General features: G+C 65.7%; 32 protein-coding genes. 19 read left to right on the top strand and 13 right to left on the bottom strand.

Annotated features, from left to right (window positions below):
* A partial coding sequence (locus VGQ44_20135) for a metallophosphoesterase (GenBank protein HEV8449148.1) occupies positions 1-956 on the top strand: 956 nt, incomplete at its 5' end.
* 33 nt (positions 957-989) lie between these two features.
* On the opposite strand, the gene VGQ44_20140 is transcribed toward VGQ44_20135, so the two are convergent.
* Both VGQ44_20140 and VGQ44_20145 read right to left on the bottom strand, forming a co-directional pair.
* On the bottom strand, positions 990-1,205 hold the full coding sequence (locus VGQ44_20140) for a type II toxin-antitoxin system HicB family antitoxin (protein HEV8449149.1): 216 nt from the start codon (positions 1,203-1,205) through the stop codon (positions 990-992).
* Positions 1,202-1,417 (bottom strand): type II toxin-antitoxin system HicA family toxin, encoded by a 216-nt coding sequence (locus VGQ44_20145; protein HEV8449150.1) that lies wholly within the window; start codon positions 1,415-1,417, stop codon positions 1,202-1,204. Before VGQ44_20145 ends, VGQ44_20140 begins: the two co-directional genes overlap by 4 nt.
* A 132-nt stretch (positions 1,418-1,549) precedes the next feature.
* Here VGQ44_20145 and VGQ44_20150 point away from each other — a divergent pair, with 132 nt between their 5' ends.
* Complete coding sequence (locus tag VGQ44_20150) at positions 1,550-3,211, top strand: serine hydrolase (protein HEV8449151.1); 1,662 nt, start codon at positions 1,550-1,552, stop codon at positions 3,209-3,211.
* A gap of 98 nt (positions 3,212-3,309) precedes the next feature.
* On the opposite strand, the gene VGQ44_20155 is transcribed toward VGQ44_20150, so the two are convergent.
* Positions 3,310-3,972: a hypothetical protein gene (locus VGQ44_20155; protein ID HEV8449152.1), complete on the bottom strand. Its 663-nt coding sequence runs from the start codon at positions 3,970-3,972 to the stop codon at positions 3,310-3,312.
* A gap of 238 nt (positions 3,973-4,210) precedes the next feature.
* On the opposite strand from VGQ44_20155, the gene VGQ44_20160 reads away from it, so the two are divergent.
* Positions 4,211-7,084 (top strand): tetratricopeptide repeat protein, encoded by a 2,874-nt coding sequence (locus VGQ44_20160; protein HEV8449153.1) that lies wholly within the window; start codon positions 4,211-4,213, stop codon positions 7,082-7,084.
* Between the two features lie 63 nt (positions 7,085-7,147).
* Here the strand turns inward: VGQ44_20160 and VGQ44_20165 are convergent, their stop codons facing one another.
* Positions 7,148-7,504, bottom strand: coding sequence for a cupin domain-containing protein (locus VGQ44_20165; GenBank protein HEV8449154.1), 357 nt, complete (start codon positions 7,502-7,504; stop codon positions 7,148-7,150).
* Between the two features lie 181 nt (positions 7,505-7,685).
* On the opposite strand from VGQ44_20165, the gene VGQ44_20170 reads away from it, so the two are divergent.
* Entirely contained in the window at positions 7,686-8,525 is an 840-nt protein-coding gene (locus VGQ44_20170) for a trypsin-like serine protease (GenBank protein HEV8449155.1), read from the top strand.
* Between the two features lie 139 nt (positions 8,526-8,664).
* On the opposite strand, the gene VGQ44_20175 is transcribed toward VGQ44_20170, so the two are convergent.
* Positions 8,665-11,328, bottom strand: a complete 2,664-nt coding sequence (locus VGQ44_20175) for a protein kinase (GenBank protein ID HEV8449156.1) — start codon at positions 11,326-11,328, stop codon at positions 8,665-8,667.
* Between the two features lie 226 nt (positions 11,329-11,554).
* Complete coding sequence (locus VGQ44_20180) at positions 11,555-11,824, bottom strand: XRE family transcriptional regulator (protein HEV8449157.1); 270 nt, start codon at positions 11,822-11,824, stop codon at positions 11,555-11,557.
* A 298-nt stretch (positions 11,825-12,122) separates the two neighbouring features.
* Between VGQ44_20180 and VGQ44_20185 the strand changes: the two genes are divergently transcribed.
* From VGQ44_20185 to VGQ44_20195, 3 genes are all read left to right on the top strand, one after another.
* Positions 12,123-14,792 (top strand): protein kinase, encoded by a 2,670-nt coding sequence (locus tag VGQ44_20185; protein ID HEV8449158.1) that lies wholly within the window; start codon positions 12,123-12,125, stop codon positions 14,790-14,792.
* 49 nt (positions 14,793-14,841) lie between these two features.
* A complete protein-coding gene (locus VGQ44_20190) occupies positions 14,842-17,529 on the top strand; it encodes a protein kinase (protein HEV8449159.1) in 2,688 nt (895 codons plus the stop codon).
* A gap of 394 nt (positions 17,530-17,923) precedes the next feature.
* Positions 17,924-20,482 carry a protein kinase gene (locus tag VGQ44_20195; GenBank protein HEV8449160.1) on the top strand — a complete coding sequence of 853 codons (2,559 nt, stop codon included), beginning with the start codon at positions 17,924-17,926 and terminating at the stop codon, positions 20,480-20,482.
* A 10-nt stretch (positions 20,483-20,492) separates the two neighbouring features.
* Here VGQ44_20195 and VGQ44_20200 read toward each other — a convergent pair whose 3' ends face one another.
* Together VGQ44_20200 and VGQ44_20205 are read right to left on the bottom strand one after the other, a co-directional pair.
* The gene (locus VGQ44_20200; protein HEV8449161.1) at positions 20,493-20,897 is read right to left on the bottom strand and encodes a hypothetical protein; all 405 of its coding nucleotides are present in this window, start codon (positions 20,895-20,897) and stop codon (positions 20,493-20,495) included.
* Positions 20,898-21,567: 670 nt separating this feature from the next.
* Entirely contained in the window at positions 21,568-21,936 is a 369-nt protein-coding gene (locus tag VGQ44_20205; GenBank protein ID HEV8449162.1) for a hypothetical protein, read from the bottom strand.
* A 216-nt stretch (positions 21,937-22,152) separates the two neighbouring features.
* On the opposite strand from VGQ44_20205, the gene VGQ44_20210 reads away from it, so the two are divergent.
* The 9 genes from VGQ44_20210 to VGQ44_20250 all read left to right on the top strand — a co-directional run bounded on the left by VGQ44_20210 (position 22,153) and on the right by VGQ44_20250 (position 43,592).
* On the top strand, positions 22,153-23,220 hold the full coding sequence (locus VGQ44_20210; GenBank protein ID HEV8449163.1) for an Ig-like domain-containing protein: 1,068 nt from the start codon (positions 22,153-22,155) through the stop codon (positions 23,218-23,220).
* Positions 23,221-24,177: 957 nt separating this feature from the next.
* On the top strand, positions 24,178-26,619 hold the full coding sequence (locus tag VGQ44_20215; GenBank protein HEV8449164.1) for a hypothetical protein: 2,442 nt from the start codon (positions 24,178-24,180) through the stop codon (positions 26,617-26,619).
* 198 nt (positions 26,620-26,817) lie between these two features.
* Positions 26,818-29,262, top strand: a complete 2,445-nt coding sequence (locus tag VGQ44_20220) for a hypothetical protein (GenBank protein ID HEV8449165.1) — start codon at positions 26,818-26,820, stop codon at positions 29,260-29,262.
* Positions 29,259-32,696: a DUF6603 domain-containing protein gene (locus VGQ44_20225; GenBank protein ID HEV8449166.1), complete on the top strand. Its 3,438-nt coding sequence runs from the start codon at positions 29,259-29,261 to the stop codon at positions 32,694-32,696. The genes VGQ44_20220 and VGQ44_20225 overlap by 4 nt, the downstream gene beginning before the upstream one ends.
* A gap of 3 nt (positions 32,697-32,699) precedes the next feature.
* A complete protein-coding gene (locus VGQ44_20230; GenBank protein HEV8449167.1) occupies positions 32,700-35,813 on the top strand; it encodes a hypothetical protein in 3,114 nt (1,037 codons plus the stop codon).
* Positions 35,814-35,822: 9 nt separating this feature from the next.
* Positions 35,823-40,607, top strand: a complete 4,785-nt coding sequence (locus tag VGQ44_20235; protein ID HEV8449168.1) for a hypothetical protein — start codon at positions 35,823-35,825, stop codon at positions 40,605-40,607.
* 4 nt (positions 40,608-40,611) lie between these two features.
* The gene (locus VGQ44_20240) at positions 40,612-42,306 is read left to right on the top strand and encodes a hypothetical protein (GenBank protein ID HEV8449169.1); all 1,695 of its coding nucleotides are present in this window, start codon (positions 40,612-40,614) and stop codon (positions 42,304-42,306) included.
* 211 nt (positions 42,307-42,517) lie between these two features.
* Entirely contained in the window at positions 42,518-42,751 is a 234-nt protein-coding gene (locus VGQ44_20245; protein HEV8449170.1) for a transposase, read from the top strand.
* A gap of 403 nt (positions 42,752-43,154) precedes the next feature.
* Entirely contained in the window at positions 43,155-43,592 is a 438-nt protein-coding gene (locus VGQ44_20250; protein HEV8449171.1) for a VOC family protein, read from the top strand.
* 59 nt (positions 43,593-43,651) lie between these two features.
* On the opposite strand, the gene VGQ44_20255 is transcribed toward VGQ44_20250, so the two are convergent.
* Positions 43,652-44,191: a hypothetical protein gene (locus tag VGQ44_20255; GenBank protein ID HEV8449172.1), complete on the bottom strand. Its 540-nt coding sequence runs from the start codon at positions 44,189-44,191 to the stop codon at positions 43,652-43,654.
* A gap of 878 nt (positions 44,192-45,069) precedes the next feature.
* Between VGQ44_20255 and VGQ44_20260 the strand changes: the two genes are divergently transcribed.
* Positions 45,070-45,228, top strand: coding sequence for a hypothetical protein (locus VGQ44_20260; protein HEV8449173.1), 159 nt, complete (start codon positions 45,070-45,072; stop codon positions 45,226-45,228).
* Between the two features lie 39 nt (positions 45,229-45,267).
* On the opposite strand, the gene VGQ44_20265 is transcribed toward VGQ44_20260, so the two are convergent.
* Positions 45,268-45,630, bottom strand: coding sequence for a helix-turn-helix transcriptional regulator (locus VGQ44_20265; GenBank protein HEV8449174.1), 363 nt, complete (start codon positions 45,628-45,630; stop codon positions 45,268-45,270).
* 14 nt (positions 45,631-45,644) lie between these two features.
* The gene (locus tag VGQ44_20270; protein HEV8449175.1) at positions 45,645-45,986 is read right to left on the bottom strand and encodes a type II toxin-antitoxin system RelE/ParE family toxin; all 342 of its coding nucleotides are present in this window, start codon (positions 45,984-45,986) and stop codon (positions 45,645-45,647) included.
* 462 nt (positions 45,987-46,448) lie between these two features.
* On the opposite strand from VGQ44_20270, the gene VGQ44_20275 reads away from it, so the two are divergent.
* Positions 46,449-47,372, top strand: coding sequence for a hypothetical protein (locus tag VGQ44_20275; GenBank protein HEV8449176.1), 924 nt, complete (start codon positions 46,449-46,451; stop codon positions 47,370-47,372).
* A 2-nt stretch (positions 47,373-47,374) separates the two neighbouring features.
* Positions 47,375-47,908: a hypothetical protein gene (locus VGQ44_20280; protein ID HEV8449177.1), complete on the top strand. Its 534-nt coding sequence runs from the start codon at positions 47,375-47,377 to the stop codon at positions 47,906-47,908.
* A 385-nt stretch (positions 47,909-48,293) separates the two neighbouring features.
* Here the strand turns inward: VGQ44_20280 and VGQ44_20285 are convergent, their stop codons facing one another.
* A complete protein-coding gene (locus VGQ44_20285) occupies positions 48,294-49,862 on the bottom strand; it encodes a hypothetical protein (GenBank protein ID HEV8449178.1) in 1,569 nt (522 codons plus the stop codon).
* Positions 49,859-50,140 (bottom strand): hypothetical protein (locus VGQ44_20290; GenBank protein ID HEV8449179.1); only part of this gene is annotated, 282 nt, incomplete at its 5' end. The genes VGQ44_20290 and VGQ44_20285, both read right to left, overlap by 4 nt.

The raw sequence follows: 50,140 nt of genomic DNA on the forward strand, positions 1-50,140 counted from the left end.
GGCCGGCGTTGAACGGAGAGGTCGATCTCGTCGTCCATGCCGGCGACGTGTTCGATCGGTCGTCGGTCCCAAAGACGTTGGCGTACCAGGCGTACGAGCCGCTCAAGCGTGTCGCGGATGGCGGTGTGCCGGTGTTCATCGTCCCCGGCAATCACGAACGTTCGCGCTTGCCGCACGCCCGCTTTGCGTCGCACGCCGGCATTCATGTGTTCGATCGTCCGCGCACATTCGTCGCTCGGGTTCGCGGCCGAGCCGTGGCGTTGTCCGGTTTTCCGTACGAGCGGGAGAACGTGCGCGCGTGTTTCAGTGCGTTGCTCGAGCAGACGGAGTGGCGTCGAGAGCGAGACGCATTGCGCGTATTGTGCATGCATCATTGCGTCGAGGGCGCGACTGTCGGTCCCGGCGACTTCACGTTCACGACCTCGTCGGACGTGATTCGGGCGCGAGAGATTCCGGGTGATTTCCGCGTTGCGCTGTCAGGGCACATCCATCGGCATCAGGTGCTGACGACGGATCTCAAGCGTCGTGAGCTCGGCGTGCCGGTGCTCTATCCGGGTTCCATCGAGCGAACGTCGTTCGCCGAAGCGGATGAGGCGAAAGGGTTCATGGTGGTACACGTCGGCGAGGGCGCGCGCGATGTGCGTTGGGAGTTTCGGCGTCTGCCGGCGAGGCCGATGGTGCAGCACGAGCTCGATGCGAATGCGATCGACGCTCAGGCGATGGAGGCGTCGATTCGCGCGGTGATCGCGGAGTCTCCCGCGGACGCGGTTCTGTCGGTACGCGTCTCGGGATCACTCACCGACTCACACTGGTGTGCGCTGTCGTCGGCGCGTCTTCGTGCCATCGTGCCGAGATCAATGAACCTTGCCATTAGGCCGGTCGAAGGGTTCGATCGCCGCGTGCGTTCTGCGCCGAGATCGTCGGGCAGTGGAATCCAACCGGGGCTATTCGACTGAACCCGGCCGGGGACGGTCGCGATCCGCTCGGCGTTAAGCGGCGACCTCGACGTAGCCCGCGGAGGTCGTTGGCTTTGGGATCGGCAATCCGGCGGCGCGCATCTCTTTCAGGTGACCCTCGACGGCGTCGCGCATGTTCGATTCGACCTCGTCGGTCGTACGCCCAGTGGAAACGCAACCCGGAAGGTCGGGAGAGTACGCCGAGAATCCCGTTTCGGTCGGCTCGATCAGAATGACGTAACGGCTCACGTTGGACCCCGCTTCGATCGGCCAGGCGGTTCGAGTCCGGTCTGTTTGTAGATGCTGCGAACCGTGCCAGGGGAAAGATCGTCGTTGCCGGTTCCGGGCACGGTGACAACGCCAGTTTTCGTTGGATGTTTGTAATGATGATGGCTGCCCCGAGTCCGTACAAGGCGCCAGCCGTCACGCAACAGCATCGCAACCACGTCTCGGCCTTTCACCCCGCCACGATGCGGGTGAACGCTGAAGCGAGCCGCACCGTTTCATCGCCACTCTACCCCTTTGGGTTGCCGCCCGGGGGCAGCGGCACATATTGCGCGAGTCCTTCCCCTGTAACTGCAGAGGATGTCCCTATGAGTCCGGCGTTCGCTTCTCGCCACGTCGCGTGCATCGCGACGCTGGTCATCGCTCCCAACCTCGCTGCGCAGCAGACGGCGCCCAGCGACCTCACGGCAAAGATCGATCGCGTCTTCGATCGCTTCACGCGAACGACCCCCGGCTGCGGCGTCGGACTGGCGAAGGATGGACGGCCGCTCTACGTACACGCGTACGGCTCGTCGAATCTCGAGTACGACGTGCCGAACACCGAGAACACGGTGTTCGAGAGCGGCTCGGTCGCGAAGCAGTTCACGGCGAGCGCGATGCTCATGTTGGTCGCCGACGGCAAGGTCTCACTCGACGACGACATTCGAAAGTATCTGCCGGAGGTGCCGTCGTTCGGCGGACAGACGATCAGGATCCGCAACCTGCTGACGCACACGAGCGGTCTGCGCGACCAGTGGGGCCTGCTCGGGATCGAGGGGCGCGGGCCGGGGACGCAGGTGCACTCCCTCGCCACCACGCTCGACCTCGTCGCGCATCAGAAGATGCTCAACTTTCCACCGGAGACCGATTACCTCTACAGCAACACCGGCTACGCGCTGGCCGCACTGATCATCGAGCGCGTGAGCGGCAAGTCGCTCCAGGATTTCACGCAGGAGCGTCTCTTCAAGCCGCTCGGCATGACGCATACCCAGTGGCGCGACGATTTCACGCGCGTGGTCCCGAATCGGGCGACGGCATACAACGGATCCGAAGCCACCGGATTTCATCAGGACATGCCGTTCACCGACATGATCGGCAACGGCGGTGTGCTCAGCACGATGGGCGATCTATTGAAGTGGAACGAGAATTTGGATCATCCGGTGGTCGGCGGCCCCCGGTACGTCGACGCGATGCAGACCCAGATGCGGCTCACGAACGGACGCGTGCTCTCGTACGCGTTGGGTCTCGAGGTCGTGGACTATCAAGGTGTGCGCGAAGTCGGTCACGGCGGATCGACGGCGGGCTATCGAACGTTCCTCGCGCGCTACCCCGAGCAGCACGTATCGGCCGCCGTGTGGTGCAACGCGGCGTACGCGAATCCAACCGTGCTGCTTCATCAGGTCGTGGATCTCGTACTGGTCAAATCGGCGTCCGCCGCGCAGCAGGCTGTCGCGCAGAAGGTCGAATCGTCGTCGCCGGAGCTACTGACGAGGTGGGCCGGCATGTACCGAGATCCGCACACCGACCAAACGGTCACCGTATCCGTCGCCAACGGGACGCTAGCCACGGGCGGACGAGGCGGCGGGCCATGGATGTCGCTCGGCTCAGATCACTTTCGCGCGTCGATGGGTGACGTCACGATGAGCGGCGCGGCCGGCAAACGCTCGTTGCGTCTCATTCGCGCGGACAACGACACGAATCGTTACGAGGAGGTTCGTCCAGCGACTTCGCCGCGTCTCGAGGACTACGTCGGCACGTACACGAGCGACGAGCTCGATATTGTGCTCACGGTTGCCGTGAAGGACGGGAAGCTCGTGCTGCGGCGGCGGCCGGCGGACGAGTTCGAGTTGCGGCCCGTCTACACGGATGATTTTCAGGCCGGCGGTGGACTCGGGACGATTCGCTTCTCGCGCGGAGCAGACGGAAAAGTCAGCAGACTGGCGTTTTTCGCGGGAAGGGTGCTCGACGTGCGGTTCAAGCGAATCAAGTAGAAGGCGAGCGTTTCAAGAGTGCTGACTTCCTTGGAGCGGTGACTTCCCAAAGGCGCTAGAGATGTCGGCGCCGTTGGGAAGTCGTCGCAGTAACAAACTCAGGTAATCGGCCCAACCACCACATCACACAAGCCGCTCTGCCGAATCGGATTTCCCGGAATGACTGGGTTCCCCGGGATTACCGGATTTCCCGGAATGCCGCGTGGACCCCAAGCGGAGCCGTCGAGGAACCCGCCGATGAGCGTCGGCGAGTTGTCGGGGGCGGCGCCCTGGAACAACACCTGGAAGGACGTCGGCGACCCGACGATCTGCGACGCGAGATCGTTGGTCATGCGCACCGTGCCCGTGATGTCGAACTCCGGGCAGATCGATGGCGGCGTCGCCGTTTGAGGATTGAACGACGCTACGAGAAACGGCGGAATGTCGATCGCGAAGGGAACGCTGTAGATCCCGCCATCACCGTATGTCGCTCCGCCGGCGTTCTTGATCGTGCCGCACAGCGCGACGTCCGTGTATCCGTCCGGGGCAGACGCTGGTGAAGCGGCACAGGGATCGCCCGGGGTGAAGTTCACCTTCAGCTGAACTGAACCCCACTGGAGGGCCGGGTAGTTCGGCGCGGTTCGGAGCTGCGAGGTCAACACGGTCTGGCCGCTGATCGACCTTGCCGCGACGCCTGGCGAGCGCAGAGCGGTCGAAGCCGTCGGCTCGGCGCAGGCGGAAAGCGAAATCGCGGCGAGGGCAAGGACTCTACGGGTGGACAAGTGGAGAGGTGAACGGGTTGACGGTCTGACCGACGCACTTCGGGTGGATCGAGCGAACATCGGGAATCTCCGATTGGTGAGGAACGGGTAGTCTGATTCCCCTGCGTCAACGCGGCGGCAGGTAGCGTCAATTCGTTGCAGCGCCGCCACCTAGGCATCCCGATCTAGTGGGAGTACGCCAGGTGCCGTACTCTATGGAAGAGATGGCCGTCCACCGGTCCACCTGTTCGTCCGCACGATGACGCTCACAGTCGACAATTCACCACCTGCGGCGCCGGAGTGGGCGGACAGGGGACGCTTCCGACTCGTCACGCTCGGGCAACTCGCGCTCGTCCGACCCGACGGCTCGCTCGAGACGTCGCTCGGCGCCGGCGGACGAAAGCTCGCCTTCCTCGCGTACGTCGCGCTCGCCGATCGGCCGCTGACGCGCGACCACTTAGTCGAAGTCTTCTGGGGCGACCGCGACGACGACCGTGCGCGCCACTCGCTGCGCGAAGCGACGTCGCACGTGCGGCGCGTACTCGGGGCGCAATCGATCCCGCGCGGCCTAGCGACGATCACTCTCTGCGACGACGCTCCGCTCGACGTCGATCTGAACCATCTACTCGCGGTCGCGAAGGCGGGCGATCATGGCGCCGTGCTCGCGGCCGCGAACGGTCCGTTTCTCGACGGCGTGCATCTCAACGATTCCCGGCGCTTCGACGAGTGGTTGGCGCGCGAACGGGCGCGCGCTGACCGACTGGTTGTCGACGCGTGCCGCGCCGAATCCGAACGGCTGGAGCGTGAAGGTGACATCGTCCGATGGGCCGAGGTCGCGGCGCGTTGGCTGGCGACTTCGCCACTCCAGCGGGACGCGGCGCTCTCGCTGCTCCGTGCGCGCTCCGCTTCGGGCACGCGCGACGCAATTGCCCGAGCGCTCGACGATTACCGCCGTTTTGTCGAAGGACTCGCGCGCGACTACGACGCGACGCCCGACGCCGAGGTCGCGCGCTTCGCATCTTCGCTCGGTGAACGACTCTCGGCGACTACCGCGACGGTCGGTAGAGTAGAATCTCGCGACGAGCAATCGACTGCGCCGGCGCCAGAACAACCTCGCCGCCGATGGCACGCGCGCACATCGTCACTCATCGCGGCCTCGACCTTCGTGCTCGCGGCGGGCCTCGTCGGGTGGAAAGTGGCCGGAACGCGCACCGATCCGTCGGCGCGCGCGCTCGTCGCGGTGACGTCGATCAAGAGCCTCAACGCGGACACGGCGGACGCGTGGCTCGAGTCCGGCGTCTCGCAGATGCTCTCGATGGCACTCGCGCGCGCGGGGACGGACGTCGTGTCGCCGGAGCGCGTGCGCGCCGCAGGCCAGAGCGACGGGGCGGCGGCGCGCCTCGGAGCATCGCTGCAGGTGAGCGGTGGTATCACGCACGGGGCCGGCCAATACGTGCTCGATCTCACGCTTCGAGGCACGGGAACCGCCGAACGCTCACCGCGCGCGCAGTTCACCGTTTCGGCGCCGGACTTGGTTTCCGTTGTGGACCAGGCGACGGCGCGCGTCGCCGCCGCATTGGATGCGCCGGCCGCCGGGCCAAAGCTGGAAGACGTCGAGACGCGCAGCGTCGTCGCGTACCGATCGTTCGTCGAAGGACTGCAGCGACGCGCGGAAGGCAGAGACAAGGACGCGATCGCGGCCTTCGACGCGGCGATCGCGGCGGATTCGGAGTTCGTGAGCGCGGTGCTCGAGCGGCTGCTCACGTCGAACGAGAACACCGAGGCGAACGGCCGGTTGCGCGTGCTCGCGCGACGCCTCGAGTCGCGCGCGCCGGAGTTCGACCGCATGGCGTTGGAGTCGCTCGACGCGTTCTACGCCGGCGACGCCGCGCGATCGGAATCCGTGGCTCGGCAACTCGTCGCCCGGTATCCGCGCGATCCTCGCGGCTACGATCGCCTGATCACAATTCTCTCGTTGCACGGGCGGCTCGCCGAAACGGAGGAGGTCGTGCGCGGACGCCTGGCGCTCGACTCGCTGGCGGCGCGGGCGCGTGGCGGTGCGTGCGGACTCTGCGCCGGGTACGCCGGGCTGGCGTTGCTGCGGCTCATGGACGGCGCCGTGCCCGATGCGGTCGCCGCCGCGCGACGCGCAGTAACGTTGCAGCCGCAGCATCCCGAAGCGTGGACCGTACTTGCCGTGGCACTCTCGGCCGCCGGCAGATTCGACGAAGCGATCCGGGCGCAGTCGCGGGCCGCGGAGTTGGCGCCGACGGATATCAGCTACGCAGCGGCGCTCGTCCGTCGCCAAATCGAAGCTCGACACTATGACGCCGCCGACAGCGCGATCCGCGCATGGCGCAAGAGTGCGGTGCCGGATCGAGTGCGCGCGTCCACGGATCTGCAGGCGACCCTATTGCGCGAGCGCGGCCGCTATCGCGAGGCGGCGACCGTGCTGGAAGAACTGATGCGCACCGACTCTGACAACGGCGCGATGACACTCGTCCTCGGTAACACGTACGGGGTGCTGGGGTTGGCGCGCGATGCCGAACGGACCTTTGAAACGAGCGGCACACATTCGCCGATCGTGTCCGAACCGGAAGGTGGATTCTCCACGTTCACCGGCGAAGCGGCACGCGCGTTCGCCTGGCCGCACGCCTTGCTCGCCGACGCCCTCTACCTCGCGGGCTCGTCGGACACACTGCGTCTCGCAGCGCTCGCCGACTCGGTGCGAGTCGTCGGATCGCGCAGCTACTACGCGCGCGATTGGCGTTTGTACCACCACGTCCGCGGGCTCATCGCCATGAAAGGCACGCGCTGGGCCGAAGCCGAGCGCGAGTTCGCCGACGCGGAGTTCACGGGTTCGGGTTGGACGAGAACGAACGTGGAGCTGGCGCGCGCGCAACTGGCGCAGCACCGACCGACGGACGCGATCGCGACACTCCGACTCGCGTATCAGGCGTCGCTGGACGGGATGGGTCGGTATGCGCCGAGGAGCGAAATGGATCTTCTCATGGCGCAGGCTTTTGCCGCGGCCGGACACCGAGACAGCGCGTCGGCCTATGCGGCGTTCGTGCACCGCGCGTGGACCGACGCGGATCCGGCAGTGCAGAGCAGAATGAAACAGCTGCCGTAACACGGCACGTACTAAACACCGAGCGTACGGGGCGAAGCGGCTTAAAGGGGATCGCCGCGCCGTTCAGGACGACGCCACGTACGCCACCGTGAGCAGAAACGCCGCGCCGCCCGTAGACCGCGCCGAGTGCTCCACACCGGCAGCGAAGATCAGCACGTCGCCGGCTGTCAGCGTGTACTCCTGATCGAGCGCGACGAAGGTCACGTCGCCCTGCACGACCTGAATCGACACCGGATGCTCGGTACGGTGGGCGGGCAAGATTCCGCCGGCCGCGAGGCCCATGATGGTGAGTCGGAGCGGTCCATCCTTCACGAGCGTCCGCGCGCTCCGGCCGTGGGCCATCAGGAGCGTTTGGTCGATCGACATGACGTCTGAGCGGAGGTGCTGAACGAGCACGTCGCCGGTGATGGTGCGGTGCATCGATGACATGGTGTGGTGAGCCCTGGTGTTCCTGTACGGTCGTCCTGTATTGTCGTTCTGTATCAGAATATTGCTATCGACGCTAAGAAAACAGGCAACCGACCTCGAGCGGTTCGGTTCGGCTTGACGTGCCGCGGTTCGACGCCGCAACGTCAAGCCAACCTGTTCCGGTGGGCTACATATGAAGGTCCCCTCCCGAGCGCTTGCGACGATCGCGATCCTGTCGAGCGCCATCCTGACCGCCTGCGACTCGTCCACTCCGACGACCCCGCGCGCGGCACCGGCCGATCAGCCCTCGCGCATCATCTTTGGGACCGTCGACGGCAACGCGCATCCGGCCGTCGGACTGCTCGTCATGGATGTGGCCGGACAGCCGGCCTTTCGCTGCTCGGGGACATTCCTCTCGCCGACCGTCTTCTTGACCGCCGGGCACTGCGTCGGCGAACCCGGAGAGTTCAGCGGGATGCGTGTCTTCACCGAGTCCGACGTGGAGCACGGCAACAACAACTATCCGTTCGCGGGACCGAACACGATCGAAGCGTCGTCGTGGCACGCGCATCCGCTCTTCACCGAAGCGACCTTCATCCTGCACGACGTCGGCGTCGTCATTCTTTCGGCGCCATTCAATCTGCCGGCGAACAAGTACGGCGTGTTGCCGGCGGTCAATCAGCTCGACGCCCTGCACAATGGCGCGAACACGACCTTCACCACGGTCGGGTACGGCGTGCAGAAATTCAATCCGGCGCAAGTCGTTGAGCTCAAGATCCGCGAGAGTGCTCAAGTGCACCTCACCGCGATCAATACGCCGGTGGTCGGGCACATTCTGCTGATCCTGTCGAACAACGCCGACGGCGGCGGTTCGTGCTTTGGCGATTCGGGCGGACCGAACTACCTCGGCACCAGCAACGTCATCGCGGCAACCACATCGTCCGGCAGAAGCCCCAACTGCGGCGGCGACGGTGTCGTGTTTCGACTGGATCAGCAGGACGTGATCAACTTCGTAAGCGGATTTCTGAAGTAATCACGCGCCGCGCCGGCATTCGCTAGTCACGCGCCGAGCCGAGAGACGCGGCGGGCCGGCATTCGTTCGTCACGCGCCGAGGCGACCGAGGTCGTCCGCGGAGGACGGCCCCACCCCGAGCCGCGCCCGCGGGAGTCGGTCACCGCGGCGGCTTCGCAGGGATCGACTCGAGCAGGCGCTTGAAGTGCCGCTGCGCCACGTACGGCGCGTACGGTGGGTACCGCGTGAGCATGGCCGGGAAGTACCCGAGCGACGTTCCTCCCGCCGAACCCGACGGCCCGGCGATGCAACGGTCGAGCTGCGGGTACATGGCGGTCGTGTCGCGCAGCAGCGCGAAGGCCTCGGCCAAGGTGCACGACTGAAGCGTGGCGCCGGCGCTGATCGCGGGCAGGTTGTCAAACGCGTGAACAGACGCGTTGGCAGCGGTTACCGCAGAGCGGTTTCCGATCGCGGCGGACGTGATGATGCGGCCCATCAAGACGTACCAGTCGCCGAGCGGGTGTCCGGGGAGAGGAGCGGCCTCGCTGATGCGATTGGCGCGCTGAAACAGTTCACGCGCGCGGGCCGAGTCAGATCGCTCGAGGAACGCCAACCCCTGTGCATATAGAATGGTCACGGAATCGATGCGCGGTTGCGCGAGCGCGATGCGCGCGAGATCGATATGTACGAGGCTGTCGCGAGCGGCGCGTGGGCCGAAGAGCAGCGCCGGGATGAGCCACGCGGACGGCCGACCGTTGACGGCGAGCGAGGCGTTGTAGTGCCGAAGCACCGCGTCGCTGTCGCCGGTGGCCGCGGCGATGAATTCGTTCAGATACACGAACCCTATGTTGTCGCGGTCGATGGCGATCGCGCGCGCCGTGACGCTCCGGGCATCATCGACACGCCGCATCATCACCGCGCTCTGAGCGGCGTTCTGGAGAATCTCGAGATTCCGAGGGGCGACTCGAATGGCTCGCTCGAACAGCGGCCACGACTCGAAAGACTTCGCGTCGAACCATAGTTGCTGAATGCCGTTCCCGACCAAAACGAACGGATTGTTCGGAGCCACCTCCAACGCGCGCTTGAGGGTCCGCGTGGCGGTGGAGTCGCTCTCGCCTCTGAGTTGGCCCATGAGGGCCTCGGCGAGGAGTGTGTTGGCGTCGTTCGGCGCTCGCCGTTTCATATAATCGACGACGCGCTGTATCGAGTCGACCGGCGGAGCGTCGCCGCTCGCAACGGCGAGGGTGAACGAGTAGTCGAGCCAACGCGCTCGCGCCAAGAGAAATCCGGGATCCAGCTTGGCCGCCTCCGCCATGTACTCGGCCGCGCGCACCGTGCCCGCCGAGCTGACGGTGTGTTCGTACGCCGAGATGCCGCGAAGGTAGGCGTCGAACGCTGCGGCATTCTCAGTGGGACGCTCGGCGAGTGTCGCGCGGTCTTGCGGCGTGAGCGCGACGTCGAGTGCTTCGGCGACGCTCGTCGCGACCTGGCGCTGCACGTCGAATGGATTGGAGGCCGGCGTGAACGGAATGGGATCGCTGTGCCAACGCGACGTGCCATCGGACACGTTCACGAGATTGACCGTGAGCTCGGCGCGCTTCTCGGCGGCGGAAAGATCCCAGCGCACCGCGCCGCGCAACACAAACTCGGCGCCGAGCGCGGCGCCCATTTCTTTTGCGGTCGTCGCCTTTTTGGCGACCGACGCCGCGCTCTGGTGATCGATCACGCGCAGCGTCGGAACGCTGGCGAGTCGATCGCTGATCGCGGCGGCGAGACCGTCGACGAAGTAGCGCGTCGAATCCGGGCCCTCGTTGTCGAGCGGGAGTACGGCGAGCACTGGAGTGCGCACTGTCGCCAACCCACCTCGGCGCGCCGCATAAGCCCCCGCGAGCAGCAACGCGAGTCCGGCGATTGCACCGATCACGACTCTCCGCTGACCAGGCGCGGGACTGACAGTGGCGGCGGATCCAGTGGTGATTGGAATCGAATCCAACTCTCGAGCGATCGACTCGGCGTCAGCTGGCCTCTCGGCCGGGTCCTTCTCCAGACAGCGCATCACGAGCCGAGCGAGCTCGGGTGGAACGTCCGGACGAACCGTATCTATGGAAGTAGGCTGTTGGTGGACGTGCGCGGCGACCAATAGGGCCGAGGTCATGCCCTTGAAAGGCGTGGCGCCGGCGAGGAGCTCGTAGGCAACACAGCCGAACGCGTAGATGTCGGCGCGCGCGTCAATCGCGGCGTCGCCGACGGCTTGCTCCGGGGACATGTACGCCGGAGTGCCGAGTGCGAGGCCAGTCTCGGTGAGGTTTTGCGAACGATCGGCCGCGGCCGCGGTGGCGAGTGCTTTGGCGACGCCGAAGTCGGTGATGGACGCGGCGTCGCCGGTGAGCAACACGTTCTCGGGCTTGATGTCGCGGTGGACGATCCCGTTGGCGTGAGCTGCTCCCAAGGCCGAGACGATCTGGCGGAGCACTCTCACCGTTTCCGCAATCGAGAGCGGCGCGCGGGTCATGCGCGCGCGGAGAGTCTCGCCGTCCACGAACGGCATGACGTAATACGGCCGCCCGCCCGCGTCGCCGGCGCTCAAAAGCGGGACGATGTGCGGATGGGCGAGCTTTGCGGCGAGCGCGATCTCGCGCTGGAATCGCTCGACGCTTACCGAATGGGCGATCTCGTCGGGGAGGACTTTGATGACCACGCGTCGGCCGAGCGCGAGCTCTTCGGCGACGAACACGCGCGACATGCCACCCCCGCCGAGCTCGCGCTCGATGCGAAAGCGGCCGGCTAGTGCTGACTCGAGGTCCTGGTCCACGCGGCTGAACATGCGCGCGCAACATCCCCGCGCGCAACGCGACACGCGTCCAGCCGGCATTCGCTCGTCACGCGCCGCGCCGCCACGCGCGGAGCCGGCATTCGTTCGTCACGCGACGAGCCGCCCGAGGTCTTCCGGGCGACCAGCGCAATATTGCCGACACTGCCCGGCAATATATTGCCTCGGCTCGCCCTCCACACCTCGGGCCGTCTCGTCGCTGCCTCCGGGTGCGGGCGACTCAGCGCGTCGGCTGATCGTGGGGCGCGCGCCGCGGTCGTGGTGCGCGCTCGACGCGGAGCTCCACGCGCATGCCCGCGCGCGCCAGAAATCGGATCAGCATCTCGAGCGAGAAGCGCGCTAGGCGCCCGCGGCGCAGATCGGCGATGCGGAAGCGATCGGTGCCGAGTAGTGAGCCGAGGTCGTCGCCGTTGCCGTAGCGGAGGCAGTCGGCGAGGTGTGCGCGCGCCTGCTCTTTGAGCGCCGAGATCGGGTCATCGTAGGGCGACATTCCGCACGATACGCGTGCCAACCGGCGCGCGCGCAACCACCCGCACGCACCGGCGCGCACGCTGTCGCAGTTCTCGGCCAGAGAGTGGCGAGGGGTGGGGCTGTCCGGAGCGGAGCCGAGGAAATATTGCCGGGCAGTGTCGGCAATACTTCACTGGTCCGCGGAGGACAGCCCCACCCCGAGTCTCGCACCGAACGGTCCGCGGAGGACAGTCCCGCACCGAGTATCGCACACGGGAGCTAGCCGGTCTCGCAGCGCGGCTCGTACATTAGCGCCTCCCTACGCGACGCCGGAAATCGTGTCGAACGACGACGTTCTCACGCGACTGACAACTGCGCTCGCCGACCGCTATCGCATCGATCGCGAGCTCGGCGCGGGCGGCATGGCGACTGTCTTCCGTGCCCATGACCTCCGGCACGACCGCGATGTCGCCATCAAGGTTCTGCACCCGGACCTCGGCGCCGCGCTCGGCGGCGAGCGGTTTCTGACCGAGATCCGCACCACCGCCCGGCTGCAGCATCCGCACATCCTGCCACTGCTCGACTCCGGAAGCGCCGACGGTCTGCTGTACTACGTGATGCCGCTCGTCACGGGCGAGACCCTGCGCGCCCGCCTCGGGCGCGAGAAGCAGCTGCCGGCGGATGACGCGGTTCGGATCGCGAGCGAGGTCGCCGACGCGCTCGGGTACGCGCACGAGCTGGGCGTGATTCACCGGGACATCAAGCCCGAGAACATTCTGCTCCAGGGCGGCCACGCCACCGTCGCCGACTTCGGGATCGCGCTCGCCGTGCAGCAGGCGGGCGGTCAGCGCATGACGCAAACGGGCTTGAGCCTCGGCACACCGCAGTACATGAGTCCCGAGCAGGCGACGGGCGAGCGGACGATCGACGCGCGGAGCGATCTCTATGCGCTCGCCGCGGTCACGTACGAGATGCTCGTCGGCGAGCCGCCGTTCACGGGACCGACGGTGCAGGCAATTCTGTCGCGCGTCATGACCGAAGAGCCGCGCCCGATCGTCTCGCAGCGCAAGTCGATCCCCGATCACATCGAATACGCCGTCATGCGCGGACTCGAGAAGCTTCCCGCCGACCGGTGGGGCTCGGCGCGCGAGTTCGTCGCGGCGTTGAGCGCGACCGGGGGAGCGCCGCAGGCAAGCATGAGCGCGGCGCGCGCTCGAGGAACGACGCCGGTCACGATTTCTTGGCGCGCACGGATGCGAGATCCGCTCGTGCTCACGCTCGCCGCGCTCACCTTCGTCAGCGTCGGTTTCGCCGGCTGGTCGCGCCGCAACACGCGGCCGAGCGACGCCGGGGAGGTCGTGCGATTCACCATCCCCGCGCTTCAGAGCCAGCAGGCGAACTCGCTCGGTCTGACCACGCTCGCGATATCGCCCAACGGTCGCACGCTCGTGTACATGGCCCTCGGCGACGACCACAAACAGTGGTTGATGGTTCGCAACCTCGACGACATCACGCCGCACGCGCTTCCGGATACATACGACGCTGTCAATCCGGCCTTCTCACCGGACGGCAAATGGGTGGCGTTCGTACGGGCCAATCAAATCTTCAAGGTTGCGCTCGACGGCAGCCGTCCACAGCTCCTCGGCGCGGCGCCAGCCACGTTCACGGGAATGAGCTGGTCGTCTGCCGGCGAGATCGTCGTCTCCGGCAACGTGGCGGTGTTCACGATCCCGGAGACGGGAGGCGACGCGCGCGAGCTGATGAAGCCGGACCACGCGTTGGGCGAATCCTATCAGGATGTACCGGTGGTGGTGGACGACGCGAACGCCGTCCTCTATTCGAGCTGGGCGCGCGGATCAATCGCCAGCGCGAAGATCGCGATGGCCTCTCTGAAAACCGGCGAGCGCGTGGTGTTCGACCTTCCCGGCGTCCACCCGCTTGGCATCGTCGACGGCGTTCTCACGTACGTGACGGTGGGCGGCGTCATCATGGGCGTGCCGATCGACGTGCACCGAAAAAAGATCACGGGCACGCCCGTGCAACTCGTGAGCGACGTCGCGATCGACAACACCACCGGCATCGCACGCGCGGCGATCGCCCGCAATGGCACGCTCTTCTATCAGAGCGGCACGCAGTCGTCGCAGGTGGTGACGGTCGGCGCCGACGGCACAGCGCACACCTTGCTCCCCGACGCGCGCCCATACGCGTTCCCCAGACTCTCGCCCGACGGAAAACGACTGGCGATCGGCATCGGCGACGCCGGCCGCCGAGACGTGTGGCTTCTCGAGGTGAGCTCACAGACGATGACTCGGCTCACGACTGAAGGCGCGTCGAACGACCGCCCCGAGTGGACTCCGGACGGCAAGAGCGTTCTCTATCGCTCCGACCGCGGCGCGCGCTCGGCGATCTGGTCGCGCTCAGTCGATCTCAGCTCTGACGCAATCCCATTGGTCGCGGGCTCCAAAATCGACGTGTACGAGGGCGTGATGACGCCCGATATGCACAACGTGATCTACCAGCTCGACACGACCGGCGCCGATATCTTCTATAGAACACTCCCCGACACGACGCCGCACCTCGTCTCGGCCAGCGCCAAGGCCATCGAGACCATGCCGCGCATCTCACCCGACGGCCGCTGGGTCGCGTTCACGACGGACGAATCGGGGCGCGTCGAAGTCGTTGTGCAGCCGTTCCCCGGACCGGGCGGCCGAGTGCAGGTGTCGGCGAACGGCGGCACCGAGCCCGTGTGGTCGCGCGACGGTCACAAGTTGTTCTATCGCGGTGATGGTCACCTCATGGCCGCGCGCATCGCGCCAGGGAGCGGGTTCGTCGTGGCGGGACGGGATACGTTGTTCGCCGACACCTACCAGTTCGCGGCGAACCCGCACGCGAACTACGACGTCATGGCCGACGGGCGTTTCGTGTTTCTCAAGTCCGCGAGCGAGGGCAGCATGATCGTCGTGTCCAACTGGAGCTCCGTCGTCCGCGCACGCATGGCCACGCGATAGAGGTACCTTTCGTCTCCGCCCATTCCCCCGTCCCTCCGGACCGCCGCCGATGGCGACCCTCGACGAACTAAACGCAGGTCTGGCCGGCCATTACGTGGTCGAGCGCGAGATAGGCGCGGGCGGGATGGCGACGGTGTACCTCGCGCGCGACGTGCGGCACGAGCGGCAGGTGGCCATCAAGGTCCTTCGCGAGGACCTCTCCGCCTCCCTGGGCAAGGAACGGTTCCTCCGCGAAATCAAAGTGGCGGCCGCGCTGCAACATCCGCACGTGCTGCCCCTCTTCGATTCCGGCGACGCGAACGGGCTGCTTTTCTACGTCATGCCGTTCGTCGACGGGATGTCGCTGCGAGACCGGCTCGTCAAAGAGGGAGAGCTGCCGGTGACCGACGCGGCGCGGATTCTCCGCGACGTCGCCGACGCGCTCTCCGAAGCGCACAAGCACGGCGTCGTCCATCGCGACCTCAAGCCGGAGAACGTGATGCTGCGCGGGCGTCACGCGCTCGTCACTGACTTCGGCGTGGCCAAGGCGTTGAGCGAGGCGACGGGACGCAATTCGCTCACGTCGGTCGGCATCGCGCTCGGAACGCCGACCTACATGGCGCCGGAGCAGGCGGTGGCCGACCCACACGTCGATCAGCGTGCCGACATCTACGCGTTCGGCGTGATGGCGTACGAGCTGCTCACCGGGCGCCCGCCGTTCACGGGCATGACGCCGCAGCAAGTTCTCGCAGCGCATGTGACGAGCGTCGTCGAGCCGGTGACCGCGCGCCGTCCGTCGATCCCGCCGGTTCTCGCGACACTCATAATGAAGTGCCTCGAGAAGAAGCCGGCCGACCGGTGGCAGAGCGCCGACGAGCTCGTGCCGATGCTCGAATCGGTGCTCACGCCGAGTGGCGGACTGACGCCCACGGAGACGCGGCCGTTGAACGCCACGGCAGTCCCAACGCCGGAGGTTCCGCCCCCCGCCGCGCGCACCAAGAATCGCGTCCCGACAATTGCGGCCGCCGTGGTCATCCTTTTGCTCGCGGCGAGCGCTTATCTATGGAAGTCGCGCGCGCCGGGCGCCGCGGCGAACGACACGTCGATCGCGATCCTCCCGTTCGAGGACATCTCGGGCGACACGGCCAATCGCGCATTCATCCTCGGCATGCACGGCGAGATCGTCACGCAGATGACGAAGCTCCCCGGCGTGCAAGTCGCGTCGCGCCAATCGTCGAGCGGATACCTCGGCAGCCGGAAAACATCTCAGACGATCGCGAAAGAGCTTGGCGTTTCTCGCATCCTCACCGGCACGCTGCAGCGCGCGGGCGGGCAGGTCCACGTCCAGGCTGCGTTGGAGGATGCGTCGAACGGACACGAGCTGTGGGCCGACTCGTACAATCAGGAGCTGACGACGGCGAACCTGTTCGCCATCGAAGCGGAGGTGGCGCGCCGAGTGGCGGCCGCGTTGAGCGTTACGCTCTCGGATGCCGCGGTAGCGGAAATCTCCAAGCCGCCGACGCGGAGTCTCGAAGCGCTCGACCTGTATCATCGCGGCGAGCTCGCCTGGATCGACCGCGGCACGGCGAAGCGGGACTCACTGTCGGTGCGGCTTCTTTCCCGGGCCGTGTCTCTCGACTCGGACTTCGCGCAAGCGTGGGCCTCGTTGTCTCGGGCGCACAGCTGGTTACTGCGGGAAGGTTTGTCGTTCGACTCCCTGCCTGCGCGACGCGCGCTCGATCGTGCGATTGCGCTGGCGCCACAGTCGATCGACACGCGAATCGCATCCGCCTACTACGCATACTACGCCTCGGGCGACTACGCCGGCGCGCTTGCCGAGTTCCGGGAGGCCGAGCGCTCTTCGCCAAAATCGGCTGAACTGGGCAACGCATCCGGTCTGCTCCTCAGGCGACTCGGCCGCTTCGACGAGGCGCTCGCCGCGGTGCTCCACGCGCGCGAGGTGGATCCGCGCGACGTATCGGCGAGGCAGAACCTCGCGGACATGTACTTCGTGCTCGGGCGGTTCGACGAGGCGGGGCAGGCGGCGGACGACGTACTTCGCATCAACTCGACATCGATCTCTGGCATGACGTACCAGTTCGCTGCGCGTTTGGCGAAGGGGGACACGTCCGGCGCCGTGGCCTCCGTCGCACAACTGCGGGGTTCGCTGGATGCCAGGGACCTGGCGTGGTTCGACGCCGAGCTCGCGCTTTGGCGTCACGACCTCGCTGGCGCGATGGCGGGATTTCGCGCGTCTGACTTCGGGTTCGCCAACGCGGACGGCAACATCACCGGCGACCCCACGCAAAGCAAATTCGCCGCGTACGCCGTGATCGCGCGACTTTCCGGCGATCGATCGGCGGCTCGACTTTTTGCCGACTCCGCCGTCACGGTTGGCGCGATGGTCCGCCAGAGCGCGGAGCGCCGGCCTCGCGATGCGTTCGGCATTGGCGCGACCGCCGACATGTCTTCGGCGCTCGCACTGGCGGCGGCCGGCGAATCGGCGAGAGCCGTGGCTCTCGGTGAGTCGGCGCTGGCGCGCTACAACACGAAGAACGACGCGATGGAAGGATCGTCGATGAACCGAACGATGGCGATCGTCTATGAGTTGGCCGGCCGGCCGCACGACGCAGTCGCGCAACTCAAGATCGCGCTCGGCGTGCCGATCACGGTCACGATCGCGGAGCTGCGATCGTCGGCGGTGTGGGATCCTCTGAGGAACGACGCGGAGTTCAAGGCACTCCTGGCGAGTCGGTAGATCCCGTTGGGGATATAGTGATCACGCGACGATAGAGTCTTCGGCGCCGAGCGTGCAAGCAAGCATGGCAGGTAGCCCGCGCGCCGGCGGCGATGAATCATCCGCTGGCGAGGGTTGACTGCCTTGTTCGCGGCGACCAATGGACTGCGCTGGCGCTCGACACGCGTCGCGTCGGAGCTAGCCGGTATTGCCTCGCGACTGATACATTCGCAGCCTCCCCGCCGGCCCCGGAAACCGTGTCGAACGACGACGTTCTCACGCGACTGACAACTGCGCTCGCCGACCGCTATCGCATCGATCGCGAGCTCGGCGCGGGCGGCATGGCGATCGTCTTCCGTGCCCGTCCATCGTTCGCGCGCGTATGCTCAACCGCTAGACCGCCGTCCCGGCGACCATGAGTCATCCCTCCAACCCCGAGTTGGCACTCCTCGACGGCCGCTTTGAGCTCGGCGGCCTCCTGGGGCGAGGGGGAATGGCCGAGGTCTATCGCGCGACCGACCTGCACCACCATCGGCAGGTGGCGGTCAAGATCCTCCGGCGCGACGTGATCGATTCGATCGGGGTGGAGCGCTTTCGCCGTGAAATCGCGGTCACGGCGGCCTTCACACACCCGCACATTCTCGGACTCCTCGAATCCGGCGAAGCAACCACGACCGACGGTGCGCGCCTCCTGTTCTATGTAATGCCGTTGATTGAAGGCGAGACGCTGCGCGACCGCCTTGCTCGGGAAGGTCACCTGCCGTTGCGCGATGCGGTTCGGATCGCGCGAGAGATTCTCGAAGCCCTTCAATACGCGCACGAGCACGGGGTCATTCACCGCGACATCAAGCCGGGCAACATCCTGCTATCCGGTGGCCACGCGGTCGTCGCCGATTTTGGGATCGCGAGACCCGTCGTGCGAAGCATCGCGGACGCCGACGACGAGCCTACGCTTACAGTTTCCGGCGTCGCCGTGGGAACGCCGGCCTACATGAGCCCCGAGCAGGCGCTCGCCGGCGCGACGGTCGACACGCGGTGTGATTTGTATTCCGCCGGATGCGTGCTGTACGAGATGCTTACGGGGCGTGCACCGTTCGACGCGAGTACGGGTCAAGCCGTGATCGCGCGGAAAATGACTGGCGTGTTCGTGCCGCCGAGCATCATGCGACCGGGACTTCCGGCGGTGTTCGACGAGATAGTGGCGCGAGCGCTTCACCCCGATCCCGCCGATCGTTTTGCGTCGGCCGGAGTGTTTCTCGGCGCCATGGATGGGTTGGGGGATACGGCCTCGATACGGACGACGACCGGATCGGCGAGCGCTGTGCCCTCGCGGACGAGTTGGTTACGGGCTGCAGTGCTCGTCGCCGCGGGAGTGATCCTCGTGGCAGGCGGTTCGTGGGCGTGGAGGTTTGCGCAATCGCGATCATCGGCTCGTCTGGCCGACGACGCACCCGATCCGTCGCGCGTCGCCGTGCTGCCGTTCGAGAATCTCTCGCCCGATACGTCACTGGCGTATGTCGCGAACGGAATCACGACGGACCTCATCGACGAGCTTGCCCAGGTTCACGCGCTCACGGTCGTGAGCAAGAACGGAGTGGCGCCGTTGCTCGCGAAGTCCGTCGGCGTGGATAGTTTGGCGCGGGTTCTTCGCGTCGGAAGCGTCATCACGGGCGACGTCCGACCCATCGCGTCCGGCGTGAGTGTCACCGTCCGGCTCGTGGACGGGCGAACCGGCCAACAGCTCGCGAGCCAGGACGCGTCGGGGACCTTGCCGGATCTCTTAGTGGTACGGTCGGCTGTGGTCGACAACGCGGCACGCTTTCTCCGATCCCGGCTCGGCGAGCAAGTGCGGATATCGACCACGCAAAGGGGGGCGAGCAATCCCAAGGCATGGGAGCTCGTCGAACGGGTTCGCGCGCTGCGGTTGGGCGACCTGAGCAAAGCGTGGCAACTTCCCGCGCAAGAACGCGCACGCCGATTCCTGCATGCCGATTCGCTCGTGATCGAGGCTGCTCGCCTGGACACACGTTGGCCCGAACCATTCGTCGAGCGAGCGCTATTGAGCATGCTGCAGGCGAGGACGGAGGAAGCGGCTGCTGCCACCGGCTCCGCGGGAGCTGCCGCCGGCCGCGACTCCGCCCGCGCGAGGTACCGAGACGCGATTCACTGGGCGGATCAAGCGCTGATCCGCGACGCGAATGACGCAGACGCTTTGCGGTTTCGGGGCGGCGCGCGCATGGAGCTTTGGCGATCCGCACCCGACGCGACGAGCGACTCGCTCCGCGCGTTGGCGGAATCGGACCTCCGCGCGGCGCTCGACCGTCGTCCGAATCTCGCGGCGGCTTGGAACGACCTCAGCGCGCTGCTCAGTCTTTCCGGAGATTTCTCGGAAGCCGAAGACGCGGCAGGGCAGGCGCTTCGGACGGACGAATACCTGTCGAGCGCGCCCGACGTTTTGGCGCGTCTGCAATTCTCCGCGCTCGGCGCCGAGCACAACGAGGCCGCGGCGAAATGGTGCGCCGAGGGACAGAGGCGCTACCCGAATGACCCGCGGTTTTTTGCCTGTGAGCTCACGACACTCGGCTGGACGGGCGACAAGCCGTCAGACGTAGCTCGGGCCTGGCGCGTACTCGACGACGCCGAGAAGCGCTATACGGCCGACGTGCTCAAGTCGGGGTTGGCGACAAGAAGGTTGTTTGTCGCGGCCGTCGCCGCGCACGCGGGTTTGCGAGACAGCGCCAACGCCATCGTCGCCCGCACGCGCGCGGCGCTGCCCAACGACGTTCCTTCCCCGAGCGCCGACTTCGGCGAGGCACACGTCAGGGCGCTGCTCGGGCAGAACGAAGACGCGCTTCGCTTGCTCGAGCGTTACTTGAGCTCGTTCCCCATTCAGCGTCGGCAGGTGGCCCGCATGCCCTGGTTCAAGTCGCTGCGGGCCGACCCGCGGTTCGTGTCCATGACGGCAGTTCGCTGACCAGACTCGCTCAACAGCCAGGCTTCAAGTTGCCCTTGCTCCAGTCGTCAAGGGCGTCTCTCGCCGCGTCGAAGTTGTTTTGTTGAATGAACCAGGTCGCCATGATGTTACCAGGCAGCTGGATGTATCTATAGAGAAGCATGACGGGCGACGGCTTTTGGACGAGGACGTGAACGCTCTCCTCGATGTCGCTGTTCCGAATCGTGAAGCAGCTGTCGTCGATCGGAGCTTGCAGCACTTCTTCGATCAACTGCATGATGAGGTCGAGCCTGGGATCAGAGACGGGACCAAGCGCGTTCTTGATCGCTGCACGCGCGCCGGTGTATCTCGGCGTGGCCAAAATGGTCGGGTCGCACTTCAACTCTCCCTGCTCGTTGACGACACAAACGTCTGTGTGCTCCGCCAGCCGTCCCATGAGGTCTCCCGCATCGAAGTTCACGAATGAGCTGCCTGCCGGACGCTACAATACCGCTAGCCCGGGTTGACGGCAAATCGATCGGATCGCGGGCCGCCAAGCCGGTGCCTCGCTCGGGATGGTTCGCTCTGCGGTGCGACCGGTGACGTGTCGCGTGTGTCCGGGTCGGCTCGTCGAGCTGAAGGTCGCCTGACCGGTCTGTAAAGTGCGCCGCGCGGTGCACCCGGATGTCGGGTGCGTCGCGCAGAGTTCGATGTTGGGCGCAACTGATTCCGAGGCCGGTCAATCAAACAGCGAGATTCGCGCGGAAAATGAGCGGCCGAGGGCGTCGCCGGAGGATGTCGGAAGCAGGCCTCTCTACTTGGGTATTATCGCCGACTGCTCGAATGGCCCGGCCTGCAATTGTAACAGTTTTCTCAACCGCGAATTCGAGGCGTTGACGATCTTGCGAGCGTCTCAACTGACGCACTCCTGACGCTTTCGGGTGTTTTCCGAAAGGTCGAGATGGGCCATTTGGGGGGTGATGATAAGACCCAAGGTGTAACAATTTTCTAAACCGCGAATCCACGGCGTTGGTGATTGCGAGAGTTTCCGACTGACGCGATCCTGACGTTTTCGAGTGTTTCCGAAGGGTGGCGGTGACGCCTTTTTGAGGGCTCGCGAGAGGAGCCTAATAGAGGCGAATGACTACCTCGTGCAGCACGACGTCCGGAACGCCCACGAAAACGAGACGCTCGGGCCCCGGGCGGACGACGACGCGATGAATGGGGCCGGTGCGATACCGGTAGTAGACGATGCGCGAGTCGTGATCGGGGGTCATGCGCACGACCGTGTATCCGTGGCGGTTGAAAACGTCTCGGAGCACGACGATGCCGTCGTCCGGGCGATAGATCTTCTTGGCCTGGCCAGGCGGCAGGCCGTCCTTCTTGGCGAGCCCCGGCGGAACGTGATCCGACTTTCTTCCCTGCGCGTGTGCCGCTCGGACGGGAGCCGCGACGCAGAGCGCGAGTCCTAGCGTGACGAGGGTGAGCGAACGCATGATTTCCATCTCCTGGTGGGTCCTTCTCTATAGTTTCGGACTCTGGAAGCCTGCGCTTGCCCCGGGCGTGCGCTCCGTGACAACGATCACCCCTGGCAGCGATCAATATGAACCTGCCGCTCGGTGGTGCCGGGATTGTCAGTCCTTTTCCGTGATTGAGTGCAAGCGCTTCACGCGATCGAAAACGCCCGTCCCCCGTCAAGGCACGGATATATGATGAAAGCGACTCTTGGCTTGGCGGCCTTGATAGCCATGATTGCCGCCGCCGCGTGCGGCGGCGCGGATGGGGGAACCACGGTGACGAGTGCACCGCCGCCTCCGCAGGGTCCGTCCATCGGCAGCGTCACGATCGACCAGCAGCCGGGACTTGGGAAGTTCAAGCTCGACGTCGGCGAGCAAACGGGGCTGACGGCGACGGTCAAGGACGCGTCGGGTGCCGTGCTCACGGGGCAAACGGTGACGTGGACCAGCAGCGCGCCGAGTGTTGCCACGGTGTCGAGCACCGGCACGATCACAGGGGTCGCGTCCGGCGACGCGACGATCTCGGCCACCGTCAACGGGAAGTCGGATACGCGGGCCGTCCAAGTGCTCGCGCTCAACCTGACCGCCTTTCAGCTGACGGTTCTCGTCACGGACGACTCGGGGAGCGCCATGACCGGCGTCTCCGTGGAAGAGGTTTACTACGGCGCTCGGCCGTCCGACTGCCCGTCGTGCAACATCCCGTATGGCAATGTTGTCGAGGGGACGACCGGCAACACGGGGTCGTACGTCGGCCACTTCGTGGCGGACCCGGACGGGTTAGACGGCTTCGCGGACATGAATCACGTGTTCGCGTACGTCGTGACGAGACAAGCGAACTACGAAACGAATCGCCGATGGGTCGTGGGGACGTCCGCGTCGTTCACGCAGCCGATGCAGCTTCACCGGATCAAACAGCTGACCGCCGGCGACTCGCTGGCGTTTGCGATCGCGGACACAGACCCCGTCTATCAGGAGCTGGACACGAGCCCCGCCGAGTTCGGGAACATCTGGTGCCGGTCGTTCTTGGTGAACGCCACGGCCGATGGCACGCTGTCGCTCAACGTCGTACCCACCATTCCCGGCGACGGACCATGGGTGGAGCTCGATCGTGCGGACGAATCGGACCTCATCACGTTCGGGAGGACGGGCACGGTGTCGATGCCCGTGCACGCGGGGGACGTGGTCGAGGTGCGCATCGCGGCGACGATCAAGCCAGGGGGTCCGCCGCAGTCCTTCGTGCTGCACACGGCCGTGGCGCGATGACCGTTCCGGCCCATCGCCGCACGTTCTGGATCGCCGCAAGCCTGGTGCTGGCGGCGTGCTGGAACGGGACGGACGTCCCTTCGAAGCCCGTCGAGTCGGCGCCGGTGGATACGGTCTACAAGATCGTCATCACCGCTGTCGGGCATCTGCTGGTCGGCGACACCTACGCTCTGCGTGCGCCCGGGCTGATGTCGAGGTCTCAACCGATCGCCTTGAGCGTCAACTGGTCCAGCAGCGCGCAGCAGCGCGCTCGTTCCGGGCGCGGACGCGCAACTCTCTGTCGTCGCGTTCGACGCGCAGTCGGGCGCGTCGGGTTCTGTCGCGGCGACGTGGTCGAGCGCCGATCCGAGTGTTGCACAGGTGGATGCGCTCGTTCCTTTTCGAATGCGGACAGGATCTGTGCACCGAGAATCCGAGCCACGTGTTGGCACGCAACGCGTCGCGCGTCGCGATCTTGCTCGACCAGACGTCTGTCGCGCGCCTCGCCTACGACACTCCCGCGGGGGTCTGCAATGCTCCCGTCGCCGGCGGCGCCTGCAAAATCATTCTGGCGCATGACGCGAGCGTGCACGCGGAAGCGGCGTGGAGCCGGACGGTGCCCATCTCGCGATCGCCATGTCAGGCCAGCTGTGGCTCGTCGACGCCGACGGGTCGAACCTCGTGCGTCTTCCGTTGGCAACGGCCAGTCGCGCCTCGGCGTCGAGCCCGACGTGGGGCCGAACACCGTGACGGCGTAAGTAGGGGACTCGGGGTGTTTAGAAAGTGGGAAATATTTTCGAAGTAGCCAAAGTGGGCTCGGCGACAGCCTATAAGTAGAGGGGCCCGCGTGATCCGACTGGAGCGCTCATTTTTGCGCTTTCAGGCAGCCAACGATATTCTGTGGCCGTTCCGATGCCGGAACCGCATCGAAACAGGGTCGCGAAGACCCCCCTGCGAATATCCGGGCGGAAGACCGCGATGGCGGTGAACTTCATCCTCTGGAATGACGAGAGCGGCTACGACGTTCACGTGGTCGCGGGATCGACGTCGCCAGCACTAGACGCGGATCTGAGAATCAACCACGGTACTCCGCCCGTGGAGATCAGCGCGACCGATCCGCTTCCGACGGGGGTGTCGATCACGTTTCGCGCGGCGTTCAACGGGGCTGATTCCGGCGTGAACTTTTCCGGATTCGGTGTGACCGTGAACCAGAACACGGGTGCCGTCACCGCGGCGAACCCGCTTCCCGGGGCGCCCTTCCTTCACAACTTCCTGATTCACGCGACGGTGACCGACGCGTCGGTCGCGCCGCCCAAGACGTTCGTGGTGAAGGTGCGCGTCCACATTCACAACGCCGTCGTTGCGGCCTGGCTCACTCCGAACCCGTTGTCGATCCACCGTGGGGCCGATGGCCAGCGCTTCACGGTGCTCGCCCAATTCGACGACCAGACCGTTGGCGACATCACTCGTGTGCCCGGGCTCGCGTGGACGAGTGGAGGGGCGGAGGTCGACGCCAACCCGGCGACCGGCGCGCTCAAGGCGACGCAAGACATCACGGCGACCGTGAACATCACCGTCACGCTGCCGGCCGCGTGGGGAGGCACGAGCGCGACGGCGGCGTGCAACACGCTGGCGGCATGGTCGCCGCCCGACCGCAACGCGAAGCTCATCGCGGGGAGCGCGGGCCCCGCTCGCATGGCCGACGTGCTCAACTTCATCTTCGTCGCCGAGGGATTTCAACTCGGCGAAGACGGGCTGTTCGAGCAGCGTGCTCAGGCATTCGCGACCTTCCTGCGGACGTCGCCGGCCGTCCAGCCATACGGGATGTGCTCAGGAGAGATCAATTATTGGATGCTCTCGCTCGAGTCGCGCACACGCGGTACGAGTCCGCTCTACGAGGTGGTGCCGCTCGCCCGCGGCGCAAAGACGGTTGGCCAGAAAGTCCCGCAGCCCGAGGACCCGCAGGGCGCGGCGGGCATATGGACGACCGCGCAGGCGATTCACGAGATCGGACTGCCTGTTCGCGCGCACCTGGGAGTCGCGCTGGCCGCCCAGCAAGCTGAGTGGGCGACGCTTTTCGGACCGGGAATCGCGGCCCACATCGATGCACAGGCGCAGGCGGATTGGCTCGACTATGCCGACCGGACACTCGTCAACGAAACGGACACCGCGCTCGGTCTCGCGCTTGGCGAACGCCCGCGCGTCGAGCAGAGCTCACCGCCGCGCGTCGTCTCGTGGCATCCATTGCGGACCACCCGCGCGCAATTCGAACCGATGTTGGTCAACGTAAAAGACGCGGCCAATGTCGGCGGGGGCGCGATCGGCGCGGTGTGGGGACCGGGCGGCAAAGACCGGAGATTCGTCATCGCAATCTGCGCCGGAACGCGGGACGGCGGGGGGCAATCCGACCCGCCGGATGAGCTCATCGCCTCCAGTCTCAACGGAGACGAGGAAGTGGAGTTGGCCGCAATCGTTGGCAGTCGTGGATTCAACCTGGTGCCCTACGCCCTGCCGCCGGACGCGCCGCTCAACAGTCAGTGCACGGTGGCGCACGAGAGTGCGCACGCCCTTGGCCTCGGCGACGAATACGGGGAGGCCGGATCGCTGCCGGCTTCGGAGGTCGCCGACGTGGTTCAATTCCAGAATCTGAGTGTTGTAACGGACGTCGCGGTGCCGGGCCCGAAGATCGACCCGACACGGCTCAAGTGGATTTGGCCTCGCATCACGAAGGCGGGGGTACTGACGGGCGCTCTCATTCCACAGGGCGCAGAGTTCCGAGTCCCGCTTCGCCCGGGGCACGAGCGACCGTTCGTCGTGGGCGAAAAGGTCAAACTCCGTCAACGGCCCCTCGTCGCGGGGATCATCGCGAGCGTCGAGCTCGAGGTGACCTCGGTGGACCAAATCACGCATCAGGTGCAAGTGAAGGCCGCGATCCCAATCGCGCCGATTACTTGGCAGGCGGGAAGCATCCTGTTCGCCGAGAAGCATGCAGCAGCCGGCGGCGCGGTGCTCGGTCTCATCTCGCCCACCGTTCTCGCGCACATCACGACGACCGGACTTCCGCTCAACGTGGCGGCCGGCGGGCCGGCTCCCCACGTGTGCACGCCCGACGGCAACGCGGTGCAGCCGGCGCTGAACCGTCCGGCGACGTTGCCGGCCGGGAAGCCCAAGTGGAGTGCGTGGATCGTGGGTGCGTTCGAGGGCGGCAAGACGTATGGTTGCGGCGTGCTTCACCCGACGGGCGCCTGCATGATGCGGTACCTCGTCCTGGACGAAATCACGGCGCAGGCCACGTTCAAGGTGAAGGACGTCGCATACCGTTTTTGCCCGGTGTGCCGGTACATCCTGGTCGACCGCCTCGACCCGACGCAGCACGGCAAGAACGACGCGTGGTACGACTCGCGATACGCCGAGCCCTGAGCGACAACAACCAGGGCAGCGCCCTGAGAATCGCTGCCCGTCGGGCGCCAAGCCGATGAGAATGGGGCGAGATTAGAGCGCTTTAATTTTTGCGCTTTCAACCGGTCGGCGGTATTGTGTGGCCGGTTCCGATGCCGGAACGCGCGTCGAAACTGAACGGCAAACAGCCCCCGTGAAGATCCGGGGCGGAAGACCGCGATGGCGGTGAACTTCACCTACTGGCTGGGCGAGAACGGCTACGACATTCACGTCGTCGCCGGAACAACCTCGCCCTCGCTACTCCCTGCTCTCGCAATCAATCACGGCACGCCGGCGGTGAACGTCGCGGCGACCGGCCCGTTACCGGCCGGCGTGACGGTGGCGTTTCAGGCGGCGTTCAACGGGGCCTTGGTCGGTGGTGGGCCGAACTTCGCAGGGTTCGGCGTGACGGTCGACCAGAACACGGGAGCAGTGACAGTCGCCAATCCGATCCCCGGCCCCCCCTTCCTCCGCAATTTTCTGATTCGCGCCGTGGTGACTGACCCCGCGATCGCGCCGCCGTTCGTCAAGAAGGTCCGGGTGCACATACACAATGCCGTCACGCGGATTTGGCTCACTCCGAACCCATTGTCGATCCGCCGCGGCGCCGACGGACAGCGCTTTTCCGTGCTGGCCGAGTTCGACGACCAGACCGTCGGCGACGTCAGCCGGCTGCCCGCGTTGGTGTGGTCGAGCGGAGGGGCGGAGGTCAGCGTCGACGCGGCCACAGGTGGGCTCACGGCGACGCAAGATATCACGGCGTTCGTGCCGATTACGGTCACATTGCCCGCCGCCTGGGGAGGCGCGAGCGCAACGGCGACGTGCAACACGTTACCCGCATGGTCGCCACCGGACAGGAACGTGAAGCTGATCGCGGGGAGCGCGGGCGCCGCTCGCATGGCCGATGTGGTGAACTTCGTTTTCGTCGGCGAGGGGTTTCAGGTCGGTGAGGAGCCGATGTTCGAGCAACGCGCGCAGGCGTTCGCGACGTTCCTGCGGACGTCGTCGGCTGCTCAGCCGTATGGCATATGCTCAGGAGAGATCAATTACTGGATGCTCTCGCTCGAGTCCCCGGATCGTGGGAGCAGTCCACTATATGAAATCGCACCCGTCACCCGCGGCGCGAAGACATTCGGACGGGAGGTGCCGCAGCCCGTGGATCCGCAAGCCGCGGCGGCAATATGGACGACCGCGCAGGCGATTCACGAAATCGGATTGCCTGTGCACGCGCATGTCGGAGTCGCGTTCAACGTGCAGCAGGCCGAGTGGACCGCGCTGTTCGGGGCAGGGGTCGCTGCACACGTCAATGCGGCGCTCCACACGGAGTGGCTCACTTATGCAGAGCGTCGACTCGTCAACGAAACGGACACCGCGCTTGGCCTCCGTTGTGGTGAACGCCCTCGGGTGGAGCAAAGCTCGCCCCCTCGGGCGGGTGGATGGCATCCCTTCAGGACGACGCGTGCGCAGTTCGAGCAGATGCTCGTCAACCTGCGCGATGCGGCGGCGCCGGGTGGACCGGCGATCGGTGCCGTGTGGGGGCCGGGCGGAAAGGACAGAATTCTCGTCGCGGCGCTATGTGCCGGTGCCCGTAATGCCGGAGGCCGCACCCTGCCGCCGAACGATCTCATCGCCACGACCTTCGTCGTCAACAGCGAAGTCGAGCTGGCTCCCGTCGCGGGCACGCGCGGTTTCACGCTGGTCCCGTACGCCGTACCGGTAGACGCACCGCTCGACAGTCAGTGCACCGTCGCCCATGAGAGCGCACACGCTTTGGGTCTAGGCGACGAATACGGATCCGCGGGATCGCTGCCGGCTTCCCGTGTCGCCGACGTAGCCGCGCGCTTGAACCTCCAGGACGTTGCGAGTGTCGCGGTACCGCCGCCTGCTCTCGATCCGACACGCCTCAAATGGACGTGGCCGCGCATTACGAAGGCCGGGGTGCTTACTGGTCCTCTGACTCTACAAGGCGCCGAATTCCGCATCCCGCTGCGTCCCGGTCACGAGCGGCCTTTCGCAGTCGGCGACAAGGTCAAGCTTCGTGAGCGGCCGCTTACTGCCGCCGTCATTCCGAGCATCGAGCTCGAGGTAACGGTTGTCGACGCAGCGACTCATCAAATTCAGGTGAAGGCCGGAGGCGTCTTCGTACCGGTTACGTGGGGGGCAGGCAGCATCGTCTTCGCTGAAAAACACGCACCGGGAGCCGGCGGCGCCGTGCTCGGTCTCATTTCGCCGACCGTTCTCGCGCACATCACGGCAAACGGGATTCCGCTCAACGTCGCACCCGTCGCGCCCGCGGCCCACGTCTGTGCGGCCGACGGCCGGACGGTGCAGCCGGCCCTAAGTCGCCCGGCGGCGTTGCCCGCCGGCAAGCCAAAATGGAGCGCGTGGATTGTCGGCGCGTTCGAAGGTGGGCTAACGTATGGCTGCGGCATCCTGCATCCCACCGGCGCGTGCATGATGCGACAACTTCTGCTGCCAGAAGGCGCGGCGCAGGCCGAATTCAAGGTAAAAGAAGTCGCATACCGATTTTGTCCCGTCTGCCGCTACGCGCTCGTGGATCGCATCGATCCGACGCAGCACGGTAGAAACGACGCGTGGTACGACTCGAGATACGCTGAGCCGTGAGCGACGACGACGCCGGGACCATCGAGCTCATCGTCGAGCAGCTGGCGATCGCCGCCCAGCCGCTCAAAGACGCCGTCGCCACGCCCGACACGTTCCGCGCGTTCATTCTGCGGCTCGGGTGGGACGCGCAATCGCTGCCGCCGGCGTGGGCCGCGCTCGCGGCGAAAGTCGACGACGTCGTCACGGCGCTCGAGGCGTTGCAGTCGGCGGCCGGCATCGACGCGGCGCTCCGCGCGCTGGACAAAGTCGCGGCGCTGTACAATGCCATCAAAGCGATCAGCGCCGCTCCACCAGGCGTCGATCCGGTCGCGTTTCTCGAAGAGATCGGCGATCGCCTGTTCGAGCTGCTCCTCGTCGACTACCTGACGGTCGCGCAGCCGCTGGCGGCGTCGCTCTTCAGAGCCTGCGGCGTCATAACGGAGACGATGCACGAGGAGGCGAACGGGCGGCCGGCGCACGTCGAGACGCGTTTTCGGTTCGACGAGCTGGGGAACATCATCAGCGACCCCGGCTCGATTCCCAAACGTTTGTACGGCTGGGGCACCGACGAGATCAACTTCGCTCTCCTGGGGCGACAGCTGCACGATCTCGCGACGGCGTTCGATCTCCTGACGCGATTCGGACCGGCCGACCCGGTGCTCGCGGCGGGGCTTCAGGGGCCGCCGGCTCAAACGACGCGCGCCATCTCGTCGCAGCTCTCGATTCCGCTGGCTGAATTCGACATCGCGGGAACACCGGTCGAAGTGGGGTTGGCGCTGCTCGAGCTGCCGGCGGAAGGTTCGCATCCGGCAGGCCTCATCATCCAGCCGCTGATGCCGTCGCAGATCGGGGCGCAGGTGCCCATCACCCCCGAGTGGACTGTCTACGTTCGCGCGGGCAGCGACATCGCTCGCACGTTCGGACTGCTCATTCGCCCCGACGGCGTGGACGTGCGCTATCCGTTCCAACCCGGGACGGCGCCGCCGAGTGAAGGCTTCAGCGCCGGCATCGAATACGCACCGGCGTCGCCGGTCGCGCTGATCGGAAAGCAAGACGAGTCGCGGCTGCAAATCGCGAAAGTCCGCACGGACCTCGGCCTCGATCTGCACGGAACCGACGTCGAGCTCTGGCTCCAGGCGCAGACCACCGGTCTCGCGATCGTCATCGCCCTCTCGGAGCAGGACGGCTTTCTCGGCAAGCTGTTCGGCGGCCAGGATCTCACGATCAACTTTCCGCTGAGCGCGCGCTGGTCGAGCAAACAAGGATTCACGTTCGTCGGCGGCGCTGGGCTCGAGGTCACGGTTTCACCGCACCTCGATCTGGGTCCGATCTCCATCGACCAAGTTCATTTCGGTCTGTTGGCCGCGATCGGAAGCGGGCAGCCCGGATCGGTCTCGGTCATCGTGGATGTTTCGATCAGCGGCGCACTCGGACCGTTCGCGTTCGCGGTCGAGGGGATCGGCGTCGGCCTCGACGTGAAATTCGTCGCGGGCAACGCGGGGCCGTTCGACATCTCGCTCGGTCTGCGCGGACCGACCGGGCTCGGCGCCTCGATCGACGCGGGGCCGGTCACGGGCGGCGGATTCCTCTCGTTCGATCGCGACGCCGGACGCTACGCGGGCATCCTTCAGCTCAAGATCTTCTCGATCGGCATCACGGCGATCGGGCTGCTCGACACGAAGCTGCCCGGTGGCCAGTCCGGCTTCTCGCTGCTGGTCATCATCACGGTCGAGTTTCCGCCGATTCAACTTGGCTACGGATTCACGCTCAACGGGGCGGGCGGTCTCGCGGGCGTCAATCGCACGATGGTGGTTGACGCGATCCAAGCGGGGGTACGGAACCACTCCGTCGACCACATTCTCTTCCCGCAGGACCCGATCAGGAACGCTCCGCAGATCATCAGCGATCTGCGCACGATCTTCCCCCCCGCCGAAGGCCGGTACGTGTTCGGGCCGATGGCGATCATCGGATGGGGAACGCCGACGCTGATCAAGATCGAGTTGGGGATCATGATCGAGGTTCCCGCTCCGATTCGTTTGGTGCTGCTCGGGCAGGTGAGCGTCGCGATTCCGACCGAAGACGAAGCGGTCGTGGCTCTCCACATCGACATCGTCGGCGTTCTGGACTTCGAGGGGAAGCAGATCTCGGTCGACGCGTCGATTCACGATTCACAGATCGCCACCTTCCCGATCTTCGGCGACATGGCGTTTCGGCTCTCGTGGGGCGAGTCGCCGTCGTTCGCGCTGGCGGTGGGCGGGCTCAATCCGCGCTTCCAGCCGCCTCCGGGATTTCCGACGCTCCGGCGTCTCACGATCTCGATTGGGTTCGAGGACAATCCGCGAATCTCGATTCAGGGCTATTTCGCGGTCACGTCGAACTCGCTGCAGTTCGGCGCCCTCGCCGAGGTCTACGCCGAAGCCGGAGGCTTCAACATTTATGGATGGCTCGGCTTCGACGCCCTACTGATATTCGTTCCACTCTCGTTCACCGTGGACATCAGCGCCGGCGTGGCGCTGCGCCGCGGGACGAGCACGATCGCCGGCATCAAGCTGCACGGCACGCTGAGCGGTCCGCGCCCGTGGCACATCGAAGGAGAAGCGTGCCTCTCGGTGTTGTTCTTCGACGTCTGCGTTCCGGTCAACAAATCGTTCGGCGAGGACCAGCACGTCTCGATCCCGCCGGTGGACCCGTGGCCGGATCTGCGCGACGCCCTGCAGAACAGCCAGAATTGGAACGCCGTTCTTCCGTCGGGAGTCGCGCGAGCCGTATCGCTCGTCGCGGCGAGCGATTCGACGCTCGTGCTGCTCGACCCGGTAGGGGGCGCCGAAGTCCGCGAGAAAGTTCTGCCGCTCAACCGGCCGATCACCAAGGTCGGAGAAGCGACGCCGCTGGGTCCGAACGAATACGACGTAACCGGCGTTCAGGTCGGCGCCCACGCCGCGGCGACGTGGGGAACGACGACCGATTTCTTCGCGCGCGCCAACTTCGAGGATCTCACCGACGCCGAGAAGCTGTCGATCCCGTCGTTCGAGCGGATGGACGCGGGAGTGGGGATCGCCAGCAGCGCGGTGAACGTCGGATCCGGCATCAACATGAACGTGACGTATGAAACCCTGATCATCGATCTCGACTCGCCATGGGCAACGCGGCCGTCGCCGCGCTTTCCGCTGCGACAGTCGGCGTTGCTGGCGATGGTTCGCGGCGGCGCGGCGGCGCGCTCGTCCTTCCGCAACACCGGCGACGCCAAGTTCGCCGGCGCGACGCCGCAGTCGGCGATCCTCGGCGACGAGGGATTCGTGATCGCCTCGACAGCCGATCTGACGGTGAGCGGTGCGTTCGGCGGCGGGCAGCCGATGACCAAGGGCGACGCGAATCTCGCGCTCAAGCTGCACCTCGCCGATCACCCGGAAGACCGGGCCTTGTTGCAAGTGATAGCGCTTCATGAGGCGGCATAGGCGATGAGCGACCCACTCGGTTCATACGCGTTCATGCCGTGGCTGCAGCGCGGTCTCGCGACCGAAATCACGCGCGTGGACGGTACGGCGTCGGCCGACACCAATGTGCCGCTGCCGGTCGCCATCACGCTGAATCAAACGCTCACGGCGACGGCGCCTCTGGCGCTGTTCGGGCCGGGAGAGATCGGCGGGCTCGATCCGAGCGCCGTGATTCGCGTGTCGCCGACTCGCGAAGCGTACGACGCGGAGCCGAACTACTTCGCGCTCGTCGAGTTCGACCAGGCCGATCTTCCATGGAGATACACGCCGGCGCGGGCGACGACGGCCGACCGGCTGCGGCCGTGGCTCTGCCTCGTGACACTGCGTGAGGACGAGCTCGTGTCGTTCGACGAATCGAGCTCCGACGGAAAACTCGCTGTCGCCACGGTGAAAGATGCCGCGGCGCTGCCGCTGCTCGACCAGAGTTGGGCATGGGCTCACGTGCAGGTAGCGGGGGCGGGTTCGACGCCGCCGGATGCGGCGGCGTTGCAGTCGCTACTGGCGACGGGTTCGGAAACGGTCATCTCGCGGCTCCTCTCGCCGCGCCGCCTCGACCCGAACGCTCGATACGTCGCGTGCATCGTCCCGACATTCGAGCGCGGCCGCCTCGCTGGATTGCGCGAGCCGGTCGTGGGCGACGCGATGGCGCCGGCATGGACAGCCGGACAGTCGAACGTGCGGTTGCCTGTCTACTATAGATGGCGCTTCGGTACGGGGGCTGGGGTCGATTTCGAGTTCCTGGCTCGCCAGCTCAAGGGTCGTCCGATTCCGCAGGGCGTCGGAACGCGGCCGATGGACGTGAGCGATCCCGGCTTGGGGCTGCCGAAAGCCGCGGACGGTCCGCTCTCACTCGAAGGCGCACTCTTGCCGCCGGGATTTGCGCGTCAGAGCGTTGCCGATCCAACGGCGTCGAACTTCGAAACGAAGCTTGCCGAACTGCTGAATAGGCCGGCGGACCTGTTGACCGCCACTGGCGGCACGCGCGTCGTCGCGCCGCCGCTCTACGGCCGTTGGTACGCGAAATCCGAACGGCTCTCGACCGCGGCAGGCGCAAAGCCGCCATGGTTCAACGAATTGAATGCCGAAACGCGCTTTCGCGTTCCATCGGGCCTCGGCACGCAGGTTGTTCAAGCCGAGCAACGGCAGCTCATGGCGAGCGCGTGGGACCAGGTGAAGGGAATTCGCGAAGCCAACGAGCGGTTGCGCCAAACGCAGCTCGCGCGAGAGGCCGCTCTGCAGGTGTTCGCGCGGCATTTGCGCGGCGATGGAACCGACAGCCTTCACATTTTCAACGTCACGGCGGCACTGCACGCGAAGGTGAAGGGCAGCCCGACGACGATCGCGGCGCTGACAGCCGGGAGCCCGATCGCACGCGGCACGATGGAGGCGGTATTTCGCCGCATCAGCCGGCCGCTCGGCCCGCTTGGCCGCCGTCTCGGATATTCGGCGAATCCGACGCGCGTGAATGCGATCGCGTCGCGCATGAACAGCGGCGCGATCACGGTGAAGCCGCCAAAACTTCCCGGAGGCATCGTCTCGCCGGGAACGGCGAAAGCGCCGACGATCCCGCAGGCGCCGCCATCGCCGGCGCATGGCATGGGCGGACGATGGCTCTGGATCGTTGCGATTCTCCTCATGATCGCGGCCGTCGTGCTCGGCATGATGGGTCTTGGCATCCTCACGGTGGTCGCCGCGGTCGCGGCCGGCGTCACAGCATTTTCCGCCTGGTCGGTGTCGCGCGCGGAGGCACAACGCGCGGCGCAGTCGGCGGCTCGCGAGGCCGCTCACGTAGAAGCGTTGCGCGAATTTGCGGCGGGGCATCTCACGGCGGATTCGTTGCGCGCCGCACAACCCACAGCGGGTTTTGTTCCGCGCGCCGAAGCACGACTGGGCGGCCCGTCGCCGGGCGCACCACCGGTTGCCGCGGCCACGGCGGCGGCCGCCGCACAAGCCGTCGAGCGCTTTCGCACGGCGTCGATGGCACTCCTGGCAAAGACCGCGACACCGCCGGTTCGCCCGCCGGATCTCGTGCGAATATCGGTGGCCGACCTTTCGAAAAAACTCATCGCAGGGCTCGATCCGCGGCTGACTGTGGTCGCCGGGGTGCGCGATCGGTTGAAGCTGCCACCGACGGCGACACAACCCGGCGGCGACGCCGTGGAGCCAGTGATGGCCGCGCCGGAATTTCCACAGCCGATGTACGCGCCGCTGGCGGCACTGTCCTCCGAGTGGCTGCTGCCGGGGCTGGACAAAGTTCCGCAGAACACCACGTCGCTCCTCGTGACGAACCAGGAGGGATTCGTCGAGCCCTACATGGTCGGGCTCAATCAGGAGATGGCTCGGGAGCTTCAGTGGAACGAATACCCGACCGATCTGCGCGGCAGCTATTTCCGCCAGTTCTGGGACGTGGCGACAGCGGCGAGCGGACAGAGCGCCGCGGTCGTCGAGAGTCTCAAGGACATCAACCCGCTGCACGAGTGGAACGGGAACGACCTCGGAAAGAATCGTCCGAAGCCGCCGGCGAGCGGGGACTATCTCGTGTTGCTCGTGCGGGCGGAGCTGCTGCGGCGCTATCCCAACACGATCGTGTACGCCTGCAAGGCGAAGGGCGGAGCGTCGGGGCGTGAGCTCACCGACCAGACCGAGTTTCCGCTGTTCAGCGGCCGGCTCGAGCCCGACGTGACTTTCTTTGGGTTCGACCTGACGGCGGCCGAGGTGAAGGGAGACGACAATACCGCATCGCCGAATCAAGGATGGTTCTTCGTCCTGCAAGAGCAGCCATCCGAGCCTCGCTTCGGCCTCGACATCGCGGACGGCCCACTCGGCGGCGCGCCGGCATCGTGGTCCGACCTGAGTTGGGGAAGCGTCGCCGGATCCGACGCCGACCTCGCGGCGATCACGTACCTCGACCTCGACGAACAGCTTCCAGATACGAGATCAGTAACGAGCACCGGCGGCGCCTCGTGGCACGCCGACGCCGGACTCGGGACCACGGGAAGCAAGTCGTCGCATTTGGCCTACATCACGCTCCAGCAGCCGATGCGCGTCGCGATTCACGGCTCTGACATGCTCAGCTGAGATTCGACCATGCCGAATCCGAAACCAGGCGCCAGAGAAAGGATCGCGGCCGCGCGGCAGGCACTGGCCGCGCGTATCGGTCCGACAAACGACGGCTCGCAGGATGTCGCGCGTCTCGATGCGGGATTTCCCATTCTGCTTGTCCCGGTTCGCCTGGAGACTCGATTTGGCACTGACCAGGACGGCCCGGTTCTTCGCGTGCGGATCTACCCGGACGATTTCGCCGCCGACCTGCACGAGGCCGCGCTGACCGACGACGAGCGCGCGTTAGGCAAGCAATATTGGACGGACGGCTGGCAGCCGAACGACGAGCTCAATGCGTGGCGCGCCCTGATCCGAATGTTGCCGGAGCCCCGCGCGGCGTGGGTCGTCGCGTCGATGACGCCGACGAACATGTCGAGTCGCCCGGGTGCTCCGCCCGTCTTTCCGAATCCCGCGGCTCGCCCCGACGTGTGGACGAGGGCGGCGTACGCGAAGGTTCTTCCGGATCGATGGGTTGTCATTTGTACGCGCGGGGCGAACAGCACGACGGCGGTCAGCAAGCCGGTTATCGAACCGCTGGCGCTCACGCTCTCGCCGAGTGCCGACGCGTCGAATCCGGCGGACGTCGTGGACCTCAGCGACGGGATGACGGTGGATCGTGAGATGTTGTGGACGATCGACTATGACGAGGCCGAGAAGGCCGGCATGGCGGTCACCATTTCGCTGAAGGACGACGATGCGAGGCTGGGCTTCGAGCGAGTGATCGCCGTCGGGGTGAAAAGCTCTCTCGCGTCCAAGGATCCCAAAGCGCCGCAGACAGGCGGTGCACCAGCGGAGGGCGCGTCGCGCCTCGCCGAGTTGCTCGACGCGCATCACTATGGCCGCGGGCTGGCGATCGTGGCGCAGGGAACGCCGACAAACAACACGGCCGCGGGAGGATCGGGCTATCCACCGCCCGATCCGGACGGCACGGTGTCGTTCGCTGTGGAGCGCGGTGCCCCACTAGCCGCGGACGGTACGGACGGCGCTGCGCTCGCGGCCGCCCTCGGTTTGCCGGCGTCGACCTTCGATCACATCGAGGGCGCCGATCGGCACGAAGGCGACCATGCACGCGCGATGAACGGTCTGCTCTGGCCGGCAACCGGCGGGTACTACCTGGAGCAGATGCTGCCGCCGGTCTCGAACGCCGAGACCACGCGTCAACTCGAGTCGTACTTCGTGCAGCACGTGCGCGGCAACGGATCGCTCCCGCTCTTCCGAGTGGACGCGACACCGTATGGCGTGCTGCCCGTGACGTCGCTCGATCGATGGGCGGCGCGTGCGGGAACGACCGAGCCGCAGGCTCTCGTCGCGAAAGTAGTCGGCGCCCTGCGCCCGAAATGGACGCAGCAAGCCGGCAACGTGCCGCGAGTCGGACGCACGCAAGATCCGGATCAGGACCTGCTCGACATTCTCGCCGGCGACGCGAGCGCCCGCGAAGTATGGATTCGCGACGTGCTCGGCCCGGTGTTCGTTCGCAATCTGGCGGACTTCCTCGGGGCGGACATCGGGTCATGGGTTCAGCAGGCCAACGCCGTGCGCGCACAGCTCGTCGCTCTGTTCAATCAGCTCGGTGAGCAACCGAGAATCATGGAGATGTTGTTCAGCGCCGACGCGTTTCGGTTTCGCCATCCGTTGGTCGCGCCGACGCCGTTGTCGGAAACTGACCCGCTGGACTTCAACTATCTGCGTTGGTTGAGGAGCGCGTCTCTCGCCGACGTTCGCGACCAGAACTTTCCGGCCGGCGCAGCGGCTCCCAATGCGCTCCTGTATCAGCTCGCGCGAGTTGCGTTGCTGCGGCAGTACGCGAACGCCGCGATCGACCTTTCGGTGCGCGCGCGCGCGGCAACCGTCGCGGAGCGACTCGACCGGGAGCTCGTCGGCGTAGCGGCCGGCGACGCCACACCGACGGTCTGGCAGCGCCTCGATGCCAAGCTGCCGGCCGTCACTCGCACCGAGTCGGTCGGCGACTATCTGCAACGCTCGGCGAACGCGCAGCGGGTGGTCGCGTCCGGCAGAGCAGTCGCCGTGACGTCGATCGACGGCCGTTCGCCCGGCGCGGTCGTCGAAGCGACTCCCATCGCGTCGGCACTCGAGAATCTCGAGATGCTGCAGGGTGTTCCCGAAGCTGAGCTCGATCGGTTGTTCGGCAACACGCTCGACTGCGCGGCGCATCGCCTCGACGCGTGGGCAACGTCGCTCGCTGCCGCGCGTCTCGATGAGCTTCGTGCATCGAAGCCCAGCGGCATTCACCTCGGGGCATACGGCTGGGTGGAGAACCTGGTGCCGGCGCCGCAACGCAACGTCGTCGTCAAACGGCCGGACGGCACGCAGGTGACGATGCAAGCCGACAGCGGCGGATTCGTGCATGCGCCGTCGATGGATCACGCATCGGCCGCGGCCATTTTGCGCAACGCGTATCTCACGAGGCGAGGGGACGAACAGCAACGATACGCGCTCGACCTTTCCTCGTCGCGCGTGCGCGCGGCTCGCTGGCTGCTGGCGTGCATTCGCGAGGGACAACCGCTCGCCGCGCTGCTCGGATATCAGTTCGAGCGCGGGCTGCACGAGGGACACGCGCCGCTCGAGCTCGACCAGTTCATCGAGCCGTTCCGCCTCCGGTATCCATTGCCGGAAGTCAAAGGCGCGACCTCCACGGATCCCGCGCAGTCCATCTCTCCCCGGAACGTGGTGAACGGGCTCGATCTCCGGAACGCCAAGCGGGACGACACGCTGTTTTCATCGCTGCCGGTAGCGCCGAACAACGACGAGCGGGCAGCGATTCTCGCCGAGTTGGCGGCGCTCGACGAAACGTTGGACGGAGTCGCCGACGTGTTGACGAGCGAAGCCGTGTACAACCTGGTGCGCGGGACAACGGAGGGCGCGGCGGCGAGTCTCGATTCGCTGGCACAGGGCGTTCGCCCGCCCGACCCCGGGGTGTCGCATACTCCGCGAGCGGGCACGCTCGTCGCGCATCGCGTCGGCGCCGTGTTCGGAGCGACGCCCGTCGCGTCGCCGGGATGGGACGCGATCGCCGCCACGCCTCGCGCGGCCGCTGAACCGTGTCTCGATGCCTGGGTGGGAACGTTGCTGGGTTCTCCAGCGCAAGTACGCTGCGACGTGACCGTTGCCGATCCATCGACGGCGAACCCGGACAGGCAACGCGTCGTCACGATCACGTTCGACAAGCTCGGCCTGCATCCGCTCGACCTGCTCGCCATCGTCGCGAACGCCGACGCGAACGCGGCGTCGGTCACCGCCAATCCGCATCGCGACGACGCGTCGGCGAAACCGTCTGAGCTCGATCTCCGCATTCTCAACGTCGCTCTCGCCGACCCCGCTCTCGCCGACGCGACGCTGCGAGGGAGCGCGTCGATCGCGTACGTGCGCGATCCGGCGTGGGCGGCGGCGACGCGATCGGTCGGCGAATTGTTGGAGATGGCCCGCGCCGTGAACGACGTTCTGCAATCGGCGCGGGCGCTTCAACCGTCCGACCTCGTGACGCCGGAAGGCGCCGCGGGAACGACGTTCGTCGTGGACGACGCCGACGCCGCCGCTCGCGTTTCCACGGCGAAAACAGCACTCGACCAGACGAAAACGGCGCTCGACGCGGCCGTGGCGGCGATCCCCCCTGTGCCACCAGGCGGCCCGGAACCGGACCTGTCGCCGCTGCGCGACGTCCTTCGGCGAGCGGCGGCGTTTGGAATCGCGTCGGCGTACCCGGGCGCACCGAACAAAACGCTCGACCGGGCGAAAGCTCTGCTCGACGCGCGCATCGCGGCGCTGCCAAACCCGCCGAAGCCGGCCGACATGCCGCCGATTCGCGATGCGCTAAGGCGCGCCGCCACGTTAGGAATCGCCGTCGGACCCAAGGATGTGATGGTGGACGCCACGAACCGCGACGTGGCCACGACGATTGGCGCCGCGAACAACGCATCGACTTCGCTCGGCGCCGCCATCACTACTGCGCGGCAGCGCGATCGCGAGGCTCTCGTCGCTCTCGCCAAATCGGTCTCCGCGGAAATGGGCCGGCGTTCTTCGGGCGTCGCGCCGGCCAACGCCGCGCCGGATAACGCCAAGGCGGTGTTCGGCGGCAATTTCATGCTGCTGACCAGATTCGTGCCACACGAGCAGGTGGAATTGCAAAAGGCGCTGGCGTATGGACCGACGCTGGCGCCGGACGACGAGGCCAAACGCCGCTGGCTGGCCCAGGCGGCGCGCGTTCGCGTGAGCCTGGGGCGGTGGCGGATGGTGGAGCTTTACAGTTCTTGCATCGACGCCGCTCCGCCCCCGCTCAGCATCGCTCAGCTCCCACATGCCGACCCGGCGAGCTGGGTTGCGCTCCCATTCGCCGACGAGAGCAAGCGGCCGCCGTCGGGGCGCGTCGCGCTGGCGGTCGTGCGCTCGGCCAAGCCGGCGGCAACAGATCCGTGGGTCGGTCTCCTGTTCGACGAGTGGACGGAGATGATTCCGGCGGTGCAGGAAAGCACCGGTGTCGCGTTCCACTACGACGATCCCGGAGCCGAGGCGCCGCAAACGATGCTGCTCGCCGTTCCGCCGAAGCCGGATGCCAAGTCGTGGGACTTGCCGACGCTGCTGGCCATTCTCAACGAAACGTTCGATCTGGTGAAGGTGCGCGGCGTGCACAACGATCTCTTGGGGGACCTCGGCCAACTGCTGCCCGCCGTCTTCGCTCCGGTGAACGCCGAGCGAGAAACCGTGAGTGTAGACCTGAGTCAGGCGCGGGCCCTCAGCGCCGCGGTGCGAGCGTAGACCGATGGCATCGATCACGTATTGGAACCGCCTCGAGCCTCGGCCGGTCGCGCCGTCGATCGCCGAGACGTTGGCCGCCCGCCTGCGCGATCCGCTCTGGCTGCTCACGCGCCAATGGCAGTTCGGCGAGTTTCAGGGAGAGGACGCCGGATCGCCGGCGTACGTCCACATCCACGCGGTGGGCATGCCGCTCACCGCTTGGCGTCCGGGTGCCGGAGCTTGGCGTCCGCTCGACAACAGCGGGCCGATCGAGGCGATCGCGGAAGGAGAAGCGATCAGCGGAGATGATCTCTCGCTGCAAGTGGAGCTGGCCGAGGCGTTCGAACGATTGCTGCGCGCACGCGCAGACATCGATGGACCGGGAGCGGATGCGGTGATGAAGGAGTTGGTGGCCAAGCTGCCGTTGGCCGCGCCTCCTGCCGCGGACGCGATGGCGACGCGCTTCTATAGAGTGTGCGCGCCCCGCTCGTTCAATGGGGTGACTCTGTTTACGGCGTCGAGGCAAAATCCGCCGGTGCTGCCGCCAGGGGTAGCGATCGATCCGGCGAGTGCGGCTGCCGTCACCGGCGCGCAGAAGACGTTTGCCGCGTGGGTGAGCGATGCGTTCGGGAACATCGGCAGCGCCGACCCCGAAGCCTGGCAGCCCGATCGTCTCGAATATGAGTTCTCGATCGCCACGCGGACGAACAGCGGCGATCGCTTCGATTTCGACGCGCGTCCGGAGCTGGACGGAGCGATCGATTGGCACGAGCTCGACGTGGGATCGATCGACAAGAAGCAGCAGCCGCCCGCCGCCGACGCGCAGGTGATCGACCGGACGGTGATGCCGATCCACGTGCGTTTCCGCGGGATGCCGAACGCGCGGTGGTGGGATTTCGAGGACAGCCGGACGGATTTTGGCGACTTGCGTCTCGACCGCCGCGATGTCGGGCGTTTGGTCGTCACGGACTTCATGCTCGTGCAGGGGAATGACTGGTTCGTCGTTCCGCTGGAGCTGCCGGTCGGATCGGTGTGCCGCGTGGACGAGCTGTCGGTGCGCGACGTATTCGGCGGTCTCACCTGGGTGCCGCGCGCGGACACCTCGGCAAGCGACTCGTATGACAAGTGGACGCTGTTCACGTCGGCCGTGATCGACGCGCCGACAACGGTGGCTCCGCTGCTCGTGCTTCCGCCGAGCGTATCGGCGGCGATTCAGGTGGGCGACCCGATCGAGGATGTGCGGTTCTTCCGCGACGAGATGGCGAATCTGGTGTGGGCGGTGGAGCGAGTCGTGCCCGGTGGAGCGGGAGGAGCGTGGGCGGGGCAGGAGCGCAGTACGGCGATGGCGCCGGCGGGTTCTCCGGCGGCGGCCGGTCTGGTCTATCAGATTCAAACTCCGGTTCCGAGGAACTGGATTCCGTTCCTGGCCGTGACGATCGACCCCGCGCGCGGGGACATCGCGCTGGAGCGGGCGGCGATGCTCGATTCTTCGGTTGCACCGCCGGTTCCGATACCGCCGGTGGGTCGAGTCTTGAGACCGCACGGCGGAGTCGACCCGTATCGCGTGCGTGAAGAGGAAGTATCGCGCTCGGGCGTGAACGTTTGCCGCGTTTACTGTCGCAGCCGGTGGATCGATGGGTCGACTTGGCTCTGGACCATGCGGCAGCGCCAGGCCGGCGCCGGGGAAGGAGCGAGCGGGCTCCAGTTCGATCGGGCGTAGCGGTCACGCGCCGAGCCGGCATTCGTTCGTCACGCTCCGGCATTAGTCAGTCACGCGCCGAGCCGCCCGAGGTCTTCCGGGCGACCAGCGCAATATTGCCGACCCTGCCCATCGGCAGCGGCGCGAGCGGCTGCGCCGGCATCTCACGGGGAACGGGGTCCGGTGGCTGCTCCTCCGGGCGCGCCCGACCCTGCGCGGGCCCGCCGAGTGCGTGCGGCTCAAAGAGCTCCTCGCCGCGAATCGCGCGATGTTTGTCGTGTACGTCCTGAAAGAAGACTTACGCCAGCTCTGGCACTATCGGCAGCGCGCCGCGGCGCGGCGTGCCTGGCACGACTGGTATGCGCGCGCCTGTGAGAGTCGCATCCCACTCTTCGTCCGCTTTGCCCACCGGCTCGCGCTGTCGGCCGAGTACATCATCAACCACGCAACAACAAGATCAAAGTGACGAAGCGGATGGCATACGGATATCGCGACGACGCCTACTTCTTTCTTCGCATCCGAGCCGCGTTTCCCGGAATTCCCTGAAGACCCCAATATTGCCTCGGCTCGCCCTCCAGACCCCGGGCCGTCTCGGCGCTGCCTCCGTCCAGCGAGGATGTGTCGTCACCGTTCCCTGAACGGGGAACGACGATCTCTCCCCGGCCAGCATGCACGACGCCGTCGAGGGCCACCTGAACGAGATGCGAGCGGCCGGACTCCCGATCCCGAAGCCGACGACGTCCGCCGGCTACGTCGAGGTGGCTGCGTAGCGAGGAACTGGTCGGAAGGCTGGCGTAAACCGCCGGGTTCTCCGGCCATCGGCACGTGACCTGCAGCCGCCTCAGGTCTTGTCTTGGCGAGGGGTCTAGATGGCGAGCAAAGAAAAGACGGCCGCGAACGCCGCACGCACGCGGGCCTTGGCGGCGCCGCGGTTTCACGGCGTCCGATACCAAACGAAGGACGTGAAGCGCTCGATCGCGTTCTACACGGAGCATCTCGGGTTCGAGACGAAGTACGAGCAGGCACCGTCGTTCGCGACGCTCGCGCTCGGCTCGCTCGATCTCCTGCTTAGTGGGCCGGGCGCTTCCGGATCACGGCCGATGCGCGACGGGCGCGCACAAGAGCCAGGCGGATGGACTCGGATCGTCATTCGTGTGGACGATCTCGAGACATGGATCGGCGAGTTGCGCACCGCCGGTCTTTCATTTCGAAACGCGATGGAGACCGGCCCCGGTGGCAAGCAAATTCAAATCGAGGATCCGGACGGAAATCCGATCGAGCTATTCGAGCCGGCGCCGCACAGCTAAGAGAACCGTGGGGAGCGAGTTTCAATAGGTTCTTGCCCGCCGTGCTATCGAGCATCGTCTCAGCGAAGCGTCGAGAGCGCGATGAGCGGCACGAGATTGAAGAGCAGAATCCCGATCTTGTAGACGGCCATTCCGCCGTAGTGGATCGCGTCGAACTGTTCGCGCGAGAGACGAAACAGGCGGCCGTGCATGCCGTACAGCCAGTTTCCCGCGGAGATGAACGCCAGGAACCACACGATCAGCACCCCGTACTCTTCGCCGAGCAATTCGGGATCGCCTTCGAACACCCGTTGCATGATGCCCCGCATTAGTGCTAGCCGCTCTGGGAGAGCGAGCTTCCGCTCCTCGTCGGCGATTTGCTCTTGAAGATGGCCCTGCAGCCATTCGAGCGTTTCACCGTTCTGCCATGTCCATTCACGGCACACGAGCTCGACCGCATGATCCTCGAGCTCCAGCCATGAAGTGAGCTGACTGAGCGCGGCGCTACGGAACAGCGTTTTCTTCGAACCCAGCGCGTCGATCGCCTCGTCAACACGATCCTGAACATGATTTGGGAAAATCGCGAACTTGTCTTCGCTGAAGTCTGCGGCGTCGCTCATGTTTGAGATCCATCCCCCTGCAGCTCGAGGAGCGTGGCATCACTGACATCATCGGCGTCCGCCTGACTCGTCAGCGCACCACTTGCTCGAAGGTCGGCGCGAAATGCTTTCGCTCAAATGAGCGTTCCTCGTTTTCGTTGGGCGGACCGATCACGCCTGGTCAATCATTGCAGCCTCTCTGACAGCCCGACCTCACTCGCCAGGAGGTTCGGCCAAAATACAGTTCGATCACCAAATAGCAATGGCTCCCAACAAAATGAGTTTCGCGTGGATGACGCACCGAAGTCACCGTCTTTCGACCGGGTGGCGCGGCTGTCGAGCTGCGGCACGCGCTTCCTTCACGCCCTTCCTTATAGATAGAGGGCGCTCCAGCGCGCGAAGATGCCGAGACAAGCGGGGTCGTCCGTAGGGCTGTCCGGCTATCAGGCCCGTTGGAGGTCGGTGTAAGTCGAGTGCGAGATATGGCCGACCCACTGGCTGGACACGCGGCCAGCGTCTGGAGCAGTGATGACTCGTGCCGCGGCTGCGGCACCAGCAGAAACGCGACATGGGACGTGGCAAAGCAGTGCACTGACGCCGCTGCGGTGATCGCGCAGAGCCCGCGGCTCAAGCGCTCGTCGAAGGATTCGCGGCGTTCTCGGATGAAGTGCTGATAGATGAGGATCGAATGCCCGGCCTCGAAGGCGGCGGCGATCTCGTTCTTAAACCGGTACTTGCTCGAGTCCCTGCGGCCCACGGGGCACGACGGGATCTCGATGCCGTTGTCCGGGTCGAAGAAGATCGAAGAGCGGCGGATCGTAGCGCCGCCACGTGAACGGCTGCGATAAGTAGTCAATGAATTTGCCGTCGCTCCGCCCGTCGTCTGGCGTGAGCATCCAGTGGACGCCGAGGCGAAGGGGCAGATGACGCAGGGGATCGTGCCGCAGGGGAAGCCGCCGGCGGAGGCGCTGACGAAAGACGCGATCTACATCGCGGTGGTGTTGCACCCGGATCCGTCGTGGACGCGAGTCGGCACTCTGGCCAAAACAGGGAACTGAGTGCGACTTCGCGGTTCCGGGCCATCGCCGCCGGCGAGATCAGCCAGCGGCGATGGCCACCGCCACGTGCGCGTTCCTCGCCGGCTTCACGTGAATCTCGATGCTGCGTCCGAGCAGAACGAGCCAATTGACGAGCCGATCATAGCTCAGACTGCGCAGCCGTCCGTGCCGCAGCGCGGAAATGACTGGCTGATGCGTGCGTAGCTGTTTGGCTGCCTCGGCTTGCGTCCAGCCCTTCTGCTCGATGATCGCGTTGATCGCGCCCGCCAACGCAGCCTTGGCGCGCCGTTCGTCGGGATTCTCGAGCCCAAGGTCGGCGAAGACGTTGCCGGTGCCGACCTCGAAGTCAGTGTCGCCGATCCGGCTGCGATCACCTGCTCGCAGCCTTTTTTTGGTCGTCATGGTCCATCCAGTATCTAAGTCTTGAAATGCTCGCGCGCTGCTTTAAGGCGAGCGCGGATTCGATCGAGGTCTTCCTTTGGCGTGGCGATACCGCGCTTCGACTTCTTCTTGAACACGTCGAGGACATACACGACGCCCTTCATCTCCGTCGTGTACATGGTGCGATACGTGTCGCCATCGTCGTCGACTCGAATCTCGACGACCGAGCGCAGGTTGCCGCGCATCGGCACCGCGTACGACACCTTGCCGCCCTTCTGCGCCGCGTCCAGCGCGAATCCAACTTCGTCCTTCACGTCCTCGGGCATCGCTCGCAGATCCTTCCGAGTCTGCCCAACCCAAACGATCGGTTTGTCCACATCATAGCCCTGGGTCCATCCCTAAATGGTGAGTTTCTCGACCGCACTCAAATATAACAAAAATAGTCTAACCGGGCAATCCCGACACGTGCCGCAGCCCGTGAACGGCGTCCCGACGCGGTTTGGCGTGGCCAGGCTGCCGAACAATGGGCTCCAACACTACTTTCGTAAGGTGCTTGCTCGTAGCAGGTTGCCGACGGGGAGGCCGGACATTGCCGCCAACGGCTGTGGCTCCAGTCGACCTGGTCTCACGTCGAGCTCGCGAACATTCCCTTCCCGGAAATGATGAATCTCGTGCCTGGTCCGCCCGAACCAGACGCCGGTCTGCGTGTTGTGGCGGGCATCTACAAGTCGCTAATGATCGACGAGGAATGGTCAGTCGTCGTCCCGCGTGGCTTTCATTGGCTTGGATGGCGGCTTGCTCAGACCGTCCACGCCTCGGAGCCTTTCGAGGACGTCGGAATGTCCGTCTCCCGCGTGTACGCGGTGACCGCCGTCGTCAGGGACATTCGAGCGGACGACTCCAAAGTTGAACGCGAGGTGGCACTTCTCAACCGAGTCGCAGCGGGTAGCGCGTGGATCTTCGACCGCGAGTCTCGCGCGCTCTCCATTGCGAACGCGATGACAGTGCACGACGAGACGGCTGGTTTTCGAGAGCAACAACTCAATGGCTACGCGATTCTGCAGTTGATCGAGGCCGAGGAGAAGGCCGACGATCTGGCTCAGCGACTCGGCGGTGAGGTAGCCGTTGTCGAGCACCCGGAGTCGGGAAGGCGATACCAACCCGACGAGATGCGCGGCTTGCCGAAGCTCATCGCCGAGCGATCAGGCAACTATTCGGCGTTCGCCGAATTCGAGGAAATGCAATCCGTCTACGAATTCGCGAAGGAGACGAATGGCGGAGCGTTCAGCGCGGGCGCGTCAGCAGACGGTGTCTGCGTCGAAGTACCGTTCGGTGCCAACGACACGGCCCTCATCGAGCTACTCACTAACTCACCGCATCCCTCACTCGGCAACGGCCTCCTCGTATTGTCTCGGGTTCGCGCCCCAATGACGTTGACCGCATGCCTGGCTTGTGCCGATCGATTGAACGAAATCGCGTTCATGCCGCAAGTTGTGTTTCCGCTACTCGGCGCGTGGTCCGCGTGGAAGATGGATGCGGATGTGTGGAGTGTTGCGTTTAGTACATTCGTTCCGAACCTTTGGGCCGGCCAGGGAGTAGCGCGAGATGCGGCGTCGACGGCCGTCTTTCGCCTGGCGCAGCTGGATCGGTCTTGGTTTCCGCAGCTTGGACCACGGAACGTTCTCGAAATCATTTCGCGGCGCATGCACGCAGCAGACGCGCATGAGGGAGAGCTACCCGGTGTCCCTATCCTGGAATCGTAGCTATGAGCGCTGAATTACTCGGGCAGATCACCGCGCTCGTTACCGTCCTTGGCGTTCTTTCGACCGTTGCTGGCGTGGTACTCGGGCTTCGGATCTACCGCCGCCAAGCGAACGCTCAAGCGTTCCTGACGTATACGGAGCGTTACGAGCAGATCATGAGCAGCTATCCGCCGGACGCCAGGCTGGCTCGCCTTGACTCCGATCGAGTCCTGCCTCCAAAGAGTCCCGAGCTAACGCTCAGTGTCTTGAGATACCTGAATCTCTGCTCCGAGGAGCTGTATCTCTTTCGATACGGCCACTTGGACAAGAAGCTGTGGGCAATCTGGCAGGACGAATTAACCCGCATGCTGCGGACGCCACTTGTCCGGAGGGAGTGGGTCGACCTCCGCCGGGAGTTCGAGTCCTATCCGGAATTCCTTCAGTTCGTAGAGAGAGCCCAGGGGAGTGTCGCACTAGCCGGTCGCGCGGTGGCTGGCTTCTCCGACGCGATTGAGTCGCCACCCGCGGCAACGCGGATTCCGTCGGTCCATAGCTGACATTCGCCGCCGGGACGGCGCGAGTGCCGCGTGGCGGTGACTGTCAGAGGGGGGCGCACCATCGGGATTGGCGCCAGGTCTGGAAACCGCCTGTCAGCCGCGCATCGACAGAGGGATACAGGAAAGAGCCGCGCCGTCAAATCCGAGACGCGGCCGCGGTCCATCGTTCGCCATTTCCGCGAGGTTGACGCCCGCCTTCACCCACTTACTACAATCGAATTCCTGCCAGCGGGCCATAAGATCGCGGCGGAGGAGCGAGAGCGGGTCAGGCAAGATTTGCTAGACTACTGCGAGCGGGACACCTGGGCGATGGTGAGGTTGTTGGAGCGCGTGAGAGAGCTTGCGGCGCTCGAGCGGTGAAGGCGCGGAGTTCTTTCCTCGTCAGTCAGCGTACGGGCTTCCAACTGGGTTGACGGAATTCCAGGTCAGGCGGCCCCTTTATAAAGGCGGGGATCGTGAGACCGGTATGAACGTTCACAAACTCGACTCGTCTCGGGAACATTGGCAGATCATAGCTTGTCTCCGCGTAATAGGATGCCAATGAGCCGACCAACCATTGTCCGTCCGAGGACCACGAGAGGTCAGTCGGCGGAAATGGCGAGGCATGCAGGTCCTGCAACGGCTGTCCCGCGGCTGTCAGGTAGCGGATTCCGGCATCTGGAAATCCCGACTGCACGGGAGCAATAAAGGCGATGCGATCGCCGAGCGGCGACCACTCGCCTTGGGCCACCGGAATGTGTAAATCCTGAAGAGGGCCGCCGTTCGTGGGCAAGAAGAACAAGCCGTTGCTCTGCGCGGACCCGGCATGTACGAGCAGTCGGCTGCCGTCTGGGCTTGGCCGCGGTGCTGATATACCAGAGAGGCCCGCGGGATCGACGACGGAATCCAATCCCGTTCCGTCGGGGTGGATTCGCCACGAGAGGCGAGGTGCGCTGACACCGCCGCTCGAGAAATAGATCCAACGGCCGTCGGCACTGAACCGCGGCGCAACATCCTCGGCTATCGCCAGGGCCGGAGTCGGCAGGTCACGAAATGCGCCGTTGCTCGCGGGTACCACGGCCAGGATCCTGTCATGCGTGAACGCGACTGAGCTTCCGTCCGGCGACCACGTTGGCCAGATCCCTCGAGGCCCGGAAAACGGGCCGGGTGCCGGCGCCTTGTACAACCAATGGCCGTCGCTTCCGTCCGTTTGCGCGACGTAGACGCCGGAACTTCCGCCGCCGCTTGCGTACATGGCGAGCGTTCCAACGGGGACGACACTGATGCGAGCCTGCGCGACTGTGCCCAGGGCTCGAAGCGTGATGAGGGCGCGACCGAGCGCTGTGCTGGAAACTGTACCGCTGGTGCCGGGTGTGATCGACGAGCCGGAATCCAGGCTCAGGGAGAGCCCGGTCAGTGGAGTGTCGATGGCATTGTTCCACTTGTCCGTCTGACGCGCTTGAAACGTAAAGCTCCGGCCGAGCAAGAGGCTCGTGTCACTCGGCAGCAGCACCAAACCGGTCGCCCGGCCGGGCCGGACCACGAGCGTGAGCGAATCAATGCTCCCGTCGGTCAGCGCTCTTGCAACGACTGAAGCGTTCCCGGCCTTCGATCCGAGCGCCACGGACACCGCTGCTCGGCCGTTTGCGTCCGTCACGACCGTGGCGGTTGCGTTGAATGACCGATAGTTGGATGGTGTCGTGCTTACGCCGGGGTTCTTGAGGTATGCGATCGTATCGAGCCCGTTGGCGCCGTGCCCCTCGAACACGATGCTCACACCGGCTTGGGGTTGGCCGGCAGCGTTCCGCAACTCCACCGTCATCGGATCCTTCAGGATCGTGAGGACCGTGTCGGTGATCTCACGAGTGCCGATGACGTGCAGGCCCGGCCCGGGATTTGGCTCCTCGGTGCTGCCTCCACAGCCAGACCCAGATAGGAACAAGACCCCCATCAGCATACCGATCGGGCTTTTCATGGCTGTTCCGGCAGCTCGACCCACGTGCCGTTTTTGAGAACTTGGATGCGAGTCACGGGATGGACCTCCCAGAGCGTTGCGCGATAGAAGGTCTTGGTGTCGCACTTCTCTGTGCAGTGCCCTCGGATGTGAGTCGGATGAGCCGGATCGAGCATCAGGAAGCCTGTCACCCGAACGCGCACAGCCTTCGTTGGATCTGGATGCGAGCTCGTCGTGCGCCGAATCGCAAGTTGGGAAACAGCCGTCGTGGTCCACGCGGCATGGGCACGTTTGGTTCG

The sequence above is a fragment of the Gemmatimonadaceae bacterium genome, from assembly GCA_036003045.1.
In the GTDB taxonomy this organism is placed as follows: domain Bacteria; phylum Gemmatimonadota; class Gemmatimonadetes; order Gemmatimonadales; family Gemmatimonadaceae; genus JAQBQB01.

What these genes read in the sequence shown, in the direction of transcription:
- VGQ44_20220 (HEV8449165.1), top strand. Translation starts at nt 26,818, where the DNA reads ATGGCGGTGAACTTCACCTACTGGCTGGGCGAGAACGGCTACGACATT.
- VGQ44_20150 (HEV8449151.1), top strand. Translation starts at nt 1,550, where the DNA reads ATGAGTCCGGCGTTCGCTTCTCGCCACGTCGCGTGCATCGCGACGCTG.
- VGQ44_20255 (HEV8449172.1), bottom strand. Translation starts at nt 44,191, where the DNA reads ATGAGCGACGCCGCAGACTTCAGCGAAGACAAGTTCGCGATTTTCCCA.
- VGQ44_20240 (HEV8449169.1), top strand. Translation starts at nt 40,612, where the DNA reads ATGGCATCGATCACGTATTGGAACCGCCTCGAGCCTCGGCCGGTCGCG.
- VGQ44_20250 (HEV8449171.1), top strand. Translation starts at nt 43,155, where the DNA reads ATGGCGAGCAAAGAAAAGACGGCCGCGAACGCCGCACGCACGCGGGCC.
- VGQ44_20210 (HEV8449163.1), top strand. Translation starts at nt 22,153, where the DNA reads ATGAAAGCGACTCTTGGCTTGGCGGCCTTGATAGCCATGATTGCCGCC.
- VGQ44_20175 (HEV8449156.1), bottom strand. Translation starts at nt 11,328, where the DNA reads ATGTTCAGCCGCGTGGACCAGGACCTCGAGTCAGCACTAGCCGGCCGC.
- VGQ44_20160 (HEV8449153.1), top strand. Translation starts at nt 4,211, where the DNA reads ATGACGCTCACAGTCGACAATTCACCACCTGCGGCGCCGGAGTGGGCG.
- VGQ44_20190 (HEV8449159.1), top strand. Translation starts at nt 14,842, where the DNA reads ATGGCGACCCTCGACGAACTAAACGCAGGTCTGGCCGGCCATTACGTG.
- VGQ44_20215 (HEV8449164.1), top strand. Translation starts at nt 24,178, where the DNA reads ATGGCGGTGAACTTCATCCTCTGGAATGACGAGAGCGGCTACGACGTT.
- VGQ44_20285 (HEV8449178.1), bottom strand. Translation starts at nt 49,862, where the DNA reads ATGAAAAGCCCGATCGGTATGCTGATGGGGGTCTTGTTCCTATCTGGG.
- VGQ44_20265 (HEV8449174.1), bottom strand. Translation starts at nt 45,630, where the DNA reads ATGACGACCAAAAAAAGGCTGCGAGCAGGTGATCGCAGCCGGATCGGC.
- VGQ44_20275 (HEV8449176.1), top strand. Translation starts at nt 46,449, where the DNA reads ATGTCCGTCTCCCGCGTGTACGCGGTGACCGCCGTCGTCAGGGACATT.
- VGQ44_20195 (HEV8449160.1), top strand. Translation starts at nt 17,924, where the DNA reads ATGAGTCATCCCTCCAACCCCGAGTTGGCACTCCTCGACGGCCGCTTT.
- VGQ44_20170 (HEV8449155.1), top strand. Translation starts at nt 7,686, where the DNA reads ATGAAGGTCCCCTCCCGAGCGCTTGCGACGATCGCGATCCTGTCGAGC.
- VGQ44_20180 (HEV8449157.1), bottom strand. Translation starts at nt 11,824, where the DNA reads ATGTCGCCCTACGATGACCCGATCTCGGCGCTCAAAGAGCAGGCGCGC.
- VGQ44_20235 (HEV8449168.1), top strand. Translation starts at nt 35,823, where the DNA reads ATGCCGAATCCGAAACCAGGCGCCAGAGAAAGGATCGCGGCCGCGCGG.
- VGQ44_20200 (HEV8449161.1), bottom strand. Translation starts at nt 20,897, where the DNA reads ATGGGACGGCTGGCGGAGCACACAGACGTTTGTGTCGTCAACGAGCAG.
- VGQ44_20205 (HEV8449162.1), bottom strand. Translation starts at nt 21,936, where the DNA reads ATGCGTTCGCTCACCCTCGTCACGCTAGGACTCGCGCTCTGCGTCGCG.
- VGQ44_20230 (HEV8449167.1), top strand. Translation starts at nt 32,700, where the DNA reads ATGAGCGACCCACTCGGTTCATACGCGTTCATGCCGTGGCTGCAGCGC.
- VGQ44_20280 (HEV8449177.1), top strand. Translation starts at nt 47,375, where the DNA reads ATGAGCGCTGAATTACTCGGGCAGATCACCGCGCTCGTTACCGTCCTT.
- VGQ44_20165 (HEV8449154.1), bottom strand. Translation starts at nt 7,504, where the DNA reads ATGCACCGCACCATCACCGGCGACGTGCTCGTTCAGCACCTCCGCTCA.